The sequence below is a fragment of the Humidesulfovibrio sp. genome (assembly GCF_031082295.1).
Taxonomy (GTDB): Bacteria; Desulfobacterota; Desulfovibrionia; order Desulfovibrionales; family Desulfovibrionaceae; genus Humidesulfovibrio.
In genome coordinates this window covers 1-55140 of record NZ_JAVHLD010000017.1, presented here as the reverse complement: position 1 = coordinate 55140, position 55140 = coordinate 1, and the positions used below count along the sequence as shown (strand labels likewise).

Annotated in this window: 56 protein-coding genes and 1 pseudogene (1 of these 57 only partly in view); 30 read left to right on the top strand and 27 right to left on the bottom strand. The window is 65.6% G+C overall.

The window, feature by feature from the left end:
* The 8 genes and pseudogenes from RDU24_RS10310 to RDU24_RS10275 form a co-directional block, all read left to right on the top strand.
* Positions 1-358, top strand: the 3' portion of a protein-coding gene (locus tag RDU24_RS10310) for a GNAT family N-acetyltransferase (protein ID WP_308735669.1). Its footprint begins 122 nt before the window's first position; 358 of the gene's 480 nt are visible here — the last part of the coding sequence; its start codon lies off the left edge, out of view; the stop codon is at positions 356-358.
* Positions 358-1200 carry a 3-keto-5-aminohexanoate cleavage protein gene (locus tag RDU24_RS10305; RefSeq protein WP_308735668.1) on the top strand — a complete coding sequence of 281 codons (843 nt, stop codon included), beginning with the start codon at positions 358-360 and terminating at the stop codon, positions 1198-1200. The genes RDU24_RS10310 and RDU24_RS10305 overlap by 1 nt, the downstream gene beginning before the upstream one ends.
* The gene (locus RDU24_RS10300) at positions 1197-1853 is read left to right on the top strand and encodes a hypothetical protein (protein ID WP_308735667.1); all 657 of its coding nucleotides are present in this window, start codon (positions 1197-1199) and stop codon (positions 1851-1853) included. The genes RDU24_RS10305 and RDU24_RS10300 overlap by 4 nt, the downstream gene beginning before the upstream one ends.
* Before the next feature lie 56 nt (positions 1854-1909).
* A complete protein-coding gene (locus RDU24_RS10295) occupies positions 1910-2284 on the top strand; it encodes a hydrogenase maturation nickel metallochaperone HypA/HybF (protein WP_308735666.1) in 375 nt (124 codons plus the stop codon).
* A gap of 13 nt (positions 2285-2297) precedes the next feature.
* Complete coding sequence (gene hypB, locus RDU24_RS10290) at positions 2298-2957, top strand: hydrogenase nickel incorporation protein HypB (RefSeq protein ID WP_308735665.1); 660 nt, start codon at positions 2298-2300, stop codon at positions 2955-2957.
* A gap of 6 nt (positions 2958-2963) precedes the next feature.
* The gene (locus RDU24_RS10285) at positions 2964-3431 is read left to right on the top strand and encodes a hypothetical protein (RefSeq protein ID WP_308735664.1); all 468 of its coding nucleotides are present in this window, start codon (positions 2964-2966) and stop codon (positions 3429-3431) included.
* Positions 3432-3550: 119 nt separating this feature from the next.
* Positions 3551-4426, top strand: coding sequence for an Mrp/NBP35 family ATP-binding protein (locus RDU24_RS10280; RefSeq protein WP_308735663.1), 876 nt, complete (start codon positions 3551-3553; stop codon positions 4424-4426).
* A gap of 83 nt (positions 4427-4509) precedes the next feature.
* Positions 4510-5511: pseudogene (locus RDU24_RS10275) on the top strand (acyltransferase family protein); the annotation flags it as partial.
* 20 nt (positions 5512-5531) lie between these two features.
* On the opposite strand, the gene RDU24_RS10270 reads toward RDU24_RS10275, so the two are convergent.
* Positions 5532-6065, bottom strand: coding sequence for a winged helix-turn-helix transcriptional regulator (locus RDU24_RS10270; RefSeq protein WP_308735662.1), 534 nt, complete (start codon positions 6063-6065; stop codon positions 5532-5534).
* Positions 6066-6196: 131 nt separating this feature from the next.
* Here RDU24_RS10270 and RDU24_RS10265 point away from each other — a divergent pair, with 131 nt between their 5' ends.
* Positions 6197-6808, top strand: coding sequence for a flavodoxin family protein (locus RDU24_RS10265; protein WP_308735661.1), 612 nt, complete (start codon positions 6197-6199; stop codon positions 6806-6808).
* A 10-nt stretch (positions 6809-6818) separates the two neighbouring features.
* Here RDU24_RS10265 and RDU24_RS10260 read toward each other — a convergent pair whose 3' ends face one another.
* The 6 genes from RDU24_RS10260 to RDU24_RS10235 all read right to left on the bottom strand — a co-directional run bounded on the left by RDU24_RS10260 (position 6819) and on the right by RDU24_RS10235 (position 10264).
* Positions 6819-7241: a bacteriohemerythrin gene (locus RDU24_RS10260; RefSeq protein WP_308735660.1), complete on the bottom strand. Its 423-nt coding sequence runs from the start codon at positions 7239-7241 to the stop codon at positions 6819-6821.
* 4 nt (positions 7242-7245) lie between these two features.
* Positions 7246-7884, bottom strand: coding sequence for an OmpA family protein (locus tag RDU24_RS10255; protein WP_308735659.1), 639 nt, complete (start codon positions 7882-7884; stop codon positions 7246-7248).
* A gap of 90 nt (positions 7885-7974) precedes the next feature.
* Positions 7975-8577, bottom strand: a complete 603-nt coding sequence (locus RDU24_RS10250; RefSeq protein WP_308735658.1) for a hypothetical protein — start codon at positions 8575-8577, stop codon at positions 7975-7977.
* Positions 8574-9134: a homoserine kinase gene (gene thrB / locus RDU24_RS10245; protein ID WP_308735657.1), complete on the bottom strand. Its 561-nt coding sequence runs from the start codon at positions 9132-9134 to the stop codon at positions 8574-8576. Before thrB ends, RDU24_RS10250 begins: the two co-directional genes overlap by 4 nt.
* A gap of 24 nt (positions 9135-9158) precedes the next feature.
* Positions 9159-9698 (bottom strand): bifunctional pyr operon transcriptional regulator/uracil phosphoribosyltransferase PyrR, encoded by a 540-nt coding sequence (gene pyrR, locus RDU24_RS10240; RefSeq protein WP_308735656.1) that lies wholly within the window; start codon positions 9696-9698, stop codon positions 9159-9161.
* Complete coding sequence (locus RDU24_RS10235) at positions 9698-10264, bottom strand: TetR/AcrR family transcriptional regulator (protein WP_308735655.1); 567 nt, start codon at positions 10262-10264, stop codon at positions 9698-9700. Before RDU24_RS10235 ends, pyrR begins: the two co-directional genes overlap by 1 nt.
* A 180-nt stretch (positions 10265-10444) precedes the next feature.
* On the opposite strand from RDU24_RS10235, the gene RDU24_RS10230 reads away from it, so the two are divergent.
* The gene (locus RDU24_RS10230) at positions 10445-10783 is read left to right on the top strand and encodes an IscA/HesB family protein (protein WP_308735654.1); all 339 of its coding nucleotides are present in this window, start codon (positions 10445-10447) and stop codon (positions 10781-10783) included.
* 134 nt (positions 10784-10917) lie between these two features.
* Positions 10918-11271: an IscA/HesB family protein gene (locus RDU24_RS10225; RefSeq protein WP_308735653.1), complete on the top strand. Its 354-nt coding sequence runs from the start codon at positions 10918-10920 to the stop codon at positions 11269-11271.
* Between the two features lie 78 nt (positions 11272-11349).
* Here the strand turns inward: RDU24_RS10225 and RDU24_RS10220 are convergent, their stop codons facing one another.
* The 5 genes from RDU24_RS10220 to RDU24_RS16005 form a co-directional block, all read right to left on the bottom strand.
* Entirely contained in the window at positions 11350-11736 is a 387-nt protein-coding gene (locus tag RDU24_RS10220) for a Rid family detoxifying hydrolase (RefSeq protein ID WP_308735652.1), read from the bottom strand.
* 14 nt (positions 11737-11750) lie between these two features.
* A complete protein-coding gene (locus tag RDU24_RS10215) occupies positions 11751-12782 on the bottom strand; it encodes a nucleoside recognition domain-containing protein (RefSeq protein WP_308735651.1) in 1032 nt (343 codons plus the stop codon).
* A 129-nt stretch (positions 12783-12911) separates the two neighbouring features.
* Positions 12912-15122, bottom strand: coding sequence for a ferrous iron transport protein B (gene feoB, locus RDU24_RS10210; protein WP_308735650.1), 2211 nt, complete (start codon positions 15120-15122; stop codon positions 12912-12914).
* Positions 15123-15365: a FeoA family protein gene (locus tag RDU24_RS10205; protein ID WP_308735649.1), complete on the bottom strand. Its 243-nt coding sequence runs from the start codon at positions 15363-15365 to the stop codon at positions 15123-15125.
* Between the two features lie 46 nt (positions 15366-15411).
* Positions 15412-15609 (bottom strand): FeoB-associated Cys-rich membrane protein, encoded by a 198-nt coding sequence (locus RDU24_RS16005; RefSeq protein WP_374989759.1) that lies wholly within the window; start codon positions 15607-15609, stop codon positions 15412-15414.
* A gap of 188 nt (positions 15610-15797) precedes the next feature.
* On the opposite strand from RDU24_RS16005, the gene RDU24_RS10200 reads away from it, so the two are divergent.
* Positions 15798-16052: a hypothetical protein gene (locus RDU24_RS10200; protein WP_308735648.1), complete on the top strand. Its 255-nt coding sequence runs from the start codon at positions 15798-15800 to the stop codon at positions 16050-16052.
* 116 nt (positions 16053-16168) lie between these two features.
* Entirely contained in the window at positions 16169-17257 is a 1089-nt protein-coding gene (locus tag RDU24_RS10195; RefSeq protein ID WP_308735647.1) for a glycerol dehydrogenase, read from the top strand.
* An 11-nt stretch (positions 17258-17268) separates the two neighbouring features.
* On the opposite strand, the gene RDU24_RS10190 is transcribed toward RDU24_RS10195, so the two are convergent.
* From RDU24_RS10190 to RDU24_RS10175, 4 genes are all read right to left on the bottom strand, one after another.
* Complete coding sequence (locus RDU24_RS10190; protein WP_308735646.1) at positions 17269-18810, bottom strand: RsiV family protein; 1542 nt, start codon at positions 18808-18810, stop codon at positions 17269-17271.
* Between the two features lie 123 nt (positions 18811-18933).
* Positions 18934-19677 (bottom strand): amino acid ABC transporter ATP-binding protein, encoded by a 744-nt coding sequence (locus tag RDU24_RS10185; protein WP_308735645.1) that lies wholly within the window; start codon positions 19675-19677, stop codon positions 18934-18936.
* Complete coding sequence (locus tag RDU24_RS10180; RefSeq protein ID WP_308735644.1) at positions 19664-20446, bottom strand: amino acid ABC transporter permease; 783 nt, start codon at positions 20444-20446, stop codon at positions 19664-19666. Before RDU24_RS10180 ends, RDU24_RS10185 begins: the two co-directional genes overlap by 14 nt.
* Before the next feature lie 92 nt (positions 20447-20538).
* Positions 20539-21342, bottom strand: coding sequence for a basic amino acid ABC transporter substrate-binding protein (locus RDU24_RS10175; RefSeq protein ID WP_308735643.1), 804 nt, complete (start codon positions 21340-21342; stop codon positions 20539-20541).
* Positions 21343-21729: 387 nt separating this feature from the next.
* Between RDU24_RS10175 and RDU24_RS10170 the strand changes: the two genes are divergently transcribed.
* The gene (locus RDU24_RS10170; RefSeq protein WP_308735642.1) at positions 21730-22878 is read left to right on the top strand and encodes an AI-2E family transporter; all 1149 of its coding nucleotides are present in this window, start codon (positions 21730-21732) and stop codon (positions 22876-22878) included.
* Positions 22875-24233 (top strand): MltA domain-containing protein, encoded by a 1359-nt coding sequence (locus RDU24_RS10165; protein ID WP_308735641.1) that lies wholly within the window; start codon positions 22875-22877, stop codon positions 24231-24233. Before RDU24_RS10170 ends, RDU24_RS10165 begins: the two co-directional genes overlap by 4 nt.
* An 84-nt stretch (positions 24234-24317) precedes the next feature.
* Here RDU24_RS10165 and RDU24_RS10160 read toward each other — a convergent pair whose 3' ends face one another.
* The 7 genes from RDU24_RS10160 to RDU24_RS10130 form a co-directional block, all read right to left on the bottom strand.
* Positions 24318-24917 carry a peroxiredoxin gene (locus tag RDU24_RS10160; RefSeq protein ID WP_308735640.1) on the bottom strand — a complete coding sequence of 200 codons (600 nt, stop codon included), beginning with the start codon at positions 24915-24917 and terminating at the stop codon, positions 24318-24320.
* Between the two features lie 27 nt (positions 24918-24944).
* Positions 24945-25502, bottom strand: a complete 558-nt coding sequence (locus RDU24_RS10155) for a peroxiredoxin family protein (RefSeq protein WP_308735639.1) — start codon at positions 25500-25502, stop codon at positions 24945-24947.
* Between the two features lie 196 nt (positions 25503-25698).
* Positions 25699-26421 carry a 4Fe-4S dicluster domain-containing protein gene (locus RDU24_RS10150; protein WP_308735638.1) on the bottom strand — a complete coding sequence of 241 codons (723 nt, stop codon included), beginning with the start codon at positions 26419-26421 and terminating at the stop codon, positions 25699-25701.
* Positions 26422-26432: 11 nt separating this feature from the next.
* Positions 26433-29486 carry a formate dehydrogenase-N subunit alpha gene (fdnG, locus tag RDU24_RS10145; RefSeq protein WP_308735637.1) on the bottom strand — a complete coding sequence of 1018 codons (3054 nt, stop codon included), beginning with the start codon at positions 29484-29486 and terminating at the stop codon, positions 26433-26435.
* A gap of 29 nt (positions 29487-29515) precedes the next feature.
* A complete protein-coding gene (locus tag RDU24_RS10140) occupies positions 29516-29758 on the bottom strand; it encodes a hypothetical protein (protein ID WP_308735636.1) in 243 nt (80 codons plus the stop codon).
* Between the two features lie 128 nt (positions 29759-29886).
* Positions 29887-30771, bottom strand: coding sequence for an IS1595 family transposase (locus RDU24_RS10135; RefSeq protein ID WP_308735635.1), 885 nt, complete (start codon positions 30769-30771; stop codon positions 29887-29889).
* Between the two features lie 56 nt (positions 30772-30827).
* On the bottom strand, positions 30828-31409 hold the full coding sequence (locus tag RDU24_RS10130) for a peroxiredoxin family protein (RefSeq protein ID WP_308735634.1): 582 nt from the start codon (positions 31407-31409) through the stop codon (positions 30828-30830).
* 242 nt (positions 31410-31651) lie between these two features.
* On the opposite strand from RDU24_RS10130, the gene RDU24_RS10125 reads away from it, so the two are divergent.
* Genes RDU24_RS10125 through RDU24_RS10095 form a run of 7 tightly spaced genes read left to right on the top strand, consistent with a single transcriptional unit; the run spans position 31652 to position 38865 of the window.
* The gene (locus RDU24_RS10125; protein ID WP_374989760.1) at positions 31652-32986 is read left to right on the top strand and encodes an ABC transporter substrate-binding protein; all 1335 of its coding nucleotides are present in this window, start codon (positions 31652-31654) and stop codon (positions 32984-32986) included.
* Positions 32983-34977: an ATP-binding protein gene (locus RDU24_RS10120; RefSeq protein ID WP_308735633.1), complete on the top strand. Its 1995-nt coding sequence runs from the start codon at positions 32983-32985 to the stop codon at positions 34975-34977. Before RDU24_RS10125 ends, RDU24_RS10120 begins: the two co-directional genes overlap by 4 nt.
* A gap of 16 nt (positions 34978-34993) precedes the next feature.
* Positions 34994-35710 (top strand): response regulator, encoded by a 717-nt coding sequence (locus RDU24_RS10115; protein ID WP_308735632.1) that lies wholly within the window; start codon positions 34994-34996, stop codon positions 35708-35710.
* Positions 35711-35724: 14 nt separating this feature from the next.
* Positions 35725-36291 carry a peroxiredoxin family protein gene (locus RDU24_RS10110; RefSeq protein WP_308735631.1) on the top strand — a complete coding sequence of 189 codons (567 nt, stop codon included), beginning with the start codon at positions 35725-35727 and terminating at the stop codon, positions 36289-36291.
* A 53-nt stretch (positions 36292-36344) separates the two neighbouring features.
* Positions 36345-38069, top strand: coding sequence for a rhodanese-like domain-containing protein (locus tag RDU24_RS10105; RefSeq protein WP_308735630.1), 1725 nt, complete (start codon positions 36345-36347; stop codon positions 38067-38069).
* Positions 38066-38545 (top strand): MauE/DoxX family redox-associated membrane protein, encoded by a 480-nt coding sequence (locus RDU24_RS10100; protein WP_308735629.1) that lies wholly within the window; start codon positions 38066-38068, stop codon positions 38543-38545. The genes RDU24_RS10105 and RDU24_RS10100 overlap by 4 nt, the downstream gene beginning before the upstream one ends.
* Positions 38542-38865 (top strand): hypothetical protein, encoded by a 324-nt coding sequence (locus RDU24_RS10095; protein WP_308735628.1) that lies wholly within the window; start codon positions 38542-38544, stop codon positions 38863-38865. Before RDU24_RS10100 ends, RDU24_RS10095 begins: the two co-directional genes overlap by 4 nt.
* Positions 38866-39001: 136 nt before the next feature.
* Here RDU24_RS10095 and RDU24_RS10090 read toward each other — a convergent pair whose 3' ends face one another.
* On the bottom strand, positions 39002-39844 hold the full coding sequence (locus tag RDU24_RS10090) for a formate dehydrogenase accessory protein FdhE (RefSeq protein ID WP_308735627.1): 843 nt from the start codon (positions 39842-39844) through the stop codon (positions 39002-39004).
* 322 nt (positions 39845-40166) lie between these two features.
* Between RDU24_RS10090 and RDU24_RS10085 the strand changes: the two genes are divergently transcribed.
* Positions 40167-40484, top strand: coding sequence for a hypothetical protein (locus tag RDU24_RS10085; RefSeq protein WP_308735626.1), 318 nt, complete (start codon positions 40167-40169; stop codon positions 40482-40484).
* Between the two features lie 99 nt (positions 40485-40583).
* Here RDU24_RS10085 and icd read toward each other — a convergent pair whose 3' ends face one another.
* On the bottom strand, positions 40584-41735 hold the full coding sequence (gene icd / locus RDU24_RS10080) for an NADP-dependent isocitrate dehydrogenase (protein ID WP_308735625.1): 1152 nt from the start codon (positions 41733-41735) through the stop codon (positions 40584-40586).
* Between the two features lie 313 nt (positions 41736-42048).
* On the opposite strand from icd, the gene RDU24_RS10075 reads away from it, so the two are divergent.
* Complete coding sequence (locus RDU24_RS10075; RefSeq protein ID WP_308735624.1) at positions 42049-43395, top strand: TrpB-like pyridoxal phosphate-dependent enzyme; 1347 nt, start codon at positions 42049-42051, stop codon at positions 43393-43395.
* 128 nt (positions 43396-43523) lie between these two features.
* Positions 43524-45527: a cation:proton antiporter domain-containing protein gene (locus RDU24_RS10070; protein ID WP_308735623.1), complete on the top strand. Its 2004-nt coding sequence runs from the start codon at positions 43524-43526 to the stop codon at positions 45525-45527.
* Between the two features lie 12 nt (positions 45528-45539).
* Here the strand turns inward: RDU24_RS10070 and RDU24_RS10065 are convergent, their stop codons facing one another.
* Both RDU24_RS10065 and dnaE read right to left on the bottom strand, forming a co-directional pair.
* Positions 45540-46661 carry an FUSC family protein gene (locus RDU24_RS10065; RefSeq protein ID WP_308735622.1) on the bottom strand — a complete coding sequence of 374 codons (1122 nt, stop codon included), beginning with the start codon at positions 46659-46661 and terminating at the stop codon, positions 45540-45542.
* A complete protein-coding gene (dnaE, locus tag RDU24_RS10060; RefSeq protein ID WP_308735621.1) occupies positions 46634-50110 on the bottom strand; it encodes a DNA polymerase III subunit alpha in 3477 nt (1158 codons plus the stop codon). Before dnaE ends, RDU24_RS10065 begins: the two co-directional genes overlap by 28 nt.
* Before the next feature lie 171 nt (positions 50111-50281).
* On the opposite strand from dnaE, the gene RDU24_RS10055 reads away from it, so the two are divergent.
* The 5 genes from RDU24_RS10055 (at position 50282) to RDU24_RS10035 (ending at position 55020) form a co-directional block, all read left to right on the top strand.
* Positions 50282-51034: a TVP38/TMEM64 family protein gene (locus tag RDU24_RS10055; RefSeq protein ID WP_308735620.1), complete on the top strand. Its 753-nt coding sequence runs from the start codon at positions 50282-50284 to the stop codon at positions 51032-51034.
* Positions 51035-51152: 118 nt separating this feature from the next.
* Complete coding sequence (locus RDU24_RS10050; RefSeq protein ID WP_308735619.1) at positions 51153-51860, top strand: lipid-binding SYLF domain-containing protein; 708 nt, start codon at positions 51153-51155, stop codon at positions 51858-51860.
* A complete protein-coding gene (locus RDU24_RS10045; protein ID WP_308735618.1) occupies positions 51860-53317 on the top strand; it encodes an SH3 domain-containing protein in 1458 nt (485 codons plus the stop codon). Before RDU24_RS10050 ends, RDU24_RS10045 begins: the two co-directional genes overlap by 1 nt.
* A gap of 38 nt (positions 53318-53355) precedes the next feature.
* The gene (locus RDU24_RS10040; RefSeq protein WP_374989757.1) at positions 53356-54480 is read left to right on the top strand and encodes an FAD-dependent oxidoreductase; all 1125 of its coding nucleotides are present in this window, start codon (positions 53356-53358) and stop codon (positions 54478-54480) included.
* Positions 54481-54495: 15 nt separating this feature from the next.
* A complete protein-coding gene (locus tag RDU24_RS10035) occupies positions 54496-55020 on the top strand; it encodes a 4Fe-4S dicluster domain-containing protein (RefSeq protein ID WP_308735617.1) in 525 nt (174 codons plus the stop codon).
* The last annotated feature ends 120 nt before the right edge of the window (positions 55021-55140 follow it).

Here is a 55140-nt window from a genome sequence, read left to right as displayed (position 1 = left end):
GGAATTCGACCTCGCCTGCGCCTTTGTCGCGCGCCTGGACGGCAGGGTCGTCGGCGTGGCGGGCTACAAGGTGCTCTCCGCAGACCGCGCCAAAACCACGCTTCTGGCCGTGCTGCCAGAAGCCAGGCGCCACGGCATAGGGCGCCTCTTGCAGGAAAAGCGCATGGACGTGCTCTGCGGCATGGGCATCAAGACCTTGTCCACAAACTCCGACCGGCCCGAGACCATCGCCTGGTACGAGAAACACTTCGGCTACGTGCGCGTGGGTTCGCTGCCCAAGCTGCACCCCTTCGGGCACGAGGGCATTGCGGAGTGGACCACCCTTGAGACCGACCTGACCCGCTGGCGGAAAGTATAATGACTGCGGCTCCGGGTGTGTTCCTCATCAACGCCGCCCTGACGGGCATGGTGCCCACCCGCGCCGACACCCCTCATGTGCCGCTGACCCCGGACGAGATCATCGCCGACGCCGTGGCCTGCGTGGAGGCGGGCGCGAACATCCTGCACGTGCACGCCCGCGACGCCGCGGGCCGTCCCACCCACGACCCCGAGGTCTACGCGGACATCGTGGCGGGCATCCGCAGCCGGCGCCCGGAGGCCATCCTTTGCGTGTCCGCCAGCGGACGCGCCGGGGCCAGCCTGCCGGAGCGCGCCGCCGTGCTGGACCTGGATGGCTTGGCGAAGCCGGACATGGCCAGCCTGACGCTCGGGTCCTTCAATTTCAGGCGCGAGGCCAACATCAACGAGCCGGACACCATCCTGGCCCTGGCCAGGAAGATGCGCGAGCGGGGCATCCGGCCCGAGCTGGAGGTCTTCGACACGGGCATGGTGGCGACCCTGCGCCATCTCGAACGCAAGGGCGAGCTTTCCGGGCCGTTGTACGTGAACCTCATCCTCGGCGGGGTGAACACGGCCCAGGGCAGCCTGCCGGAGCTCTGCCACCTGGCCTCCCTGCTGCCGGAGTCCGCGCTCTGGGCTGCCGGGGGCGTGGGGCGCGCGCAGCTGCCCATGAACCTCGCGGCGCTTCTGATGGGCGGGCATGTGCGCCTGGGAGTGGAGGACGCCATCTGGTTCGACCGGGAGCGGACCGTGCCGGCGCGCAATGTGGATTTGATCCTGCGGGTGCGTGAAATGGCGGCGCGCCTGGAGCTTCGACCTGCAACCTGCGCCGAGGCGCGCAGCCTTCTGGAGCTGTCATGAAAGGTGTCATCCTCTGCATGTATTCCGGCGGGCTGGACTCGGCGGGCATGCTCCATTTCCTGCTGACCAAGGAAGAGTACCGGGACTACGCCGTGCATGTGCACCACATGCACCTGGTGAACCCGGAGAACCGCGCCCTGGTGGAGCATGCCGCCACCCTGGGCGCCATGGAGCACCTGCGCAAGAGCGGCTACCGGGAGTTCAGCTATTCCGAGAGCCTGCACCGCTACCCGGCCTTCAACCAGCAGATCATCTGGGACGCAGACCTCTGCGCCTTCATGGCCGGGAACATCTGCAACGCCACCCCGGACATCCGCTACGTGGCCCTGGGCCGCACAAAAACAGACATCGATGAGGCCGGGCATAACTTCCTGGCGCGCATGGCCCGGGCCCAGGAAATCTTCCGCGCGGTGAAGGCGCTGAACCAGAACCCTTCGGAGTACATCTTCCCGGTGGCCCAGTTGACCAAGCGCGAAGTTTGGGACGCGATCCCGCCGGAATTGCGCGCGCACACCTGGTCCTGCCGCAGGCCCATCTACGAGGGCAAGACCCGCGCCATCGCCTGCGGGCGGTGCATCAGCTGCAAGGCGCTGGGCATCCAGCCGCCGCCCCAGAAGGACGCCCCGGCCGCTCCGCCGGCTCCGGCTTCCTGAGGCTGCGCCGCTGTCGGCCTTGCCGCGCCCCGTCTTTTGCGCTATGCCCGAAACCCATGCATGAACTATCCCTGATCCAAAGCATGATCGACATCATCCGCGAAGAGCGGGTGAAGCACGGCATGGAGCGCATCATGCGCGTGCGCGTTGTCAATGGCGCGCTCTCCGGCGCTGTGTCCGACGCGCTCAGCTTCGGCTGGGAGTGTCTGACCCAGGAAGGCGAGCTCAAGGGCGTGGCGCTTGAGATCATCGACCAGCCCCTGCGCGTGGCCTGCGGCTCCTGCGGCCTGGAGTTCGAGCCAGAGGACAAGCAGTACATGCCTTGTCCGTCCTGCGAGGAGATCCTCGGGCACGACATCATCAGCGGCAAGGAACTCTACATCGAAGAAATCGAGGCCGACGTCCTTGACGACAAGGGCGGAGCGGCCTGAACTGGAGCGCATCATGTCCAAGACCGTGACCATCGTCCGCAATGTGCTGGAGGCCAATGAACGCCGCGCCGCCAGCCTCAAGGAATATTTCGACGGCAACAAGATTCTCTGCCTGAACCTCATGAGCAGCCCCGGCGCGGGCAAGACCAGCCTGCTCGAGCGCACCCTGGCCGACCTCAAGGGCGAGTTCAAGATGGCCGTCATCGAGGGCGACCTGCAGACCGACAACGACGCCCGGCGCGTGGCCGCCACCGGCGCCCAGGCCGTGCAGGTGAACACCGAGGGCGGCTGTCACCTGGACAGCTCCATGATTCAGGACGCCATCGCCGTCTTGGACATGAAGGACCTGGACATCCTGTTCATCGAGAACGTGGGCAACCTGGTTTGTCCGGCGGAGTTCAACCTGGGCGAGGACCACAAGGTCAGCATCCTGTCCGTCACCGAGGGCGATGACAAGCCGGAGAAATACCCGCTCATGTTCCACCTCTCTTCGGTGATGCTCCTGAACAAGACCGACCTCATGCCCTACGTGGACTTCAGCCTGGAGGCCGCCAGCGCCCACGCGAAGAAGCTCAACAAGGACATTGAGATCTTCCCCGTGGCCTGCCGCACGCAAGAGGGGCTGGAGCCCTGGTACGACTGGCTGCGCAAGGCCCGGGCCGGCAAGCGGTAGGCGACCATGACCAAGGCCACGCCCAAACTCGCCGTGCTCGTGAGCGGCCCATCGGAGGCCTCTGTGCGACGCCTGATGTCGCGCCACCTGAAGCCCAATTTCAACATGCAGCGCAACCAGTGGCGCGCGCTCTTCCGCGATGCCTATCCGCTGGTGATGCTTGGCCATGCGCTGCGCCAGGGCGAGGACGCCGAGGCTGTCTACGGCAAGCACGCCGGGGTCTCCGTGCTGGTGCTGCCCTGCCTGGACGAGAGCGTGCCGGGCTCCGGCTTTGGCGCCACGCGCGACTGGTGCAAGGCCAAGGGCTTCGATCCCGTGGCCCTGTTGCCGCTCAAGCCGTTCGGGCCGGAGTGCGACACCATCGACGCGCTGATGGACCTGGTGAACTTCGTCAACCTGCAGTGCCCCTGGCCCAGCGACGAGATCGAAGACCTGGACGACTACCTGGCCAAGTCCAACAAGCCCCTTTGGTAGCCAGACCGAACTCCGTTTGCCCAGTGTTTGACATGTCGCCGTCCGGCCTTGCCTTGCAGGCCTTGACCGCCTGTCCCATCAATTCCGCCGGGTTTTTCCGGTTCCTTAAGGAGATTTAAATGAGCAATTCCTGCAAAGGCTGCCCCTCGGCATCGAACTCCGGCGGCTGCTCTTCCGGGCACGACCCCAAGTCCTGCGGCGACAAGCCGGTGGACGAGAAGATCGCCAAGACCCTGGGCCGCATCAAGCACAAGATAGTGGTGCTCTCGGGCAAGGGCGGCGTGGGCAAAAGCACGGTGGCGACCAACATCGCCCTGGCCCTGGCCATGGCCGGAAAGAAGGTGGGCCTGCTCGACGTGGACATCCACGGCCCGAGCATTCCGCGCCTGCTCTCCCTCGGCGACGCGAAGCCGCATATCGAGCCGGACCACATGGAGCCCGTGCCCTACAGCAGCAACCTTTGGGTCATGTCCCTGGGCTTCCTCATCCCGGACAAGGAAACCGCGGTCATCTGGCGCGGCCCCATGAAGCTCGGCCTCATCAAGCAGTTCGTGCGCGACGTGACCTGGGGCGACCTCGACTACCTGGTCACCGACTGTCCCCCCGGCACCGGCGACGAGCCGCTTGCCGCGCTGCAGACCCTCGGCAAGGAGGCCCACGCCGTCATCGTGACCACCCCCCAGGGCGTGGCCGTGGACGACGTGCGCCGCAGCGTGACCTTCTGCAACCAGATGGGCAACCCGGTGCTCGGCATCGTGGAGAACATGAGCGGCTTCGTCTGCCCCACGTGCAACACCACCCACGACATCTTCAACGCCGGCGGCGGCGAGGCCCTGGCCAAGGAGATGGGCGTGCGTTTCCTGGGGCGCATCCCCATGGACCCGGAGGTCGTGCGCAGTGGCGACGAGGGCTACGCGTTCATGAAGGTCAAGGCCGATACCCCCACGGGCAAGGCCCTGCAGAAGATCGTCGAGCCCATCCTGGCCCTGGGATAGTAGAGGCGGGAATGACGTAAAGTCACGCACTGCGCGGCGCAGGGTTCAGGCCTTGCGCCGCGCTTGCGTTTTGGGAGGTGCGCATGGCGGAGGGCGCGAAATCCGGCGGCAGGCGGTACGATCAGGACTGGCTCACCGTGCTGGCCCTGGCCTGCGTGTTCCTGTTTCATTGCGGGCGCTTCATTGACGGCGACGACTGGCACGTGAAAAGCGTCGTTGCCACGGATGAACTGAGGCCGTTTATGCGCGCCGCGACGCTGTGGCTCATGCCGACGTTCTTCCTGCTTTCGGGCCAGAGCGCCTGGGCGTCCCTGCGCTCGCGCAGCCTGTGGACGCACCTGCGCGGGCGGCTGCTGCGCCTGGGCCTGCCTTTCGCCTTCGGCGCGCTGGTGATCAACTCGCCCCTGCAGGTGTGGATCGAGCGCGTGGGGCACGGAGCCTACGGCGGCACGTTCTGGGAGTTCTACCCGCACTACTATGACGGATTCTACGCCTTCGGCGGCAACTTCGCCTGGATGGGCCTGCACCTGTGGTACCTGGGGATGCTGCTGCTCTTCAGCCTGCTGGTCTGCCCGGTCCTCGTCCTGCTGCCCAGGCCCGGCCAGGACGCGCCGCAAGCGCCCGAACAGCCCGAGCCTTTCGCGCGGGGAGCACGGGGGCTGGCGCTGGCCCTCGGCTGGCTGCCGCTCTACGCGGTGGAACTCGCCGTCAGCGTCTCCCCGCATGGAATCGGCACGCGGATCTTTGGCGGCTGGAGCCCGCTCTCATATCTGACGATCTTCTGCCTGGGCTGCCTGATGGGGCGTACGGCCTGGGTCCGCGAGGAGCAGGAACGCCTGCGTTGGGCGCTATTGCCCGCAGGCCTGGCAACGGTGCTGGCGCTGCTTCTGGTGCCTGGGATGCTCGGCTCGCTTGTGTTGCGCTCGGCCGGATGCTGGCTCATCCTCATGGCGCTGCAGGGGCACGCGGCGCGCTGGCTGAACCGCGACACCCCCACCCTGGCCACCCTCCGCGAGGCCGCAATGCCCTTCTACATACTGCACCAGCCGGTCATCGTGAGCACGGGTTTCCTGCTGGCTTCCTGGCAGGCCCCGGTGGCGCTCGTCTACCTTGTGCTGGCCGCGTCGGCCGCTGGCGTCGTGGTGCCGCTCACTCTGCTGGCGGTGCACTCGGGGCCGTTTCGGCCACTGTTCGGGCTGCCGCTGGCGGCCAAGGCGGCCTCGGCGTAGCGGGGGTGCAGGGGGAGCGGTTTTTTGGGCTCGTAGTGTTCCCCGGGAGCGAGCTCCGGCCCGCCCTGGGCCTGCTCGTAGGCCATGCCCCAGGTGGCCATGTCCAGCAACAGCGGGTACAGGCCAAGTCCCATCGCGGTCAGCGAGTATTCCACTTTGGGCGGCACCTGCCGGTACACCTCGCGGTGGATGAGCCCATCGGCCTCCAGCTCGCGCAGCTGGCGGGTGAGCATGCGGTCGGTGATGTCGGGCATGGAACGCGAAAGGTCGCTGAAGCGAAGCACTCCTCCCGCGCCAAGGTGGTACAGGATGATGGGCTTCCACTTGCCGCCCATGACGAGCAGCGCCAGTTCGAAGTAGCAGCGGTAGCTCTTGTCCCCCAGGGTTTTTTGTCCGCAGCGTCCAGCCATGCTTCTGCCCCTCCATACTATACATTATGTTAGTACCTGACAAAATATTCAGTACTTGTCACAAGCGCAGGTAATGGGTATCCGCTAGTACTCCCGGCTTCGGGAGTCAACATCAAACTTGGAGAACGATCATGAAGGTCATCGCCATCAATGGTAGCCCGCGCAAGGGCGGCAACACGGAGCTTTTGCTCAAGACGGTGCTGGAGCCCCTGGAGGCCGCTGGGTGGAGCACAGAATTGTTGCAGATCGGCGGCAAGAGCATCCACGGCTGCCGGGCCTGCGGCAAGTGCTTCGAACTGCGAAACAAGCGTTGCGCCTTCGACAAGGATACCCTGAACGAGGTGTTGGAGAAGATGATCACCGCGGACGCCATTCTTCTCGGCTCACCGACCTACTTTACGGATGTTTCGGCTGAGATGAAGGCGCTCATTGACCGCGCAGGCGTGGTCTGCCTAGCCAACGGCTGCCTGCTGGCGGGAAAGGTGGGAGCGGCTGTGGTGGCAGTGCGTCGTGGGGGCGGCACCCACGTGCTCGACACTATGAACCATCTCTTTTTGATCCAGCAGATGGTTGTGCCTGGATCGACCTACTGGAACCTGGGTTATGGCATGGAGCCGGGCCAGGCGGCGGGAGACGCTGAGGGGCTGCGCAACATGCGCCAACTGGGGCGGGCCATCGCCTGGCTGGGCACGGCCATCGAGAAGGCCGGCCCCTACCCGGCGTTGCCATACGGCGTGGCCTAGGCGGGGACGGTCAAGAAAGGCTGGTGGCCTTGACGAAGGTCACCAGCTTGGCGTCTTCCGTGGACGTGTGGTCGTGGAACCAGGTCACCAGGAAGTCGAGCAGGTCCTCGTAGGGAGCCGCGTCGGACAGGCTGCGGTCCGTGAGGTCGTGGGTCTGCTGCACGAACTCCCGGTGCAGCGCGGCGTGGCGTTCCCGGTCAGGGTAGCCCACACGCTCCATCAAGGCCTCCTCGTCCCAGAAGTGCTCCTTGGCGAAGAGATACATGCTGGTCAGACAGCGCATCACCTGGGTCTCCCTGTCCGGTGAGTCCAGGTGGCTGTGCATCTCGTTGATGAGATCCACCAAGCCCTTGTGCTGCCTGTCGATGGTGGCGTCGCCCAGGGCCAGGTCATCGCTCCATGCAATCAGGGGCGCCCCGCGCTCGCTGCTCACGCGTCTAGTCCAGACGCTTGATGACGACGCGACGGTTCTTGGCGCGGCCCGCCTCGGCGTCGTTGCTGGCCACAGGCTGCGACTCGCCATAGCCCTTGGCCGTCACCCTGTCGGCCGATACGCCGTAGGACTTCACCAGCAGGTCACGGATATGCGCGGCGCGCTGCTCGGACAGGGTCTGGTTCGCGGCTTCAGAGCCCTGGGAGTCGGTGTGTCCGCCGATCTCGAAGACGGCTCCCGCCAGTGCCGGAGAACTGAGGGCCTTGCCCAGGGCGGCAAGCTGCTTCTTGGAGTGCTCGCCCGCCAGTTCTGCCGAGCCGGACTGGAAGTAGAGGTAGACCGTGACGGAAGGCTTCTCCGCCGGCGCTGTCTGGGCCATGTCCCGGCCTGGCTCCGCGCCCTTGTCCGCCTGGGGTGCGGCTTGCTGGGCCGGTTGCGCGGCCTGGGCCTTGTCATCGCCGACCTTGTTGATGCGGATGCCGCGGAAGCTGCGGGATTTGCCCGCTTCCGGCTCGGACTTCTTTTCCAACTGCTTCAGGATGTCATCGCTTGAGACCATGCCCCCGTCCTGGGCCCGGGCCAAGGACGGAGCCAGCAAAAGCAGGCACAGGGACGCCAGCATGAGGCGGGTGGTGGTGTTCATTGCGGTCCTCCCGTGGTTGTCAGCGCGAGGGCTGACGGACGTGGAGGGAACCATAGCATTCCCGCCCGGAAGCTGCCAAGGGGGGAGGCTTTAGATTTTAGGCGGCCCAAGCAGGATCATTTCCGCAATGGTCAGGTCCACGCGCGGCATCTTGGCCATGCGGTCCCGGCCGACCATGTCCATTTCCAGCCTGGCCAGTTCGGTCAGGAGCGGGGTGCGGTCGAGCAGCGCGGGTTCGCACGTCTTGCCCAGGGTCTGGGCGCGGTCGCAGCCGGGGAAGGCCGACTGCCCGCCACGGGGGCGGATGAGGATGTTGGGCACGCCGTGCAGGCGGCAAACCATGGGCCGGGCGTCGTAGAGGCCGCAGCGCAGTCCCTCGGGCGATTCCTGGGCCAGTGGACAGGGCACGCGGGGCCGCACGCCCGGCAGCAGGGGGTTCTGGTGGCGGCGTATCCAGTTCTCGGCGGCGTCCCTGATCTCGGCTTGACGGGCTGCGGGCAGCTTGCCGAGGCCGTCCCACAGGCCGACCCACTCCACGTAGGTGTGGTGCCGGAACATGGTCTCGCAGCAGCTGTCGGCGCAGCCCGCGCAGGAAAGCCCAATGGGCGTGGCCGCCGCGGCGTAGGCTTCGTCCATGCGCCGATACAGGTCGGCCAGTCGTTTCAGGGCGGCGGTCTTCTTGGCCTTGCTCATGCGTCCGGCTCCTGGGTCAGCCAGGCGTAGAGGGCTTCCACGTTGGCCATGCGGTCAGTTGTGTCGGTGGAGAGGGTATGGTCGGCGGCGGCCTCGTACAAGGGCTGGCGCTCGCGATACAGGTCTTCCCTGGTCAGGCCCGGCGCGATGGCCAGGCCCCGGTTTCCCGCATCGCCCACGCGCCCCAGGAAGGTCTCCAGGCTGATGGACAGGTGCACCACCGGCCCCAGGAGCTTCAGGCGCTCCATGGCGGCAGGGCCGTAGATGACGCTGCCGCCGGTGGAGATCACCGCGCGACGCACGCCGAGCATGGACACCAATGTCTCCTCGGCCTTGAGGAAGTCCGCCAGGCCCATGCCGTCCAGCAGCGCCTGCAGCGGCAGGCCGTAGTAGGACTCGATGAGCCGGTCGGTGTCCAGGTGCGCCCAGCCGAGCTTTTCGGCCAGCAGGCGGCCCAGGGTGGACTTGCCCGCCCCGGCCATGCCGATGAGGCTGACGCAGCCGGTCTCGACGAGGCGCGCGCCAGGGGTCGGATCGGAATCGAAGGAAACGTTCATGGCAGGGCCGGGGAGGTGAGAGGCTTAGGCCTTTGCGCGCAGGAGGACTTTGTCCTGCTCGTCGCGCTCGGCAACGAGCACGTCCACCCGCTCATGGCTGGCGGTATTGACGCGCTTGCCCACGTAGTCGGCCTGGATGGGCAGCTCGCGGTGCCCACGGTCGATGAGCACCAGCAGTTCCACGCGCCGGGGGCGGCCGAAGTCGAGGATGGCCTCCAGGGCGGCGCGGGTGGTGCGGCCGGAGTAGAGCACGTCGTCCACCAGGATGACGTTGGCGCCCTCGATGCCAGCTGGAATGTCCGTGCTGCTGATGGTCGGCGAGATGCCCAGGTTGCTCCAGTCGTCGCGGTAGAGATTGATGTCGAGCATGCCGAACAAGGTCGGGACGCTGAGTCGCGCGTCCAGAATCGCTTTCAGGCGCCGGGCAAGGTCCACGCCGCGGCGCTGCACGCCAACGAGCATAAGGGTCTCGTCCTCGCCCCGGCGCTCGATGACCTCAGAGGCCAGGCGCTCCAGGGTGCGGGCCATTTCCTTGGCCGTCATGATGGTGCGGGCGTCGCTCATTACTTGGCTCCGGCCTGGGTCAGGCTGCGGCGGCAGAACTCCACGGCTTCCTTGGAGAAATCATCGATCTCCGGCCAGTAGAGCTTGATGCGCATGAGCCCGAAGAACATGTTGGCCAGAATCAGGCCGGTGGGCTTCAGCGGGACTTCGATCAGGGTGCCGTCCTTGTGGCCGTGGGCCAGGAAGTCCTCGAACAGGGCGCGCATGCGCTCGATGAACCGGGCCATGGACCGGCGGGTGATGTCCAGAATGCTGTAGGTGCCGAGCACGATCTTGATGTCCGCCGCGTTGGCGTCGAGGAAGGTGAAGTGGCTCCCGAGCAGGTCGTCAAGCGACAGCGTGCCCTTGTCCATGCGTGCGCGGCAGGTCTCGGAGAGGGACTGGTACTTCTCGTCGAAGTCGTCCAGGATGTGCTGGAGGATGTCGTCCTTGCTCTCGAAGTGGCGGTAAATCGTGCCCTCCGAGATGTCCGCTCGCTTGGCCAGATTGGCCGTGGTCATCTTATGGAAGCCGACCTCGGAGATCATGTCCTTGGCGGTGGCTAGGATGAGATCCTTGGTGCTCATGGGAATCCTCATCGTATGGTGTTCGTTCAGGGGAGGCGGGTATTCGCTCCCCAAGGGATGGCATGTAGCCCAGAGCGGCCTAGCGGTCAACGGTCTACGTATGTTTGGCATTGCCCATTTGACAAAGCCGGACGGCGACATTATCTATCCTCCTTCCACCAACGTTCAAGGAGGCTTGTGATGGTTGAACTGACTGAAGCCGCCAAGACCCAGCTCGACGGGTACTTTGCGGACAAAGAGAAGACCCCGATTCGCGTCTTTATGGCGTCCGGGGGCTGAAGCGGCCCGAGACTGTCGCTGGCTCTGGATGAGCCGCGTGAGAACGACGACACCTACGACGTGATGGGCTACAGCTTTGTAGTGGAGCGGGCCCTCGGAGAGAAAACCGGCGCCATCCGCATCGACATGACGAGCTACGGCTTCTCTGTCGATTCGGAAAATCCCATGAACATGGGCGGCGGCGGATGCGGCGGCAGCTGCGGCAGCGGGGGAGCCTCCTCCGGCGGCTGTTCCTGCTAAGCTCACAATCCCCACGACGATCAAGGGCGGCGTTCCACGGAGCGCCGCCCTTTTTTTGCGGCGGCGTCCGGCAGCCTGGATGTTCACTGTGGCCAAGCCATACCTAAACACAACTTCGCACACAAGGAGCGCCCATGATCACATTGAGCGAAGCCGCCCGCGACCAGCTCGACGGCTATTTTGCGGACAAGGAGAAATCCCCCCTGCGCATCTTCCTGGCAGGGGGCTGCTGCGGACCCAAGCTGTCCTTGGCCCTGGACGAGCCCCGCGACGGCGACGAAACCGTTGAATGCCTGGGTTACACGCTGCTGGCGGAGAAGGCTCTGCTCGCCTCGGCGGGCAAGATCGCCATCGACGCGGGCGAGTACGGCTTCTCCGTGGAGTCCGAGAATCAGCTCGGCGGCGGCTCTGGCGGTTGCGGTTCCGGCGGCTGCGGCAGCGGTGACTCCGGCGGCGGTTGCGGCTCTGGCGGCTGCGGCTGCTCCTAGGTCCGGCTCCCGGCAAAGAGAAATGGCGGCGTCCTCCCTGGGGGGCGCCGCCATTTGTATTTCGCGATTTGGCCGGGCCTAGGGGAGGGCCGCCACCACCCGCACTTCCACCTGGGCCTCGCGCGGCAGCGCGGCCACGGCCACGGCGGCCCGGGCGGGCTTGTGGCTGGTGAAGTAGGTGCTGTAAATTTCGTTGAACTCGCCAAAGCGGCCCATGTCGATAAGGAAGACATCGACGGAGAGCACGCGCTCAAGGCTTGAGCCGGCGGTCTCCACCACGGCGCGCACGTTGTCCAGGGCCTGCCTGGTCTGGATGGCGAAGTCCTCCGGGATGATCCCGGTGGCCGGAATGATGCCGAGCTGGCCGCTTAGGAACACCAGTCCGCCATAGGTCACGGCCTGGGAATAGGGGCCGATGGCGGCGGGAGCGTTGGCGGTCTGGACGGTCTTCGGTTCCGGTGACATGAAAACTCCTTGGTTCAGGGTGCAGGGGTGCGCGCCAGGTCGGACCACAGCAGGCGGTCCGCCAGCCCCGGGGCCAGGCGCGCAGAGCATTTGACAAGCAAGGCCGTGGCCCCAAGCGCAAAGAGGAGCCGAGCCCACAGGATGCCGGAGAGGTGCGCCCCCAGCATGGCCATGAGCAGGGTGTCCTCGATGAGGCTGTGGCACAGGCCCATGAGGGTAAGGGAGAAAAATACGTCGCGCTTGTCCACGCGGCCGCTCTGGGCTTCGTTGATGATGAGCCCGCCGCCGTAGGTCACGCCGAGGGTCAGGCCGGCCACGGTGATGCCCGAGGCCGCCTGGCCGATGCCGATGAATGCCAGCACTGGCCGCAAGAGCCGGTTCAGCAGGCCGATGGCGCCCACCTCGGTCAACAGGCGCATCACGGCCATGAGCGCGGTGATGATGAGCGCGATGGACACGAGCTTGCTGGCCTCGCCCACGGCCCAAAGCCAAAGCGACGGGGCCGGGTCTGCCTGGGGGTGGGCGAAGAGCACCACGGCGGGATCTTGCAGGGTGCCGCTGGCGTGGTAGGCGGCGTTCAGGATCATGCCCAGGATGAGCGCGCCGAAAAAGCGCGACAGGATCTGGAAGCGCAGGCGCGCGCCGGACTTGCGCGCGATGCCGAGCTCCACCGGCATGTTGTGGGCCACCAGGATCAGCGTGGCCAGCACCGTCATCTGGGCCTGGGTCAGGGTGGTGTTCAGCGTCAGGAAGACGATGATGGCGCTGTAAATGTTGTTCAAAAGCGCCGTGGCCCAGACCAGGCCCATCTCCGGCGGCAGGCCCACCAGGGTCATGAGCGGGGTGAGGGGCCAGGCCAGCCACGGCACCGCACCAAGCTCCTGCAGAACCTTCACGCCGATGACCACCGGAACCATGACCACGAAGAGCTCGCGGCACACGCGCAGGCTCTGGGCCAGCACCTCCCAGACGGCGCGGCGCAATGCCGCGGCCAGGGAAGAGGCCGTTTGGTTGGGGGCTGTCGCGAGGGTTGTCCTGTCGGGCATGCGCGCCGAACATAGGCGGTTTGGCCGCGAAAGGGAAGCCTGTGCAGGGCCGTTGGGCGGGCCATTTGCGCAAGAAACCCCGACAGCCTTGCGGCTGCCGGGGCGTTGGGGTGGGGCGAGGCCGTGGCGCTAGCTGAACAGCCGCGCGGTTTGGAACACCGCCACGGCGGCCACGAAAGCCAGCGAGGTGTTGAAGGTCATGGCGAAGACGGCCCACTTCCAGCTGGACTCGCGGGCCATGGTCACGATGGTTACGGAGCAGGGCGCGTACAGGATGACGAAGATGATCAGCGCCAGGGCGGCGGAGCGCGGGAAGCTCGGATCCGCAGCCATGAGCCTCGACAACGGTTCGGCGTCCTCCGTGTCGATTTCGCCCAGGGAGTAGGCCGTGCCCAGGGTGGAGACGATGACCTCCTTGGCCGCCAGCCCGCCCACCAGCGCGATGTTCACGCGCCAGTTGAAGCCCGCCAAGTGGCTCACGGATTCCAAAGCCACGCCGGCGCGTCCGGCTGCGGAGGCCTTGAGCGCCTCCTCGGACCGGTCCGCGCCCACCTGCTTGAGGGCTTCCTCAAGCGCCGAGGCTTCCTGGCCCTGGGCCTTGGCCGCGTCGATCTGCTCCTGGACCGCCGCCTCGCGGGCGTCGAAGGCTGTGGCGCGGTCGGCGGGCAGGCCGGGGAAGGTCATGGCCGCCCAGAGCAGCACGGAGATGGCCAGGATGGTGGTGCCGGCCTTGCGCATGTAGTCCCAGGAGCGCTCCCAGGTGTGGATGCACAGGCCGGAGAGGGTGGGCATGCGGTAGGGCGGCAGCTCCATGACAAAGGGCGTGCTTTCGCCCTTGACCACGGTGGAGCGCAGCAGTTTTGCCACCAGCAGGGCCGCCACCCAGGCCGTGAGCGTCACCAGGGACATGACCCCGGCCTCTGAGCCTGGGAAGAAGGCCGCGGCCAGCATGAGGAACACTGGCACCTTGGCTCCGCAGGTCATGAACGGGGTGACGAGCAGGGTGGCCAGCTTTTCCTTGGGGCTTCTGAGCGCGCGGGTGGCCATGACGCCGGGCACGGCGCAGCCGCCAGCGATGCCGCCCGCAACGATGAAGGGCAGCACGCTGGTGCCGTGCAGGCCGAAGATGCGGAACACGCGGTCGAGCATGTAGGCCATGCGCGCCACGTAGCCGGAGTCCTCCAGCGCGGAGATGAGGAAGAACATGATCATGATGAGCGGCACGAAGCCAAGCACCCCGCCCACGCCGGCGATGACGCCGGACACCACAAGCGAGCGCAGGAGTCCGTCGGGCATGGCCGCCTCGGCGGTTTTGCCCAGCCAGGCGAAGGCGTCTTGGACCATCTCCATGGGCAGCGCCCCGGCCTTGAAGGTCAGGATGTAGACAAGGTAGATGACGAGCGCCATGACCAGCGGCCCTGCCAACTGGTGGGTCAGCACCTGGTCCATGCGGTCGGAAAGGCGGATGCGCTCGGCGTCCACCTTTGGGTAGCGCACCACCTGCCGGGCGATGCCGGTTATGTAGCCGTAGCGGTAGTCGGCGATGATGGCGTCGGGGCTGGCGCGCAAGGTCCGGCCCAGGTGTTCGGAAACCTTCGCCACCAGCGCCTCCAGCCGCGCCGCCACCTCGGGATTGGCCTCGCGGCAGCGGTTGATGATGGATTCGTCGCCCTCAAGGATCTTGATGCCCACCCATCTTGGCGGCACCTGCCCGACCAGTTCCCCGGCCTTGGTGATGATGGCTTCCATCTCCGCCAGCACCGGGTCCAGGTCTGGCCCGTAGGAAATGACAAGCGGATCCCAGCGGCCGTTTCTGTCCTTGGCGAGCAGGAAGGCCGCGTCGAGCAGCTCCTGCTTGCCCTTGCCCGAACGCGCCACGGTCTCGATGGCGGGGCAGCCGGTAAGTTTGGTCAGAAGGGCCGTGTCGATGTCCTTGCCGTGCTTGCGCACCTCGTCCATCATGTTCAGCGCCAGCACCAGCGGCACGCCCAGCTCAAGAATCTGCACGGCCAGGTACAGGTTGCGCTCCAGGGCGTCCGCGTTCATCACGTCGATGACCGCCGCAGGCCGGGTGTTGATGAGGAAGTTCCGCGCTGCCTTCTCTTCCTCGGAATAGGCGGTGAGGGAATAGGTGCCGGGCAGGTCCACGATGTCCACTTCCTGCGAGGTCGCGCCGGAGCCGACGCGGGCGTGGCCCATCTTGGTCACCACGGTGACGCCCGGCCAGTTGCCCACATGCTGGTGGGAACCGGTCAGGGCGTTGAACATGGTGGTCTTGCCGCAGTTGGGGTTGCCGGAAAGGCCGATGGTCATGCTGTGCTCTTGCACGAGGGTTTCCATCTAGCCCTCCACAAGTTCGACGACGATATGGTCGGCTTCGCTGTTGCGCAGGGTAAGGGTGAAGTCGCGCAGGCGCAGGGCCACCGGGTCGCGCAGCGGGGCCTTTCCCACCACGGTCACTTCCACGCCGGGCATGAGGCCCATGTCGCGAATGCGGCGGCCCAGTTCGCCCTGGGCGCCCACGGAGCAGATGCGCAGTTTCTGGTTCACCTGCGCCTGGCGCAGGGTGATGCAATTGTTCACGGGTGTCTCCTTGGATTGTGCGGCATGCGGGAAGGAGCGGCCGAGGCTAATGCCCGCAACCGCAACCCGAGTGGTTCAGGGGGCGCAAGGGGCGCGGCCCGGCTCCATTTTCTCCGCCGCAGGCTCCCTTGCTGGCGCAACCGCCACAGCAGGAGGACTTCCCCGTGAGCTTCCGGTAGAACTGCCAGGCCACAAGCCCGGCCACCACAGCCACAATCGCGTATACAATGATGTCTTGCCACATTGTCTTTCTCCTTTTGGCGCGCCCACGCGGGCCTGCACCATGCATGAAGAGAAGTAGTGATATTGAAAGTCGATGTCAAGTGGTATTCTCAGGCCTTGAAAATAAACGATTTCATAAAACAAGTGCGGGGTTGAGTCCCTTGCGGATTTGTGGTTGAATGCGATGACGAAATTCATTCGGAGGAATTCATGGGCAAGCGCTCGAAGAGGGAAAGAAACACGGAGCCGCAGAAGAAGGACGAGTTCTCGCCAGCGGACAAGCGTTTTGCCGGGACGCTCAACTACCTGGCGCGCGGAGTGATCCTGGGCGGGTCCTTGGCGGTCATGGCCGGGTGGCTTCTCCCCGAGGCCAACATGGGCCGGTTGCTTGGCCTTGGCCTGCTCGCCGGATGCCTGGCGGGCGTGACCATGAAGAACATCAACGACCGTAAAGAGGGCCGCTAGGCCACCTGTTCGGATGTGACGGGAGCCAAAAACACGCAGCCTTTCCTCCGCGCATCACGCGGAAGCAAAGAACAGCCTGCCCGGAACACGACGCCTTTCGGGCAAAGGGGAGGAGCATGCTCAGCACCACATTGTTTCCCGGGCGCTACGTGCAGGGCGCCGGAGCTCTTGCCCGCCTGGGCAGAGAGTTGGCCCGTCTGGGGCGCAGGCATTTTCTGGTCTGCTCCCCGCACCCCCTGGAGCAGCTTCTTCCCCCGCTGATGCCCGATCTGGAGCAGGCCGGGGCCGTTTGGGTGGAGCGTTTCGGCAGGGAGTGCACGGACCAGGAGATCAAGCGGCTGCTGGCGGCGGCCAAGGATTTCGGGGCCGAGACCGTGACCGCCATCGGCGGGGGCAAGACCATGGACGCGGCCAAGGCCGTGGCCTCAAGGGCTGGGCTCCCGGTGGCCGTGGTGCCCACCATCGCCTCAACGGACGCGCCCTGCAGCTCGGTTTGCGTGGTGTACACACCGGAGGGCGTGTTCCACCGGGTGGACCTGCTGCCCCGCAACCCTGATCTTGTTCTCGTGGATACCGAGGTCATGGCCAAGGCTCCGGCCCGGTTCCTGGTGTCGGGCATGGGTGATGCGCTGGCGACCTGGTTCGAGGCCGAATCCTGCCGCGTCAGCCGTGGCCGGAACATCGCCGGGGACGTCGGCTCCATGACCGCCCAGGCCTTGGCGCGGCTCTGCTACGAGACCATCCGGGACTGGGGGGTGTCGGCGCTCACGGCTTGCGAGGCCGGGGTGATCACGCCTGCCCTGGAGCGCGTGGTGGAGGCAAACACCTTGCTGAGCGGCCTGGGGTTCGAGAGCGGCGGCCTTGCCGCGGCCCACTCCATCCACAACGGCCTGACGGCCCTGGCCGGGTGCCACAGCAGGTATCACGGCGAGAAGGTGGCCTTCGGCGTGCTCGCGTCATTGTTCCTGACGGACAAGCCGCTGGCGCTCATCGACGAGGTGTACGCCCTGTGCGCGGCCCTTGGCCTGCCGACCACGTTCGCGGATTTGGGGCTTGAGGGGGTCACGGACCCGGAGCTGCGCCTGGTCGCCGAAAAGGCTTGCGCCCCGGAGGAGAGCATCCACAACGAGCCGGTGGAGATATCCCCGGCCCTGGTGCTCGCCGCCCTCAAGGCCGCCGACGCCGAGGGCCGCCGCAGAAAGTAGGCCTGTGAGCCTTACAGCATCGGCTTCGCGCCCAGGGCCTGCAGCAGCCTGGGGGACAGCAGCGGCAGCAGGCGAGGGTGCGCCAGCGGCACGCGCAGGGTCTGCGGCCCCTCTGCATAGCTGCCCATCTGGTACGGCGGGAAGCTGAACACCAGGTCCAGGCCGTCGATGACGAAAACCTGGAAATTCTCGGCCTTGGGCTCCAGCCCCTCGGGGAACACCCGGCCATCCAACACCAGCTCCATGCGCCGCGCCGCCAACTCCGAGAGCAGGGTCAGACCCGCCGGGAGATCCTTGAAGATGTCGCCCAACCCAAGGGCCTGCTGGTTCCTCACGTCGAACACGAAGGACGCGAAGGTCTGGTTGGGGTGCGCGCCGCCAGTGTCGCGGCTGGCCTCGAAGCGGACGGACCACAGGTCTGGCGAGGCCGTGAAGCTCTTGAAGGCCACCAGGTCCACGTTGGCCCTGGCATGGCCGCGGCCCACGCCAACAGTGCGCAGCAGTTCCAGCACCGCCTTCTTCCGGCCCTCGATGTAGTCGCGCAGGGTGGAGTCCAGCTGCCTGTGCCCGGTGACGGGCAGGGCGTAGCGGTAGTATTGCACCGGGCTGTAGGTGTGCGCCAGGCGCTTGACCTGGTGCACCAGCCGCCGCGTCGTCGGGCGCTCGCCGAAGGAGGAACCGCCAGGGCCGGTCAGGCCCAGCAGGCGTGGGCTGATGACCGCGTTCACGTCGCGGGCCAGGGAGTCCAGGCTGGCCAGATCCTCGTCGATGGAGCGCTGGAACCTGGCGCGCTCCGCGTCCAGCTCCTTGAGCCGCGCCAGCACCGGGGCGCGCTCGGCCCTGATCTTCTGCGCCTCCTGCTTTGTTATGGCTTCGTAGGTTCTGGCCGAGTCTGCCAGTTCGTCCACCAGGTCGCCGGAGGCCGTGTCGGCCTTGGGGCGGGGCTTCTCCACTGCCGGGATGCCGCGAAGCTTGGCGCCGTTTTTGAGTCTGCGCGCGGTGGAAAAGAACGCCGTGTCACCGTTGTTCAGCCGCACCAGATACAGGGCCGGGCCGAGTCGGCGCATCACCTTGGCCCCGTTCAGGGCGTCGGTGTCCACGGGCGGGTGCTCGGCGTAGAGGGCCGCGGCCTCATCCAGGGCCTTCTGGTGGCGCTGCCAGCGCTCGCGCATCTGCGGCGGGTTGAAGGCCGCCACGCGGCTCAAGGCCAGGCGCAGGTCGCCGGGGAGGGAGAGCACGCCGGTGTAGGACTGGTCGGAAGCCTTGCGCACCAGCTCCGCGCGCAGCCGCGCGAAGTCCGGCGAGGACGGGTCGGTGTCGTTGACGAGCACATCGAGCTGGCGCGCCACGCCGAGGGCGTCCAGGCCCGGCTGGAATTGCGCGGCCTGGGTGGCAGCGGTGGCGTTGACGGCAGCGGTCTCGGCAGCGGGGGGGGGCGTGGCCTCCGGCGAGGTGCGCCGTTCCAGTCCGCAGCCGCACAGGGCGGCCGGAAGCAGGGTCAAGGTCAGGGCCAGGGTGGCGAATTTTGTCTGGACGGGGGGCTGGTTGCGCATTGGTGCCTCCGATGTTGCCCCGAAGTTCTAGCGCTCCGGACGGCCCGATGCAAGGGAAAGGGCAAGGGCAATGAAAAAGGCCGCCTCCGGGGAGACGGCCTGTGGCGTTTCGGCGAGTTGCGCCTACAAAATCTGGCTGAGGAAGAGCTTGGTGCGGTCATGCTCCGGGTTGACGAAGAAGTGCTCGGGCGTGCCTTCCTCGATGATCGCCCCGTGGTCCATGAAGACCACGCGGTCTGCCACTTCGCGGGCAAAGCCCATCTCGTGGGTCACCACGGCCATGGTCATGCCTTCTTTGGCCAGGGTGACCATGACGTCCAGCACCTCGCCGATCATTTCCGGGTCGAGCGCGCTGGTGGGTTCGTCGAAGAGCATGATCTTGGGCGACATGGCCAGCGCGCGGGCGATGGCCACGCGCTGCTGCTGGCCGCCGGAGAGCTGTGCAGGGTAGGCGTGGGCCTTTTCCTTGATGCCGACCTTGTCCAGGAGCTTGAGCGCGATCTCGTCGGCCTCGGCCTTGGACATGCCCTTGAGCTTGATGGGGGCGAGCGTCAGGTTCTCCAGCACCGTTTTGTGCGGGAAAAGGTTGAAGCTTTGGAAAACCATGCCGAGTTCCATGCGCAAGCTGTTGATGTTCGTGGTGGGGGCGTTGATGTCGAAACCGTCCACGATGATGGTGCCGGAGTCGACGGTCTCAAGCTTGTTGATGGAGCGCAGCAGGGTGCTCTTGCCGGACCCCGAGGGGCCGATGATGACGACCTTTTCACCCAGGCTCATGGACATGGACACGTTGTTCAGGGCCTTGAGCGAGCCGAAGCTCTTGCTCACGTGGCGGATGTCGACGATGGGGGCGCTAGCGGCGGACATAGTGACTGAGCCTCGCTTCCATGATGCTCACGCCCTTGGACAGGATCAGCGTGATGACCAGATAGATCAGGGCGACCATGGTGTAGGTTTCAAAGTAGAGGAAGGTCTCGCTGGAGAACTCCCGGCCTCGGCGCAGAAGGTCGGATACCGCGAGGATGGACACAAGCGAGGTGTCCTTCAGCAGCGCGATGAATTCGTTGCCCACCGGGGGCAGGATGGTGCGCCACGCCTGGGGAAGGATGACCAGGAACATGGTCTGCTTGGTGTTGAACCCAAGAGAGCGGGCGGCCTCGGTCTGGCCCTTGTCGATGGCCGTGATGCCCGCGCGGAAGACCTCGCCCATGTAGGCGCCGTAGCACACGCTCATGGCGATGATGGCTGCGGTCAGGTCATGCACGTTCAGGAAGCGTCCCAGGGCGTAGTAGATGTAGAAAAGTTGCACCAGAAGCGGGATGCCGCGGATGATCTCCACATAGGTGGAGGCCAGCAGGTTGATGGCCTTGTTTCTGGACACGCGCCCCAGGCCGGTGATGAGGCCGATGACGCAGGCGCACAGGATGGACATGACCGTCACCTGGAAGGTGATGACCACGCCGTCCGCCAGATAGACCAACAGGCGCTGGTAGGGGTTCGGTTGGGCGATGACGAGGTAGAGGATGGCCGCCAGCGCGCCGATGATGCTGATGGTCCAGGCGTTGAAAAGCCCCCAGTCGCTTTTGCTGGGGATAGCCGCGCCTTCCCCGACGTCGATGATTCGTGTGTCGCTCATGCGTTCATGGCCTTTGGTTTGGAATGCCGGGGGGCCGCCTGTCGGCGGCCCCCCGGTGCGTAAGCTGTGGGACCGGTCCTGCTCGGGCCGGTCTACTTCATCTTGTGCTGTTCCTTGATCTTGTCGAAGGTGCCGTCGGCCTTGATGGCGGCCAGGCCCTTGTTCACGAGGTCAAGCACTTCCTTGTTGCCCTTCTTGACGGCGATGCCGATGTTCTCGACCTTGTCGCTCTTGAGGACAGAGGCGATCTTGATCTTGTCGGCGTACTTCTTGGTGGTGTAGTCGACGGCCACCGGGCTGTCGGCGACGACGGCCTGGATGCTGCCCTTCACCAAGTCTTCCATGGCCAGGCCCACTTCGTCGTAGGTCTTGATGGCCTTGAAGCCCTTCACGTCCTTGACGACAAAGTAGCTGGTGGTGCCGATCTGGGCGCCGATGCTCTTGCCCTTGAGGCCGGCCAGGTCGGTGGCCTTCTCGTTGATGCCGACCACGAGGATCTGCTCAATGGCCATGATGGGATCGGAGAAGTCCATGGTGGCCTTGCGCTCGTCGGTGATGGACACGCTGGAGGAGATGGCGTCGTACTTGCCATTGGCCAGGCCGGCGAAGATGCCGTCCCAGGCCACGTTCTTGAACTCGGCCTTGAAGCCGGCCTTCTCGGCGACGGCCTTGATCACGTCAACCTCGAAGCCGACGATTTCTTTCTGGTCGTTCATGTACTGCATGGGGGGGTAGGCGGCGTCGGAAGCGAAGACGATGGTCTTCGGAGCAGCGGGAGCGGCGGCGGCAGGAGCCTCGGCCTTCTTCTCCTCCTTCTTCTCGCCGCAACCGGCCACGCCCAGGGCGAGGACGGCGCAGGTGGCCACCAGCAACAGGGACTTGAACAGTCGTTTCATGAAATTTCCTCCAGTTGAAGCGTTCATTGAGTGCAACCACACGACAATACGCTCCCGGGCGAGGCGGTCATCATAACGCCTTGCCGGGCAGATTCCGTGAGCCAACGGCATGCCGGGCGATGGCGCACGGCACATCCTGATCCTTTAGACACATCGCGCCGAAAATACAAGAACCAGATCGAGGCTGCGAGCAATTGCCCGCGTTTGCAAAGCCGGTACACGCAGAAAGGGGCGGGGGAGCAAGTCTATTGCCAGCCGACCGCCCTTGACCGCGCAGCCCGCGAAGCTTACACAGGCCCGAGGTTCGTTTCCGCACGGCAACGCCGCCAGGACCGGTTCTTCGGCTGGGGGCTGGCCGTCGCAACACCACCGGGATCAATATATCTTATGATGAACAGCGAGCCGGAGACCCCGGACACCCCTCTGATCCTCACGCCACGGCATTCGAACAAGATCTTTGCCTATTTCATGCTGTTCTTTCTCGTGGTGGCGCTCATCTGGGGCTTTGTGCTGGTGGAGCCGTTCATCCACACCATCATCATCTCCGCCGTGCTCGCCATCATTTTTTCGCCGCTGTACGTGCGCATATGCTCACGCCTGGGCGAGCGGGCCAACCTCGCCGCCGGCATCACCGTGGCCGTGGTGGTCTTCGCCATCATCCTCCCGGCCGCCTTGCTTGGCTGGGGGCTTGTCACCCACGGCCTGGAGTCCGTTCAGGCCGTGACCCGCTGGATGGACCACGCCGACGCTTCGAATTTTCTTCGCGATAACCGCCTGGAGCCCTACCTTGCCTGGCTGAACGAGAAGATGCCCTTCCTGAAGCTTGATGAGGCCACGCTCCAGGCCAAGCTGCTTCAGCAAACGCGCGGCTTCGCGCAGTCCCTGTTCGACACCAGCGCGACCTTGGTCGGCAACGTGGCCAAGATTCTGCTGCGATTCTTCCTCATGATCTTCATGGTCTTCTACTTCCTGCGCGAAGGCCGGGTCATGGTGCAGAAGCTCAAGTACCTCGCTCCTCTGCCCACGCACCAGGAGGACGTTATCATCGACAGCCTGCAACGCGTGGCGCGCGCCGTGCTCTTCGGCAGCCTGTTCATCGCCATGCTCCAAGGCCTGGTAGGTGCGCTCGGACTTTACCTGGTGGGCATCCCGCCGCTGTTCTGGGGCACCATGATGGGCCTGGCCGCGCTGATTCCGGTCATCGGCACCGGGCTTGTCTGGATTCCCATGTCGCTGTACCTCTATGTTTTCGTCAGCCCCGGCAGCGCAGGGTTCTTCCTGTTCTGGAACGTCGTGCTCGTGACCAGCATCGACACCATCCTGCGGCCCATCCTCATGCGCAAGGCCGCGCAGGTCTCGCCGTTCTATATCTTCTTCGCCATCCTGGGCGGCATACATGCATTCGGGGCGCTGGGCATATTCTACGGCCCGCTGATCCTGAGCTTCCTCATGGTCATGCTCAAGATCTACAGCGAAGAGTACAATGAAGTGCTTACTTCAAGGTCCGACTACAAGTCCTACAGGAACGAACCATGACCAAACCGCTCTCCGGGCGTGTCCGCAAGGCCGCGTCCGTCTGCTTCCGACTCCTCGGACTCTTTCTTGTCGCCCTGGCCTGGAGCTGCGCCAAGCCCGTGGTCCCGCCCACGCCTGTGCCGCCTCCGCCGGTCAAGGTTGAGCGGCCCTGGTTCGAGCCCTTGAGCGCTGAGCAGGCCCTCTCCCGAGTGGCGCAGATGCACCCCTCCACCCAGGGCTTTACGTCCTGGCGCGACCTGGAGCCCGGACTCAAGGCCAATCTGTCCTACGTGTCCTCCAAACCCGCCGGGCAGGTGGCCGTGGACCGCCCCGGCCTGAAGCTCACCTGGGGGGCCTTGCGCCTGACCTTGGAGGACCTGCTCGGGGCTCTGCCGTATCTGGATGGCGACCCGGCCCTCTTGGCCCGGGTGTTCACCTGGTTCCCGGCCCAGCCGGAGGAGACCCTCGTCACCGGCTATTACGAGCCGTTTCTTGAGGCCAGCCTTGAGCCTGACCCGGCCTATCCCTACCCGGTCTATGGCCGCCCGCCGGACATGCTGACGGCGGACCTGGGCGAGTTCCACTCGCGCTGGAAGGGCCAGCAGCTCCACTATCGCCTGACGAAAAACGGCATCAAGCCCTACCACACGCGCGGCGACATCGACTTCGGCGGCGCGCTCAAGGGAAAGGGGCTGGAGCTGGCGTGGGTCAAGGATCTCATCGATTTGTACTTTCTGCACATCCAGGGCTCGGGCAGGCTCATCCTGCCAGACGGCAACGTGAAGCACATCCTCTACGCCCACAAGAACGGACGTGATCTGGCCATGCTTGGGCGCACGGTGATCCGGCGCGGTCACCTGACCCGCGACGAGGCCAGCGCGCCGCGCATCAAGAGCTTTGTGCAGCAAAATCCGCACCTGGCCCAGGACCTTTTGGCCGAGGACAAGAGCTATGTGTTCTTCAAATTGTCGGATGTCGGGCCTTTCGGCAGCATGGGCAGCCTGCTCACGCCCATGGGCTCCATCGCCGTGGACCGCTCGCAGATTCCGCTGGGTGCGGCCCTGGCCATGACCACGCCTTTGCCGGTGCCCCCCCAGGGCGGGCCGGGGCGTCTTTCCGGGCTCATGCTTGCCCAGGACACGGGCGGGGCCATCGTGGGCGGACATGTGGACCTGTTCTGCGGGTCCGGGACGTATGCGGAGTTCGTGTCCGGGCGCATGAAAAACCCCGGACAGCTCTTCCTTCTGGTGACCAACCGCGCCCTGGCCGACCTGCCCGCGCCTTCCGCCGCCAACGGAAACGGCAGCGTCAAGGGCAATGGCAATGGCACCCACGGCAATGGCGGCAAGAACGGCAACGGCGGCAAGACGCAGTAGCAGGGCTTGCGCATCAATGCGGCAGGGCCGCCAGGGAGACTGCACTCCCTGGCGGCCCTGCTGCCGTTTCATTGCTGCGGCGGGCTACTGCTTCAGCTTGTCCAGTTCGCTCATGATGACGCCAAGGTCGGGCCGACGGTTGATGTCAAAGGCCTTGGCGAAGCGGACGACGCCCTTCTTGTCGATGATGACGATGGCCCGTTCGCTGGTACCGCTTTTGCGCAGCAGGCCATACCTCTTGGCTACGTTTCCATGGGGGAAGTCGGACAGCACCGGGAACCACAGCCCGTGCATCTCCACCGTCCAGGCGTAGAGGCTTGGGACGTTGTCCACGCTGATGCCCAGGATCATGGCGCTACGCTCCTCGAACAGCTCGCGGGTCAGCTTGTAGCCGGGCCACTGGTCGGAGCAGACGGGCGTGAAGGCAGCAGGCACGAAGGAAAGCACGACATTCTTCTTCCCGCGGAAGTCCGACAGCCGGACCTTTCCGCCGGTGGTGTCGGGCAGGACGAAGTCCGGGGCCATTTGCCCGGGCCACACCTTGAGGGTGCTGTCCACGGGTTTGAGCTGGCCGGGGTCGTAGATCATGTCCTTCAGGTCGATGGCCCGGGCCGGAGCAGGCACAAGGCTCGCCGCTGCACAGAGCAGCGAGGCGAAGAGGACGAAGGCGCTCAACTTTCTCATGATCCCTCCTGCGGGGGCGGGGCGGGGCTAGCGCACGCCGGAGATGCGCAGCATGTTTTCAAGGAATTCCTCGCCGTTGCCGAAGGGGCCTTCCTGGATGTGGAGCACCTGGAAGCCCTTGCCGCCGGGCACGGGCTTGAGCACCATGTACGTCGGGGTATACACGTTGCCAAAGGTCTTGTGCAGCGCGTAGTCGCCGTCCTGGAACAGGGGCACGGGTATCTGGTATTGTTTGCGGAAGGCGTTGACCTCAAAGGCCGAGTTTCCAGCGCCCAGGCCCAGCATCTTGAGCTTTTTGCCCTCGGGGCGCGCGGTCAGGTTCTCGAACACGGCGTTCACGGACTTGGCGCTGGCCTGGCAACGCGGGCAGTACATGCTGAAAATTTCCACCAGCAGCGCGTCGGCCTTGACCTGGGAGAGGCGGAAGCTTTTTGCTCCTTCGGGCAGGCCCAGGTAGGCGGCCTCGGCCGGAAGGGGTGCGGCCTTGATCTCCATGTCGGGCAGGATTTCTCCGGCCTTGGGCTTGGCCATGGCCGGAGCGCAGAAGAGAAGCAAGGCCAGCAACGCGGCGGCGAATTGTTTCATGTCAGGCTCCTTGGCGCTCGGTTTGGCGTTGTGCGATCTGTTGAAACTAACCCTGGAATCGTCCTTGGCAAGAGGTGAGCGCTGAAATGCAATCGGGGGGGAGCTTCCGCTCCCCCCCGAAGGGGAAACCGCCAGTACTGGCTCGCCCTTCCCGGCGGTTTCCTATCTAGAGGTGCGTTCCACTAGCTCATTTAACCTAGCCCAGGAAGGCCCGGACCGGTCTGGTAAGCGCGGCCAATGCCTCCTGCCTGGTGTACAGGCGGCGGCTGGGGGTCGCGTCGGCCATAAGGGTCTTGGCATACAGGGCAGGCTTGTCCGCGGTCAGGAAGATGACGCGAACGGTTTCCTCGTCCACGAGCTGTGCGCCCGGGAACTTCTTCTTGGCCTCTGCCAGGCCCTTCTTGGCCAGTTCCAGCATGGCGTCACGGTCACCGAAGTTCATGGTTCCGGTGGGGCAGGACTGCACGCAAGCCGGGAGCTTCCCTGCCTTCACGCGGTCGTTGCACATGTCGCATTTGCTGATGATCTTGGTCTTCTTGTCCACGCGCGGGATGTCGTACGGGCAGGAAGAGCGGATCGTGGGCGCGTCTTCCTTGGCCGTCTTTTCGTTGTAGATCACGGCGCCGGTGTCCGGATCCTGGATGATGGAATCGGGCAGGGCCGCGCCGGACTTGCACGGGGCGTCCATGCAGTGGCGGCACTGATCGGGCAGGAAGAACCAGTGCATCTTGCCCTCGATCTCCTTCTCACTGAAGCGCACGAGGCGCAACGTGGTGGCGGAGAGGTCGGGCGGATTCTGGTGCGAGCCCGTGTTCACGGTCTTCTCGCCGGGCAGTTTCTTCCACTGCTTGCAGGCGACCTGGCAGCCACGGCAGGCGGTACATTTCGTCAGATCGACGAAGAAGCTCTTACCACTCATGACGTGCCTCCTTAAGCCTTCCGGACGTTGACCATGAAGGCCTTCGTCTCGGGTATGCCGGTGTTCGGATCGCCGACAGACGGGGAGAGCAGGTTGGCTGCGTCGCCGCCGTCCTTGGGGAATCTCCAGCCGAAGTGCCAGGGAATGCCGACCTCGTGCACGATGTTGCCTTGCACGACGAAGGGCTTGAAGCGCTTGGTCACGATGGCCTTGGCCCAGAGCTTGCCGCGCTCGTTCTCCAGCCAGACCTTCTCGCCGTTCTTGATGCCGCGAAGGGCAGCGAGTTCCTCGCTCATTTCGCAGAACATCTGGGGCTCGGCTTCAAGCAGCCAGGGCTGGTAGCGGGTCTGCAGACCCGTCTGCCAGTGCTCGGTGACGCGGTAGGTGGTGCACACGAACGGGAAGCGCGGGTCGCACACGGCGGCTTTCTCGCCGGCGAACTTGAGCGCGGTCGGGTTGTGCAGCACCTTGGAGTACGGATGGCTGGACACGGGGCAGTCCAGCGGCTCGTAGTACTCGGGGAAGGGGCCGTCGTTCAGGCCGGGGCCGTACAGCTGGGCCATGCCATGCTGCTGCATGATGAACGGATGCACGGAGCCGGGGGCGCCGCCGCCGTCCACCACGTCGATGTCCCAGCCCTTGCCGTTCCATGCCAGGACCGGCTTCTGCGGGGCGTAAGGCTTGCCAGTGGCGTCCACGCTGGCGCGGTTGTAGATGACGCGGCGGTTGACCGGCCAAGCCCATGCCCAGTTTGGGAACAGGCCCACCGCGGCCTGGGCCGGGGTCTGATCCTTGGAGCGCTTGGTCGAGCGGTTGTCCTTGGGGTCGGAGCCGACGTAGGAACCACAGTATATCCAGTTGCCGGAGCAGGTGCTGCCGTCGTCGCGCAGGGACGGGAACGAGGCGACCTGGGTGCCGGCCTTGAACACCTTCATGGTGCCGTCAGGCTGCTTAACCTCAACGTCCTTCAGGTAGTAGCCGTTGATGAGCTTGGCGGTCTTGTGCACGTCAAACTCGTGTCCGTTGCCCATGTCCTCCCAGTTGAGGCCAAGCACGGGCTCGGGGAACACGCCGCCTTCCTTCTTGTACAGCTCGCGCACCTTCTGGGCCAGCTCGTAGATGATCTCGCCGTCCGGGCGGGAGTCGCCAAGAGGCTTCGGACCCTGCTGGCGCCACTGCATCCAGCGGCCGGAGTTGGTGATCGAGCCTTCTTTCTCGATGGACACCGCGCAGGGCAGCATGAAGACCTCGGTCTTGACCTTCTTGGGGTTCATGCCCGGACCCTGCCAGAAGCTGCCGGTCTCGTTGTCGTAGATGTTGACGTTGACCAGCCAGTCCAGCTTGGTCAGCGCCTCGCGGGTCTTGTTGGAGTTGGCGCCCGAGCAGGCGGGGTTCATGCCCCAGGCGAAGAAGCCCTTGAACTTGCCCTTCAGCATCTCGTCGAAGAGCACCAGCCAGGAGGCGTTCTGCCCGGCGTCGAGCTTGGGCATCCAGTCGTAACCGACAGCCGGCTCGGCGCTCTTGTAGAAGCTCTTGATGAGGCTCACGGCGTATTTGCCGTAGTTCTTCTTCCAGTTCATGCTCTTCGGGTCATTGGAGACCGGGGTGACGAGCTTCTTGTAGTCGTCGAGCGTGGGCTGGGCGGTTGACGGCGTGGGCATGTAGCCGGGGATGATGTGGTAGAGCAGGGCCTGGTCGGTGGAGCCCTGGACGTTGGACTCGCCGCGCAGCGCGTTGACGCCGCCGCCAGCCACGCCCATGTTGCCGAGCAGCATCTGCACGATGCTCATGGCGCGGATGTTCTGCACGCCGACGGTGTGCTGGGTCCAACCCATGGCGTACATGACGGTTCCGGCCTTGTCAGGCTTGCCCGTGGCCGCATAGGCCTTGTAGACGGCCAGGAGCTTGTCTTCGGGGGTGCCGGTCATGTCCACGGCGTTCTTGACGCTGTAACGGCTGTAGTGCTTCTTCATGAGCTGATAGACGCAGCGCGGGTCCTGGAGGGTGTTGTCGCGCTTGGGCACGCCCTTGTCGTCCATGGCGAACTTCCACTTGGACTTGTCGTACTTGCGGGTGGCCTCGTCGTAGCCGCTGAACATGCCGTCCTTGAACTCAAAGTCGTTGCCGACGATGAAGGACGCGTTCGTGTAGTTGGCCACGTATTCCTTGAAGATCAGGTCATTGGACAGAATGTAGTTGATCAGGCCGCCCAGGAAGGCGATGTCCGACCCGGAGCGCAGGGGCGCGTAGATGTCGGCTTTCGCACTGGTTCTGGTGAAGCGGGGGTCGACGTGGATCAGGGTTGCGCCCTTTTCCTGCGCCTTGGTGACCCACTTGAAGGAAATGGGATGGTTTTCGGCAGCGTTGCTGCCCATGATAAGAATGCAATCACTGTTCTTCAGGTCGATCCAGTGATTGGTCATCGCGCCGCGTCCGAACGACTCTGCCAGAGCCGCTACAGTTGCGCTGTGTCAGATACGTGCCTGGTGCTCGATGTACACCAGGCCGAGGGAACGCAGGAACGCCTGGTAGGCCCAGCATTCCTCGTTGTCGATGGCTGCGGAGCCGACGCTCGCCAAGCCGTCGCAACGGTTGACGGTCTGGCCCTTGGCGTTCTTGGTCGCGAAGGTGGCATCGCGGTCGCGCTTGATGTTCTTGGCGATGCGGTCAAGCGCCCAGTCCCAGGACTTGACTTCCCACTTGGTGCCGTAGGGCTTGCGGTACATGACCTTCTGCAGGCGCGGGTTGGGCTGTCCGGGGGTGCCTTCGGCCAGCTGGTAGATGCTGGCGCCCTTGGCGCACAGCGCGCCTTCATTGATCGGATGGTCGGGATCGCCCTCGACGTTGATGGCACGCTTGGTGCCGGAAAGGGCCGTGTTGACGATGAGTCCGCAACCGACTGCGCAATAGCAGCACGCGGTGGTGGTCTGCTTGCTCCAGTCCGGCTTGAGCATGGCGATGCGGTCGACGGCTGCGGGCTTCATTGCAAAGCCGATGCCGCCAAAGGCAGTGCTCAAGGCCGCTGCGGCGGAGAGTTTCAAGAACCCTCTGCGCGAAAGCTTCATGTGGCCTCCGTTGTTATGGGTTTGCATCCTTAACTTCCCAGCGTCTCCCGGCTGAGCCGCACCAAAAGGCGGTAGCCGGAAAGCACAGGAGGCGTTTCGGCACGGGGCTCGGCCTTGGGCGCTTCGTGTTTGACGAAGGGCTTGAGCACGAGTCCGCGCACCTTGCGCCGAACCTCTGCCAGGTCCAGGCCAAGACCCCCGAAGGGCAGGGTCGACAGGCTCGGACCATTTTGTGTGTTGGCCCCCTGGGGAGCGTTGGATAGGGTATCCATAGTACCTCCACTCTATAGTGTTCTTCCTAGCACAACAAGTGGGGTCTGCGTCAAACAAAGCGTTTCCTGCGCAAGGTTTGGCACTGGCAGGCTGAGGCTGGGCTCAGGGCTCGGCGAAAGGAGGCTCTTTACGGATTGGCGGAGGCTGGGGCTGCTGAAGGGATTGGAGCGCACAGCGCGTCGAGGAACAGCGGCAGGAGGTCTTCGCCCTGACGGTTGTAGCGCAGCTCAAGTTCTTTCAAATACAGCGGGAAGCGCCGGGCGGAGAGCCCCTTGAACTGGCGCAGCCGGTCACGGGCATAGAGCCAGAAAGGGCTGCCGGCTTCGGCAAAGGGGGAGCCCTGGTGGCGCAGGAGATAGTGGTAGGGCAGGCGGTCGTCGCCGCAAAGAATGAGGCCGTCGTAGGTCTTGTAGCGGTCCGTGATCAGGATGTGCCCGAGGCGCGCCACGCGCAGGTGGAAGTTGTGGTTGAAGTGCAGCACACTCTCCGCTGTAAGCTCCGGCACCATGTCCACGAACACGCGCCGCCCCTGGCTCAGGATGCCGTAGACCGGAACCTCGCCGACAAGGGCTTCGGGCGCGGGGCAGAGCTTGGAATTGCTGAACAGGTCGCTCAATCCGGTCTGCTGGCTGAAGAGCTGGTTGGCATCCGCGCCCTGGGCCAGGATGGCAAGGCGCAGGACCGTCAGGGCCTTGAAGGCCGTGTTGTACGAGATCCCGGTGGCGAGCGCGGCCTCGCGGGTGCTGGCGTCCAGCGCAAATGCGCGGGCCAGTTCAATCCATTGCGCGGGGGTGAGGCCGCTTAAGTTGAGCCAGCGGCCGGTGAAGTCGTGGAAAGTGTAGCGGCAGGCCCCGCACCGCAAGCGGCCCTCGGCCAGGGCGTAGGGGGCTTCGGCGCGGCAGCGAGGGCAGAACTTCTTGCCGTCGGGCCAACAGCGCCAAAGCAGCGTGGCCCTGGCCCTTGCTTCGGCGTCCTGGCTCTCCTCCCCAGCTGTCGTCATCCCCTCGGTCATGTCGCTCCCTGCATGTGCTCTTGCGAGAATCCTAGTGCCAGATCTTGAGGCGGTTGTCACTGTCCGGAAAGCGGCTTGGCGTGGCCCGAGGGGGCGGGCAGCGCACGCAGGAAGGAGTCCAGAAACGCGTCGGGGTCTTCGATGAACTCGCCCTGGCGCACGCTCAAAAGGCGCAGGCGTCCCCCGATGTTGCTGAGGGCGTAGAGGGTCGGCACCACCGGGCTGCCCAGGCGCTTGTGCGCAGCCAGGGCCGGGTCGGGCACAAGGGCGAAGGGCAGGCCGCCGTGCCGCTGCGTGAAGCGTTCCACCAGGGCCTCGTCATCGCCGGTGGCCAGCCCCACCATGCGGATGCGCTCGGCCAGGCCGCGCTCGCGGATGCGCCGCGCAAGATCCTTGATGCGCGGCATTTCCTTGTGGCAGGGCGGGCAGAAATAGCTCACCAGCAGCACGAGCAGCCCCTGTGCCGGAATGCGCGAGAGGCTGGTCGGCCCGGCGGAGGCCAGGCCCAAGGCCGCTGCGTTCTGAGCGGAGAGGTGCAGCGCCAGGTCCGGGAAGGCCGCCGAGGGCTGCGCCGCCAGACCCCGTTCGGGCAGGGCCGCCAGAAGCATCGACAGGCTCAAGGCAACGGCGAGGGCCATGGACATGATCTTCGGCAACTGCCTGGGAAGGGCGCGGAAAGGACGATATTCGCTCATTCGAAGATGTTGCATATTCGGTGCGATGCCACCTTGCGCTGGTTTTGGCAAGGGGGGGTGCCTGGATGAGGGGGTGTCGGGCGCGATTTCTGTTGAAGCGCTGGCGCAACTGTCGTAGCGTCGTTCGTGGGTTTCATTTGCAAACGTCTTTCGTGAGCTGGTCTTTCCGGCCTGGAGGTGTGGTGGTGAGGTTGCCTCGTTGCGTGCGGATTTCCTCGACCCTAGCGGCTTCCACTGGTCTCGCGCTTTTTTTGTGCCTGCTCCTGGCCCTTTCCGGCTGCGACTCCAAAGGCGAGAAGGTGGCCTCCGAGCGCCAGACCCCCGGCGTGACGGACAAGGTCATCGCCCTGGGGTCGTCGCTGGCCCTTTCCGGCCACGCCAGCTACCTGGGCACACAGACCCTGCGCGGGGCGCTCTCCTACATCAAGCACATCAACGACCAGGGCGGGGTATGGGGGCGGCGCATCGAACTGACCGCCTACGACGACTCCTATGACCCGCCCCGCTGCCTGGCCAACACCCAAAAGCTCATCGTGCAGGACCAGGTCTTCGCCCTGTTCTGCTATGTGGGCACGCCCACCACGGTAAAGATACTGCCCCTGATCGAGGACGCGCGCATTCCGCTGCTGGGCATGTTCACCGGGGCCAACGCGTTGCGCGAGCCCTTCAACCGCTATGTCATCAACATCCGCGCTTCCTATTACCAGGAAACCGCCGCCGCCGTGCGGCACCTGGTGAAAGACCTCGGGCTTACGCGCATCGCAGTGTTCTATCAGTATGACGCCTACGGGTTCGACGGTCTCACCGGTACGGAACTGGCACTGAAGGAGTTCGGGCTGGAGCCCGTGGCGCGCGGCTTTTACGTGCGCGGCACCCTCGATGTGGCCGACGGCCTGGCCAAGATCCAGAAGTCCGGGGCCGAGGCCGTCGTCATGATCGGCACCTACGACCCCTGCGCCAAATTCATCCAGCTTGCCGCCGAGCGTGGCTTCCAGCCCATCTTCCACACAGTGTCCTTCGTGGGCGCGGAGGAACTGGCCCGCCGCCTGGGCGACAACCCAGGCCAGGTGGTGGTCATGTCCCAGGTGGTGCCGCCCTTCGAAGGCCCGGAAGCCCGCCAGCTGCTGGGCAGCGCCGAGGAGTACGTGCACCTGCTGGCCAAGTATTTCCCCGACGACAAGCCCAACTCCGTCGGCCTGGAGGGCTACATCAACGCCCGCATCCTGGTGGAGGGCCTGAAGCTGGCCGGCCGCGAGCTGACGCGCGAGGGGTTCATCAACGCCATCGAGTCCATTCGCGACTACACCCTGGGGCCAGGCACTGTGGTTTCCTTCGGGCCGGACAACCACCAGGGCATGGAGCGAGTGTACTTCACCCGGCTGGCGGGGGGGCACTTCGTGCTCATCAGCGATTGGCCGGAGGTGCTGCACGCGCTGGATGAGGTTCGAGCGCACGCCAATGCCACGGCCAAGGGTCCGGCCAATGCCCACGCTCCCATCCCCACGGGGGCGCGGCCATGAGCCTCCTCCGAGATTCCCTCAAGCGCTACGGCGGCTTAAGCCTGAAGAACAAGATCTTCGGCTCCATCCTTGCGGTGGTGCTGCTCATCAGCGTGGCCATCGCCTTCGTGGCCCGGTACATCCTGGTGTCCTCGCTGACGAGCGAGCTTGAGATGCGCGGCAGCGCCGTGGCCCACTCCATCGCCGAGCGCGGCAGCACCTTCATGCTCGACAAGAAGTACCCCCAACTGCTCTCGCTGATCTTCGACGAGGCCCGGCTGCACGAGCGCAAGCACCTCATCTCCTACATCTTCATCACCGACCAGGGGGGGGAGGTGCTGGCCCATACGCTGGTGCGCCCCTTCCCCAGCGAACTGCGGCTGGCCAACCAGGTGCCCCAGAACGAGAACCGCAGCGTGCGCCTGGTCACCGTGGAGAACGAGTCCATCCACGACATCGCCGTGCCCATCAAGGAAGGCCTGTACCGCATCGGCACCGTGCACGTGGGCCTGTCCAAGAGCCACATCGACAGCCTCATATCCAAGCTGCGCCTGACGTTCCTGGGCTTCATCTCCGCCATCATCGGCATCATCTTTTTCCTCTCAAACCGCATCACCCAGTACATCACGCGGCCCATTTCCAAGCTCACGCGCATCTCCGATGAACTCTCGCGAGGGAATTTCGACATCAGCCTGGACTTCCAGGAAGATGACCAGAACTGGCGGCCCGCAGAGTGCCCGGCCTATGTGAACACCGAGATGCCCTGCTGGCACTTCGACCAGTCGGCCCGACAGGCGGCGACGCACCGCACCTGCAAGAACTGCGTGTTCTACCGCAAGCGCAGCGGCGACGAAGTCGTCCAGCTGGGCGACAGCTTCCGCAACATGGTCTGGAGCATCAAGCTCTATCGCAGGCGCCTGCGCGAGAGCGAGGAGAAGTACCGCTCCCTGTTCGACTCCGGCCCGGACCCGGTGTTCGTGGTGGACTGCGAGAACTTCCAGATCGTGGACGTCAACCCGCGCGCCCTTGAACTCTACGGCTACGACAAGGACGAGCTTCTGGGCATGTCGTATCTGGCCCTTGGGCCGGAGAACCGCAGCGACTGCCTCATCACCTACGAGGGCAAGGGCGGCGGCTCGGGCTGCCTGTACCACCCCAAGGTGCTGCACTACAAAAAGGGCGCGAAGCCCTTCTACGTCAACGTCCACGCCTGCCCCATCTCCTATCGGGGGCGGCACGCCATCATCATCGCCGTCACGGACATCACCGAGATGATCGAGAAGGACGCCCAGGTCATCCAGGCGGGCAAGATGAAGTCGCTGGGCGAGATGAGCGCGGGCATCGCGCACGAGCTGAACCAGCCGCTCAACGCCATCAAGATGGGCAGTGAGTTCCTGGCCCTCATGGAAGAGCAGGGGCGCTCGGTCTCCCCGGAGCAGTTCCACCAGGTCGTGCTGGAGATAAGCGCCCAGGTGGACCGCGCCGCCGAGATCATCAACACCTTGCGGGCCTTCGGGCGCAAGGCCGAGATGCTGAAAGAGCGCATCGACGTGAACAAGCCCATCGGCAGCGTGCTGACTATCGTGCGCCGCCAGTTCGAGCTGGACAACATCCGCTTCAACCTTGACCTGGGCCAGAACCTGCCGACCATCCTGGCCCAGGACAACCGCCTGCAGCAAGTGTTCTTCAACCTGTTGACCAACGCCCGCGACGCCATCAACGAAGCCAGCCAGGCCTCGGACATGGACGCCGAGCGCGCGATCGGCCTGCGCACCTGCGCCGAAGGCGGAGGCGTCGGCGTGGAGATCTCCGACACCGGCGTGGGCATCCCCGACGATGTGCGCGACAAGATTTTCGAGCCCTTCTTCACCACCAAGGAAACCGGCCAGGGCATGGGCCTGGGATTGGCCATAACCTACGGAATTGTGCGGGATTACGGCGGCCAGATTCGCATCGACAGCGAGCCTGGGAAGGGAACCACCTTCCACCTGTTCTTCCCGCAGACGCATTAACGACAGGAGAGTTTTCGTGGAGAGAAAGATTCTTGTCATCGACGACGAGCAGCCGACGCTCAACATGTTCCGGCTGCTCCTGGCGGCCTATGGCTACGAGATTCTCACTGCGGCCAACGGGGCCGAAGGGCTGGAGGCCTTCGAGCGCGAGCGGCCCGGCGTGGTCCTGACCGACATCAAGATGCCGGTCATGGACGGCATCGAGGTGCTGAAGCGCATCAAGGAGATCGACCCCCACGCCGAGGTCATCGTCATCACCGGCCACGGCGACATGGACCTGGCCATCCGCGCGCTCAACCTCGACGCCACGGACTTCATCAACAAGCCCGTGCAGCGCGTGGCCCTGAGCCAGGCCCTGAAACGCGCCGAAGAGCGCATCGCCATCGCCAAAAGCAAGGCCGAGGAGATCAGCGTCGAGGGCGTGGACGGCGCGGCCATCCTCACCATCCGCGGCAGCGTCACCGCGCGCAGCGAGCCCTTCCTGGCCCAGGCCATGGAACGCGCCAGAGGGCTTGGCAAGCCGCGCATCATCCTGCATTTCGACGAGTCCGCCTCCACCAACGGCGCGGGCCTGGCGCTTCTGACCCAGCTTCTGCTGGAGTCCCGGGAGCGTGGCGAGCGGGTGTGCATCGCCGGGCTGTCTGAGAACTTCCGCAAGGTCTTTGAGATTGTGGGCATCGCCAAGCTGGTGACGCTCTATGATTCCGACGCCGCTGCCCTGGCAGCCCCTTGAATCAAGGAGGACGCATGCGAGCATCCCTGAAAGTCTCTGTGTTTTGCGCCTTGGCGCTGCTGGTGTTCGCTGGAGCGGCCCTGGCTGCAACAGCCCAGGGCGACAAGTTGCCAGCGCCAGGCCAGACCCTGCCCACCTTGCAGCTGAAGGTTCCGGTCTTCGGGCAGGACGCAAAGGACCTCGGCGTGGCCGGGAAGAAGACCTTCGGCCTGCAGGACCTGAAGGCCAAGGTCATCGTTCTTGAAGTCATCGGCGTGTACTGCAGCGAGTGCGCGAAGCAGGTGGGTTCCTTCAACACCCTTTACTCCCGTCTTTCCCGCCGCATTCAGGCCGGTGAGGTGCGCCTGCTCGGGCTGGCCGCAGGCGGCAACGACATGGAAGTGGAGAGCCTGCGCAAGACAGGTCTATACAAGTACCCCGTCGTGGCTGATGAAAACTACAAGAATCACAAGCTCCTGCGTGAGCCCAAGACCCCCTTCACCATGATCGTCACACCGGCCGGAAAGGTGCTCTACAGCCACCTCGGCGTGGACGAGGACATCGAGGCGATGCTCGCGCGCATCAAGGAGGCGCTCAAGTAGCATGAACAGGGCGTCTGGGATTACTGCAGCGAGCGCCAGCGGGGGAGGCGGCCATGCTCACGGAGCTTGAGCGCAAGCGCCTGAGCCTGCGCGTCCTGCTGGAAACCGCCCAGGAGCTTTCCGGCATTCTCCAACCGCGCAAGATCATGGAGACCTTCCTGCTCACGGCCATGGGCCCCATCGGTGCCATGCGCGGCGTTGCGGTGCTGGCCCGTCCCGCCGGCTGCGAGGGCATGGTGCTCTCGCGCGGGCTGCCCCCTGCCGAGGCCGAGGCGCTGGAGCAGCGCCTGCCAGACATCTGCGATGCCTATTTCCCCTACCGCGATCTGGACGGAGATTTTCCGTCCTCGAAGATACGGGTCATCCGCCGTGACCAGGCCGGCAGCGACAGCCTGCTGCCCAGGGGCATGGACATCCTGCTCTGCTTCAACGTGGACGAGAGCCACTGCGGCCTGCTGGCCCTGGGGCCGCTGCTTTCCGCGGACGGCACAGGCGCGGGCGGGGAGCTGGACGCGGACTCCTCGACCCTGCTGCACAGCCTGCTGCACCTGCTCATCGGCGCCCTGCGCGGGGCCTTGGCCGTGAGCAACATCCGCCAGCTCAGCGTGGACCTGGGGCGCAAGAACGACCGCCTCACCGAAGCCCTGGCCACCTCCCAGGCCGCCCAGCGCGGGCTGGACCGCCGGGTGCACCAGCTGTCGGCCATCAACGAGCTGGCTGCGGAGATGGCCCACGTGCACGATGTCCAGGGCATACTGGACGGTTTCCTGCTGACCGTGCTGGGCGCCTTCAGCGTGAACTGCGGGATGGTGCTGGTGCTGGACCGCCTTGCGCACAGCGTGGACTTGGCGCTGCGGGGCGCGCCGGACACCGGGCTGTCCGGCTACGCTGCGGCCGATGTGCTGGTCTACAAGGCCTTTTTGGCGTCAGGAGCGCGCAGCGTGGCCCCGCTCACGGTGGATTCCGTCGAGAATCCGGCGGTGGCTTTGGCCGGTTGCGGCCTTCCCTTCGAGGGCGTCTGCGCCATGTATTTTTCGCTGGATCGAGACGTCCAGGGCGTGCTGGTCCTTGGCGAGACCATCTCCGGCGAGGCGCTTGAGAGCGAGGACGTTCAGATGGTTCAGGCCCAGGTGGGCACGCTCATGGGCTACGTCCTGGGAGCGCGTCACCTCGCCACCATCACCGCCTTGAACGAGGGACTCAAGAGCCAGAACGAGGAACTCACGCGCACCGTGAACGAGCTTACGGAGGCCCGCCAGACCATCGACCTGCTGGAGCGCGCAGGCGAGCGGGTGCGGTCTTTCCTGCACGCCGAGGGCCTGCGCTCCAAACGTTTTTCCTGGCTGGATTGCGGGGTGATCCTGGTGGCGGCCATGCTGCTTGGCTTTTTGTTCAACCTGGCAAGCCCCAACGGCGTCCCGCTGGTGCCAGAGCATCTCAAGCGGCCACCGTCCCAGACCGTCACGGCCCAGAAGGCCAGGGAGCTGCAGCAGAGCGACGGCGCGCTCATTGTGGACGCGCGGCCCCAGGCGTTTTTTGACCAGCGGCGTGTGCGGGGGGCGGTGAACCTGACCCCGGCCCTGTTCGACATGGTGTACCTCATGCGTTTCGCCCAGGTGCCGCTGTCCACTCCTCTCATCGTCTACGGCGGCAACATCAGCCGCCGCTGGGACGAGGAGGTGGCGACGAAACTCACGGCCCGCGAGCATGAGCGCGTGCTGGTCCTTGAAGATGGGCTGTCTTCCTGGGAAGCCCGGGGCTATCCGGTGGAGCCATGAGAAAAGACCTCTGGCGTGATGTGTTTGGCCGTTGGCTGGCCCTGGCGTTTCGGTTCTATCTGGGCGGGGTGTTCGTCTACGCCAGCGTCTACAAGATCGGCTATGCGGCGGAATTCGCCGAGACGGTCGCCAGCTACCAGATCGTGCCCGCCTTGGCGGTGAACGCAGTGGCCCTGGTGCTGCCGTGGCTTGAGCTCATCTGCGGGGCCATGCTGGTTGCCGGGGTGCGCGTGCGCACGGTGAGCGCCATTCTTGGCGCGTTGCTCGTGGTCTTCTGCATCGCCGTCACCGTGAACCTCCTGCGCGAAACGCCCATCGATTGCGGCTGCTTCCACACCCTGGACGAGCGCATGACCTGGATGACCCTGGTGCGCGACTTGACTTGGCTTGGCATGAGTATCCACGTGTTTTTCTTTGATTCCCCCCTGGCGCTGGAGCGCCGATATCAGAGCACACTCAAGGAGATTGAGACGTGAGGAGGATGCTTCTTGGCGCGCTGGCCTCGGGGCTGCTGCTTTTGGGTGCCTGCCGCGGGCCGGTGGAGGATATCGTGGGCGATTACGAGTCCGAACGAGTGGACCTGAGCCCGGCCAAGCTGACCCTGCGCAGCGATGGCGGAGGCGCGCTCACCGTGGGAGCGGAGGAGGCCCCCTTCCGCTGGGAGGTGCGCGAGGAGGGACGCATCGTCCTGCATACGCGCCAGGGAGGCGTGATATCGGCCCTCCGGAGGCCCGGGCTGCTGGAGTTGGACATGCCCGGCTCGGGCAAGCAGATCTTCAGAAAGGCCGGAAAGTAGGGCGCGCGGCGTCAGCGAAGCCGCACCGGGTTCCGGCAATAATAATTGCCGACACCAGTGCTGGCGTCACTTCGGTATGCAAAAAGGCCGGAGCTGGGAATGTCCCGGCTCCGGCCTTGCGTTGCGCGCGTTGCGGCTAGAAGCCCCAGGCCGAGAGCGTCGGGCGCTTGTATCCCTGGCCTTGCGCCAGCACGTCCAGAGCCACGGTGGCCATGTCGTCCAGGCTGGGCAGCATGGTCTTGTCCAACTCGCGGTAGTCCAGGGTCTTGACGTACATGGAGCAGGTTTCGCACACGCCCACGGCCACTCCCGGGTACTCCTCCACGCGGAAGAGCTTGAGCTTGGACGTGTCGGCCTCGTCGCAGTAGGGGCAGCAGAGGCGCCGGATGCGGTGCTCGTGCCCGCAGAAGGAACAGACCCCGAAGCGCAGGCCTTCCTTTTGGCGCAGGAAGGTGATGTAGGGCAGGCTGCCGCAGAGCGGGCAGTGGCCGCGTTCGTGGGGCAGATTTTCCGGCACGCGGGGGGCCAGGGCCAGGGCTGCTGCGTTCAGGCCGGGCCAAAGCGCGGAGGCCGCCAGGAAGTTCAGCGCCCGTGGGCTTTCCGGCAGGCGCTGGCGCCAGGCCGCGAAGATGGCGTCATCCCCGGCGGGCAGCGCGCGCAGGGCCTCGGCGGGGTCGAGTTCGCCAGCGGCGATGGCTTTTTTCAGCGTCTGCGCCGCCTGGGCGGCCGCGCCGCCGGTGCCGGCCAGAATCTCCAGCAGCACGGGGAACAGGCCCAGGGCCTGGTCGACGTCGTGCGGAAAGTGTTCGCGCATGATGAGCGGGCTGCCAGCAAACATGGCCTCAGCTGTGGCGCAGGAGGCCTCGTCTGGCAGCTTCACCTTGGCCTCGTCGCGCGCCTTCATCTGTACCGGCAGAACCTGCTCAACCAATGTCACCAATTCTTCGGGCAGAATGTCCGTGGCGCGAATTTCCGCCATCCGGGTCTCCATGAGCCGAGCAAAAGCTTGATCGTCGGAGTGCATTGGACCGTCCTTATGGGGATTGGCGTGGAGTGCCCACGCAGTTTCGGTACTCTAACTGGCCCTGATGCCGGATGCAACAGGGAGCTGAAAAATGTCGTTCTGGCACTTGCACCCGCTGCGCAGGGAGGATATAAACTTGATACTTGAAAGATGGCTTGTTTGATGGTCCGCATGGTCTCTGAAGGGGGAATTGATGAGCGCTGCCGGGGCTTTGACAGGGATTAGTCTTGATTCACTAAAGGATGCCTTTGCCGGGAGCGAGGATATCCTCCAGCAGATGCTTCTCCTCTTTGACGTCCAGGCGCGCGAGCGCATGGTGCAGCTGAAAGCCGCCCTTGGGGGCTGGGAAGTCACGGCTGCTCGTCAGTGCCTGCATTCCCTCGTGAACATTTCCGGCGCCGTGCACGGCTATGGCATGTCCGAGCTGACCAAGGCCCTGGGCGACGCCGTCAAGGCCGACAACGAGGCCATGGCGGGAGAGCTTTTGCTGGCCCTTGAGCGGGAGGCCGACCTTGTCCTGCGCCAGACCGGAGCGCTGCTGGCCGCCTTGGCCAGCGACCCCGCCAGCGTTTGGAGCGTGCAGCTGCCTGACTGATCCGCCGACCAAGACACGAAAGGGCCGCCCGGTCCCGCTCAACCCCCGCCTTGTCGCGGGAGCCGGGCAGGGCCGGGCGGCCTTCGTGTCGGCCATGCGCTACAGGTTGGCGATGAGGATTTCCCCGAATTCCTTGCAGCCTACGGCCTTGGCGCCCTCGATCTGGGAGGCCAGGTCGACGGTGACCTTGCGCGCGCCGATGGCCTTGGCCATTGCGGCGTGGACGAGGTTGGCGGCCTCGAACCAGCCCAGGTGCTCCAGCATCATGGTGCCGGAGAGGATCAGGCTGCCGGGGTTGGCCATGTCCTTGCCCGCGATGGCCGGGGCGGTGCCGTGGGTGGCCTCGAAGAAGGCCAGGGTGTCGCTCATGTTCACGCCGGGGGCCAGGCCGAGCCCGCCCACCTGCGCGGCCAGCGCGTCGGAGATGTAGTCGCCGTTCAGGTTGGTGGTGGCGATGACGCTGTACTTCTCGGGGCGGATGAGCGCCTCCTGGAACATGGCGTCGGCGATGCGGTCGTTGATGACCACCGGCTTCTTGGCGCCCTCGGCGGCCTCGGCCTCGGTCATGGTGAACTCGCCGAACTCGGCCGCGGCCATCTCGTAGCCCCAGGCGCGGAAGCCGCCCTCGGTGAACTTCATGATGTTGCCCTTGTGAACCAGGGTCAGGCTGGGGCGCTTCTGGTCGATGGCGAACTTGAGCGCGCGCCGGGCCAGGCGTTTGCAGCCCTTCTCGGTCATGGGCTTGATGCCGATGGCGGCCAGGTCGTCGAGCTTGGCGCCCATCTCATCGCGCAGGAAGGCCACCACGCGCTTGGCTTCCGGGGTGCCCGCGGCCCATTCGATGCCCGCGTAAACGTCCTCGGTGTTCTCGCGGAAGATGACCATGTCAACGCGTTCGGGGTGCTTCACCGGGGATTCGATGCCGGGGAAATATTTGATGGGCCGGATGCAGGCGTAGAGGTCGAACACCTGGCGCAGGGTCACGTTCAGGCTGCGGAAGCCCTTGCCCACGGGTGTGCCCAGCGGACCCTTCATGGCCAGTTCGGCTCCGGCCAGGGCGTCCAGGGTGGCCTGAGGCAGGTTCTCGCCTGTCTCGCGCAGGGCCTTTTCGCCAGCCAAAAGCTCTTTCCACACCAGCTTTTTGGAATCGCCGTAGGCCTTGGCTATGGCCGCCTCGATGACCGGACGCCCAGCAGCCCAAACCTCGGGCCCAATGCCGTCGCCCTCGATGAAATAGACAACTTTCTCCACCGTGAATGCCTCCCGAACAATATTCGCGCGTTGTCGCCCCTTGGGGCCAGCCGTCGCGTCACCCCTGATAGCCGGGGTTCTGCCTGGAGGCAAGGCCCACGTGAGGAGGCGAGTGAATGCCCGCCTTGACAATTGTCCTTGCCGCAAGTACGCACTCACCATCCCAAAGAAGGGGATGCTCCGGGTCCCGCCTGTTTTGCCTTGCCGCCCCGGAACGAGGCTGCTGGCTGTTCAGGCGCTTTGTTGCCTGGAAAAGCATTGAACTTTCAGGGCCAGGCGCACGCGCCTGCCCAGCACCATAAGGAGACGTGCCGTGGATACCAGAATCAACCTGCCCCAGTCCGAGATGCCAACCAAATGGTACAACCCCCTGCCAGACCTGCCGACCCCGCTGGCGCCGCCGTTGGACCCCGTCACCCAGCAGCCGCTGACCCCGGACAAGCTGGAGCCCATCTTCGCCAAGGCTTTGATCGAGCAGGAGATGAGCCCGGACCGTTGGATCGCCATTCCCGAGCCCGTGCTCGACGTGTACCGCCTGTTCCGGCCCACGCCGCTGGTGCGCGCCAAGAAGCTTGAGGAAGCCATCGGCACCAAGTGCCGCATCTATTATAAGAACGAGTCCGTGTCGCCCGCCGGGTCGCACAAGCCCAACACGTCCATCCCGCAGGTTTATTACAACAAGCGCGAGGGCGTGAAGCGCCTGGCCACCGAGACCGGCGCCGGACAGTGGGGCACCGCCCTTTCCTTCGCCTGCAGCCAGTTCGACATGGCCTGCACCGTCTACATGGTCAGGGTCAGCTACGAGCAGAAGCCCTACCGGAAGATCCTCATCAACACCTACGGCGGCGAGATCTTCGCCTCCCCGTCCATGCAGACCGAGACCGGCCGCGCCATGCTGGCCAAGGACCCGGACTGCAAGGGCAGCCTGGGCCTGGCCATCTCCGAGGCCGTGGAGGACGCCGCCACCCACGCCGACACCAACTACACGCTGGGCAGCGTGCTGAACCACGTGATCCTGCACCAGACCATCGTGGGCCTGGAGACCGAGCAGCAGCTCAAGATGATCGGCGAGAAGCCGGACTACCTCATCGGCTGCGTGGGCGGCGGATCGAACTTCGGCGGGCTGGTGGCGCCGTTTTTGCCGCGCAAGCTCGCGGGCGAGAACATCACCTTCGTGGCCGCCGAGCCCAAGGCCTGCCCGACGCTCACGCGCGGGTCGTTCCGCTACGACTACGGCGACATGGCCCGGCTGACCCCGCTCATGAAGATGCACACCCTTGGCCACGCCTTCATGCCCGCGCCCATCCACGCGGGCGGCCTGCGCTACCACGGCGACGCGCCCATCGTCTGCAACCTCATGGCCGAGGGCCTTGTGGACGCCCGCGCTTACTACCAGAAGGAATGCTTCGAGGCGGCCCAGCTGTTCCTCAAGACCGAGGGCTTCCTGCCCGCGCCGGAGACCAGCCACGCCATCCTGAGCGCCATCGACGTGGCCAAGACCGCCAAGCCCGGCTCGGCCATCGTCTTCCTGTACTCCGGCCACGGCATGCTCGACCTGGGCTCGTACGACGCCTATCTTCGCGGCGACCTGACCAACTTCGAACTGCCCCAGGAAGACATCGACAGCGCCCTGTCCCTGTGCCCGAACATCGGGGGCTAGCGGACTGAGACCGCAAACGCGAAGGGGGGGGCGCAAGGCCCCCCCCTTTTTTTGCGCCTGCCGCGGGCTGTGCCCGGCCTTGACAGCACTTTAATGATGTGGGCAAATCCATAATGGATTTTTCACTATTGTCTGAACTTCTGGTTGTCTTTGGCCTGTCGGTTGGCGTCATCTATTTCTGCCACAAGGTGCGCGTGCCGCCCATCGTCGGTTTCCTGCTCACCGGCGTCCTCGCCGGGCCCTACGGCCTGGGGCTGGTCAGCGCCGTGCAAGAGGTCGAGCTGCTGGCCGAGGTGGGCGTGGTGCTCTTGCTGTTCACCATCGGGCTGGAGCTTTCCATGGCCGAGCTGGTGCGCCTGAAAAAGAGCGTGCTGCTGGGCGGCGGCGGGCAGGTCCTGCTGGCGGTCATCATTTTTGCCGCGCTGGGCCTGGGGATGGGCCAGTCCCTGTCAACGGGTGTGTTCTGGGGCTTCCTGGCCGCGCTTTCGTCCACGGCCATAGTGCTCAAGCTCTACCAGCAGAAGGCCGAGATGGACAGCGTCCATGGGCGCATCACCTTGTCAGTGCTCATCTTCCAGGATCTCGTCATTGTGCCCATGGTGCTGCTCGTGCCGTTCCTGGCAGGAGGCGCGGCGGGCGATGGCTTGCCGGGCCTGGCGTTCCTGTGGCCCCTGGCCAAGGGCTGCGGCTTGGTGGCCCTGGTGTTCCTTCTGGCGCGCAAGGTCGTGCCACGGCTTCTGCACCGCATCGTGCAGACGCGCAGCCGCGAGCTGTTCCTCATCAGCACCCTGGCCCTGTGCCTGGCCACGGCCTTTCTGACCGCGCACCTTGGGTTGTCCCTGTCCCTGGGCGCGTTTTTGGCCGGGCTCATCCTGTCCGAGTCGGAGTACAGCTTAAGCGCTCTGGAAGGCATCATGCCCTTCCGCGACGTGTTCACCAGCCTGTTCTTCATATCAGTGGGCATGCTCTTCGACACAGGTTTCCTGTTTTCCCACCTCGCACTGGTCGCCGGGATCACGGGAGCGGTGCTGGTCCTCAAGGCCCTGGCGGCCTGCCTGGTCATCTACCTGCTGGGATATCCGGCTGGCCCGGCGATCATGGTCGGCCTGGCCCTGTGCCAGGTGGGCGAGTTCTCCTTTGTCCTGGCCAAGGCGGGGCTGGCCCACGGGCTCATGGGTCAGGATGGCTACCAGCTGTTTTTGGCCGCCAGCATCCTGACCATGGCCCTGACCCCGCCGCTCATTGCCCTGGCGCCGCGCGTGGCGCAGTGGGTGGGCTCGCTGCCCTTCGTGGCGCGAATGCCCAAGCGGCCTTTTGAGCGCGAGATGGAGCAGGCCGCGCCAGGGCCGGGGACCGTGGCCGACCACCTCGTCATCGTCGGCTTCGGCATTGGCGGCAGACACTTGGCCCGCGCGGCCAAGTCCTTCGGCATCACCTATCGCGTGGTGGAGATGAACCCGGACACCGTGCGCCAGAGTTCCGCCCAGGGCGAGCCCATCGTCTACGGCGACGCCAGTCAGACGGCAGTGCTGGAGCACGTGGGCGTGGACCGCGCCCGGGTGCTGGCCGTGGTCGTGTCCGACCCGTTGTCCATCCGCCGTATCACCGACGCTGCGCGCAGGCTCAACCCTGCGCTGCACATCATTACGCGCACGCGCTTCCAGAGTGAAATATCGCCGCTCATCGACCTGGGGGCCAGCGACGTGGTGCCCGAGGAGTTCGAGACCTCTATCGAAATATTCACACGGGTGATGATGCGCTACCTGGTGCCCCGCGCAGACATCGAGCGCTTCACCGAGAGCGTGCGCTCCGAGGGATACGAGATGCTGCGCAGCGCGGATCTGCACGGGGATTCCTTCTGCGCGCTGAACCGCCAGTTTCCGGACATGGACCTCAGCGTGATGACCGTGGAGGCCGGGTGCGTGCTGGACGGGCAGACCCTGGAGGAGGCCGGCCTGCGGCGCACCCACGGGCTGACCGTTGTGGCCGTGGGGCGCGACGGCGCGGTCATGGCCAACCCGGACGGCACCCTGCGCCTTGTGGCCGGGGACACGGCCTACATCTTCGGCCCCCACGCGGACATAACGGCCAAGGCCGGTTTGTTCACCGGGCGTTCCCGCCCCTGGCAATGACCGTCGGCCTGGTCAGCTCCCCATCCCAAGCCGGGCGGCCAGGGCCAGGGTTTCCCGGGCGGTCTCGCGCAGGCCGTGGTAGAAGGCGTAGAAGTGCATGACCTCGTCCAGGTCGTATCCGGCGATGACCCGCTCGCCACGCAATTCCAGCAGCTTGTCGCCCGTGGCGTTCAGGGCGCGCTCCAGGCGGGAGCGGGTGTCGGCCAGGGACGGAGCCTCGGTGCCTTGAGTCTCGCCCTGTGCGTTGGAGACGAGCTGGGACAGGGCCAGCAGCAGCGCCTGGGCGCTCGCGCCAAGCTCTGTCAGCTCGCTCGGCAGGTGGCGGTGGAAGCCTTCCGGCGGCGCGTTGACGATGGCGTGGTCCATGCTCCGCATGTGCTCTGCCAACCGGTCGAGAGCCTGCAGCAGGTCCGCCAGGCGCTCCCCCTCGCGGGAGGGGCCGGGCTCGCGGCGGGCAGAGGCGAGCAGTTGCCGGTTTTTGAGCGACAGGCGCAGGGCCGTGTCCTTCTGGTGGAAGATGCGCTGCTGGTCGTACTGGCCGGACATGCGGCTGTCCATCAGCGCGGACAGGAGACCGGCCAAACCCGCGAGGGCCTTGGCCGCGCCGAAGCGCAGCAGCACCCGCGCGCGTGACGGCCAGGCCAGGGACACGCACAACGCCACCACGATGCCGAGTCCCACCTCCAGAAAGCGGCTGGCGCCGAGGGTGAAGGCATTGCCCCCGGCCTTGTGCAGGCAGATGACGATGGCCGCCGTGACCCCGGCCAGGCGAAAGTTCTCGTTGATTCCGGCCAGGGCGGCGCACATCAGGATGCCCGTGAACATGGCCAGGGTGAAGGCGCTTGCGCCCGGCCCGAGCAGCGCCTCGGCCAGGGTCGCCGCCAGCGCGCCCAGGGCCGCGCCCGCCGCGGTGCCGAGCAGCCGCGACCAGCTGGCCTGGATGGAGCTGCCGAAATCGGCCTGCATGACGAGGATGGACGAGAACACGGCCCAGTAGCCCTGGTCCAGGCTGAGCAGCAGCGTGAGCGCGGCGGTGAGCGTTGCCGCCAGGGCCGTGCGCAGGGCGTGGCGCAAGATGGACGGGGCGAGCAGCATGGCGGCGGGGGTCAGCCTGCCTTTTCCGCTTTCTGCCACTTCTCCACCTCGGTCCAAAGCTCCGGGCAGGCGCAGACCTGGAAGCGGTCGCCGAAACGCATGGTGCACACGGCCTCGGGCAGATGCAGGTCCATGAACACCGGCACAGGGCCGGGGTGGCTGGCCAGCACGGCCTTCAGCGCTTCCAGGCGCTCCGGCTCGCAATGCTCCTCGCGCGCGGGGATGCGCACGGGCTCGAAGCAGGCGGCCGCAGCCTCGGACAAAAGCCCCACCTTCTCGGCCAGCATCTTGGACTCGCGCGGGCCTTCCTCCTCGCCGGGGCGCGAACGCGCGTCCACCTTGCCCTCGAAGAGCAGGGGCTGGTCCGAGGCCACCAGCTCCTTGCACAGGGCGTAAGTGTCGGCGAAGAGCGTGCATTCGCCCGTGCCGGTGAGGTCTTCCAGCTGCAGGAAGGCCATCTTGTCGCCCTTCTTGTTGATGTATTCGCGCAGGCTTGTGACGATGCCCGCCACCTTCACCAGGTGCCCGCCCGGCAGCTCCTTGAGCTCGTCCAGCGGCACGAGGTTCAGGCGGCGCAGCTCATGCCGGTAGCGCAGAAGCGGGTGGCAGGACAGGAAGAAGCCCAGCGCCTCCTTCTCCAGGCGCATCTTCTCCTCGTCGCCCCACTCGGGCAGGGCGTCCTCCACGCTGGAGCCGGGCCGGGCGTCCGGAGCCATTGCCCCGCCGCCAGCGCCGCCCAGTAAATCGAGCATATTGATCATGCCCTGGGCTTTTTCCTTGGCTTTCTTCTGGCCCAGGGCCACGGCGCGGTCGAGCAGAGCCATGTGCCCCGCGCGGGTCTTGCCCAGGCTGTCCAGCGCGCCGGCCTTGATGAGCGATTCCAGGGTGCGCTTGTTGATCTTGCGCAGGTTCACGCGCTCGCAGAGGTCGAAGATGTCGAGGAACGGGCCGTTCTTCTCGCGCTCGCTGACGATGTCGTCCACGGCGTCCTCGCCCACGCCCTTGATGCCGGCCATGCCGAAGATGACCTGCTCGTCCTTCACCGAGAAGCGCGCCAGAGAGATGTTCACGTCCGGCGGCACCACCTTGATGCCCATCTCGCGGCAGGCGTTGATGTACTTGAACACCTTGTCGGTGTTGCTCAGTTCCGAGCTGATGAGCGCGGCCATGAACTCGCTGGGGAAGTGGGCCTTGAGGTAGGCCGTGTAGTAGCTGATGAGCGCATAGGCCGCGGAGTGAGACTTGTTGAAGCCGTATTCGGCGAACTTTTCCATGAGGTCGAAGATCTCGGCGGCGGTGGCCTCGGCGATCTTGTTCTCTCTCGCGCCCTCCATGAAGCGCTGGCGTTGCTTGGCCATCTCCTCGGGCTTCTTCTTGCCCATGGCGCGGCGGAGCAGGTCGCCCTCGCCGAGGGAGTAGTTGCCGATGACCCGGGCGGTGCTCATGACCTGTTCCTGGTACACGATGACGCCGTAGGTGGGCTTGAGCGTCTCCTCCAGGCTGGGATGCGGGTAGCTGACCTTGATCTGGCCGTGCTTGCGCTTGATGAACTCGTCCACCATGCCCGAGCCGAGCGGGCCTGGGCGGTAGAGGGCCAGCATGGCGATGATGTCCTCGAAGCAGGTGGGCTTGAGCATTCGCAGGTACTTGCGCATGCCGCTTGATTCCACCTGGAAGATGCCGTCGGTGTCGCCGGAGCAGAAGATTTCGTAGGTCTTGGGGTCGGTGAGGGCCAGGGAATCCAGGTCCGGGGCCTCCTTGCCCTGGCCGCGGATGATGTCGAGGGCGTCTTCCACCACGGTCATGGTGCGCAGGCCCAGGAAGTCGAACTTGATGAGGCCGACCTTTTCCACCAGCTTCATGTCGTACTGGGTGACGATTTCACCCTCTTTCCCCTTGTACAGCGGCAGGTAGTCCAGCATGGGCCGGTCGGAGATGACGATGCCCGCGGCGTGCGTCGACGCGTGGCGCGAGAGGCCCTCCAGGCGCTGGGAGACGTCGATGAGCTTCTCCACCTGCTGGTTGCCCACGGTCATGGCCATGAGCTCGGGCTCTTTTTCCAGAGCCTTGGCGATGGTCATCTTCATTTCCTCGGGCACAAGCTTGGCGATCTTGTCGGTCTCGGCGAAGCTCATGCCGAGCGCGCGGCCCACGTCGCGGATGGCGGCCTTTGCCTTCATGGTGCCGAAGGTGGTGATCTGGGCCACACGGTCGGTGCCGTACTTCTCGGCCACGTAGCGCACCACCTCCAGGCGGCGGCGTTCGCAGAAATCCACGTCGATATCCGGCAGGCTGACGCGTTCCGTGTTCAGGAATCGCTCGAACAGGAGATCGTAGGGCAGGGGGTCGATGTTGGTGATCTTGAGCGCCCAGGCCACCAGCGAACCGGCGGCCGAGCCACGGCCCGGGCCCACGGGGATGCGGTTTCGCTTGGCCCAGTTGATGAAGTCCTGCACGATGAGGAAGTAGGCCGGGAAGCCCATGCCCTTGATGACCTTGAGCTCGTGCTCCAGGCGCTCCCAGTAGACCTTTTCGTCCACCTCATAGGCGATGGAGGCCAGGCGCTTGGTCAGGCCCTCTCGGGCCAGGCGCTCGAACTCCTCGTCGATGCTCACGCCCTCGGGCAGGTCGTAGACAGGGAAGTGGGCCTGACCCAATTCGAGTTCGACGTTACACTGATCCGCAATTTTGACCGTGTTGGCGATGGCCTCCGGGCAGTAGGAGAAGGCGGCCTCCATCTCCTCCATGGTCTTGAAGTAGAGCTCCGTGGTGCCCATGCGCATGCGGTCCTTGTCCAGCACGGTGCGCTGGGTGCCGATGCACAAGAGGATGTCGTGGGCCTCGGAGTCCTCGCGGGTCAGGTAGTGGCAGTCGTTGGTGGCGACGAGGGGGAGCTTGGTTTCCTCTGCGACCTGCAACAGCATCTCGTTGGCGCGGGTCTGCTCGGGGATGCCGTTCTCCTGAAGCTCCAGGTAGAAGCGGTCTGGAAAGATGTCCGCGTATTCCTTGGCCACGCGGATGCCCGCGTCCAGGCCCTGGGAGAGCAGGGTGCGGTTCACCTCGCCCGCCAGGCAGGCCGACAGGGCGATGAGCCCCTCGGAGTAGAGTTCCAGGATTTCCTTGTCCACGCGGGGCTTGTAGTGGAAGCCCTCCAGATATCCGGCGGTGACGAGCTTGATGAGGTTCTGGTAGCCGGTGCGGTTCTGGGCCAGCAGCACCAGGTGGTAGGCCGCGGTGCGCGAGCTGGTGGCCTTTTTATCGCCGCGCGCGCCGGGGGCCACGTAGACCTCGCACCCGATGATGGGCTTGATGCCTGTGTCGATGGCCTTCTGGCGGAAGACCAGCGCCCCGTGCATGTTGCCGTGGTCGGTCAAGGCCACGGCGGGCATGCCGAGGTCCTTGGCCCTGGAACAGAGGTCCTTGACGCGGATGGCGCCGTCGAGCAGGCTGTATTCGCTGTGGCAGTGCAGGTGCACGAAGTCAGGCATGGTGAAGGGTCCCCTTTGCGCGTGCTGGCGAAGTCCTGTATAGCGCAAGTCCGCAGGCTTGGAAACGCCGGAGCAGCCGCAAAAATATGTTGTTATGGCGGGCCGGTACGACAACCCCGATCCGGCAGGCCTTGCCAATGCTCGCTTTGCGCGGCATAGCAGATGGACACTATGGCACCACTCTCCGCACGATTCGAACGCAAGCTGCAGCGCCTCTCCGCCGTGCTGCCCGTGCTGCTTGGCGCGCTTGTGGTCACTGGGCTGCTGGCGCTGGCGGCCTGGCTGGCGCGGCCCCACCTTCCGCAGCCCTTCGTTGATTTTCTGTCCGAGCTGGCGCGCGACGACTTCGAAGCCCGCCGTCTGGCCATCAAGGCCTGGTTCGACTCCTGGGGCGCGGTGGCGGCCTGGGTGTTTATTGCCGTGCAGTTCCTGCAGGTGGTGGTGGCGCCCATTCCCGGCCAGCTGGTGGGCATGGTTGGCGGCTTCGTGTTCGGGTTCTGGCGCGGGCTGGCCTTGAACGTGGCGGGCAACGCCGTCGGCTCGCTCGCGGCCATGCTGCTGACGCGCTTCTTCGGCGAGCAGGTCATGCGGCCCTTCGTTCCACGGCGCATTCAGGAACGCTTCGACGCGGCCATGCACCGGGGCGGCCTGGGCAACTTCTTCATGCTCTTCCTGCTGCCGGGCACTCCCAAGGACAGCATCTGCTTCATGGCCGGGCTGACGCGCTTTCCGGTCTGGAAGCTCCTCATGGTCAACACTCTGGGGCGGCTGCCCGGGCTCATGGTGCTCACCTTCACCGGAGCGGCCATCGACGGCAACCTGCTGGCCGTGAAGCTCGTCTTCGGCGCTGGGCTGCTGCTGGCGCTGGTGGCCTGGCTCTTCGACGAGGAGATCAAGGAGCGCCTGGCCCGGTTCACCGCCTAGCCCCTCCCGGCCGGGCGCGGCCTCGGCGGCTGTTGCGCTCCCGCGCGGCTGTGGTGTATCTTTCTCCTCACGGTCCGCCCGCTGGCGGCGCCGCACCCTCAGGCACAAGGAGCCCTTCATGCGCAGACGTGTTCTCGCGGTCCTCGCCATCCTCGCCCTCGGCGCCCTTTTGTCCGGCTGCTACGGCGCGCACAGCCCAAGTTCTCCCGAGACCCCCGTGTACGAGCAGGGCCTGGTGGACAAGGCCGCACTGGTTGTGCGCGGCATGCGCCAGGACCCCAAGTTCAAGCACATCGAGGTCTATCTGCGCCAGGCCAAGGGCGTGCTGGTGCTGCCGAGCGTCATCAAGGCCGGGTTCATCTACGGAGGCCAGGGCGGCAACGGCGTGCTCCTGGCGCGCGGGACCGACGGCGAATGGAGCTCTCCGGCCTTCTACACCCTGGGCGGCGGCAGCTTCGGCCTGCAGATCGGCGTGCAGGAGGCGGCCATCGTGCTCGTCTTCATGAATGACAAGGCCTTCCGGGCCGCCATCGACACCGGCCTGACCATCGGCGCGGACGCAACGGCGGCGGCGGGCACGGCTGGCGTCACCGGCGAGGTGGCCAGCACCCACGCCTTCAAGGACGTCTACTATTTCGCCGACGTCGGCGGCCTGTTCGCCGGCCTGTCCCTGGAGGGCGGGGTGATCCACGAGCGCGACGGCCTGAACAAGGCCTACTACGGCCAGATCTTCACCCCCCGGCAAATCGTGCTGGAGCATAAGGTCAGCGCCAGCGGCGCGGCCATGCTCAAGGAAGCGCTCACCGTCCCGGCGAAGGCCAAGTAGTGCGGCTCCGCATCTCGTCCGCAACGCGGAACTGCGCACGCCAGTTCCTGCCTCTGCTCGCCGTTTTGACGCTGGCGGTGGGCGGTTGCGCCCCCGCGCCCCGGCCTCCGGCCCCGCCGAAGCCACCGGTGGCGGCGGCGGTGGAGCAGGAGCCGCAAGACCTGCGGGACTTTCCGCAGAACGCCACGGCCCTTTTGGCCCAAGCGTCCGCCACAGCCGGTCTTGAGGCGCCTTTCCTGTCGCCCGAGGCCCAAGCCCGGTTCCTGGAGCGTTTCCGGGCCGCGCACTTCGGCCCCTGGGCCCAGGCCAACGCCACCTTCGGCCCGGCCAACGCCCTCTGGGGCTTGGGCAAGCTCTCGGCCAACTCCCATTACGGCGAGAACCTGCGCCCGCTGGGCCAGGGTTTCCGGGCCGAGATGGAGGCCCAGTGCCAGGCCTGGTCGTATCCTTCCCCGGTGCGCATGGCCATCGCCACCTCCAACACCGACCTGCGCGTGCTGCCCACCATCCGCCCCGGTTTCCTGAAGCCCACGCGGCCCGGCGAGGGCTACCCCTTCGACTACTGGCAGAATTCCGGGGTCTGGGCGGGCACGCCGCTTGTGGTCACGCACCTCTCCGCCGACGGGGCCTGGGCCCTGGTGGAGGCGCGCAACGCCGGGGGCTGGGTGCGCGTGGCCGACATCGCCTACGTGGACGAGACCTTCATGGCCCTCTGGCGGGCCTTGCCGCTGCTGGCCGTGACGCGGGAGCACACTCCCGTGACGGCCCCGGCCGACAAGGGCGGCGTGAACCTGTTCGACGGACGCATCGGCACCGTGCTGCCGCTTCTGGCCGAGGACGAGTCCGGCTACACCGCGCTGGCCCCGGCGCGCGGGGTCGATGGCCAGGCCGTAGCCGTCAGCGTGCGCATCGCCAAGGCCGACGCCGCGGCCATGCCCCTGGCAGCCACTCCGCGCAACCTGGCCCGCCTGGCCGACCAGGTGCTCGGCCAACCTTACGGCTGGGGCGGATATCTGCAAAACCGCGACTGCTCGGCCCTCATGCTCGACGTGCTGGCCCCCTTCGGCCTGTTCCTTCCGCGCAACTCCGGCCAGCAGGCCAAGGCCGGCGAGTACGTGAGTTTCGAAGGCCTCACCGGCCCGCAGAAGGAGGCGCTTGTGCTCTCGCGCGGGGTGCCGCTGTTGACGCTGTTGTACAAGCGCGGGCACATCATGCTGTACCTGGGCCAGTTCCAGGGACGCGCGGCCATGCTCCACGCGGTCTGGGGGCTGAAGACCCTGAGCGACGCCGGGGCCGAGGGCCGCAAGGTCATCGGGCGCACGGCCATCACGTCGCTTGAGCCGGGCCGCGAGCTGCCCGAGGTGGCACGCTCGGGCACACTGCTGGAGCACATGGCGGGCATGACCCTGCTGGCCCCTGGCGGCAATCCGCCCGCCACGCCGGACAGGACCCGTTGAAACGGCGGGACCGCATCTTACTATAATAAGGAGGCGTCATGTCTCAGCCTTCGAACACCCCCATGAACTTCGCCTTCGCCGGGCCTGGACCGGCCAGGTCCAACGGCCGTAGCGTGGCCATCATCGGCGCTGGGCCATCCGGGCTGGCGGCTGCGGGCTTTCTGGCCTGCCTGGGCTACCGCGTGGACATCTACGACAAGCTGCCCAAGCCGGGCGGGCTCATGGTCTTCGGCATCCCGGCGGAGCGCATCCCGGCGGAACGCATCGCCCAAGGGGTGGACACCCTCACCAGCCATTACGGCGTGACCTTTAATCCCTGCACCAAGATCTGCGACCGCAGGCAGGTGGATGACACGGGCGACGAGTTCTCCACCCGCTGCATCGACCTGGACGAGCTGGTGCGCGGGCACGACGCCGTGATGCTCTGCACCGGCTCGTGGAAACCCCGGAAGCTCAACGTGCCCGGAGAGGATCTGGCCGGGGTCTATACCGGCCTGTCCTTCCTGTTCCCCATCCGCGCGGCCCAGTACGACAGGAGCCGCATGTCGCGCATAGAGGTGGAGGGCAAGAACGTGGTGGTCATCGGCGCGGGCTTCTCGGCCATCGACGTGGCCCACGGGGCGCTGGGACAGGGCGCGGCCCGGGTGAGCATGCTCTACCGGCGCACGCGGCGCGAGGCCCCCTGCGGCAGCCACGAGGTGGAGCAGTTCGAGGCCGCGGGCGGGCACTGGCTGGAGCTGGTCACGCCCATCCGCGTGCTGGGGGAGGAGGGCAAGGTCACGGGCATCGAGTGCATCCAGTGCCACCTGGGCGAGCCGGACGAGGACGGACGCCGCAGCGCCGTGCCCGATTCCTGCGCCAAGATGGTGCTCCCGGCGGACATCGTGGTGGCGGCCATCGGCGAGACTGCCTCGCCCCCCTTTGCCGAGCGCCTGGGCCTCGACTCCGTGCGCAAGCGGGAGATCCACTGGCTGCAGATGACGCGCATGGAAGGCGTGTTCGTGGCCGGAGACGCGCTCTCCGGGCCGAGCAAGATCGGCAAGGCCGTTTACAGCGGCCTGCGCGCGGCCCAGTCCCTGTCGCGCTGGCTCACGCTCAAGAGCATGAACCGCGAGCTGGAATACCGGGAAGAACCGCCCATCACGCGGGAAGACCTGCGTTAGCGCGCTGGAGGGGCCATGCCATCCGACGAGAAGATCCTGTTCATCGACTATTCCCGCTGCATCGGCTGCGAGTCCTGCGAGTCCGCCTGCCGGTTCATACACGGCCAGCCGAGGATCAACATGACGCGCACCAGCGGCGGCATCATGGCCCCGGTCTATTGCCGCCACTGCGAGTCCGCGGCCTGCATCAAGGCCTGCCCGCGCGGCGCGCTGCAGAAGGCCTTGGACGGCAGCGTGCTGCTGCACCCCGTGCTTTGCGCCGGGTGCGAGACCAAAAGCTGCATCCTGGCCTGCCCCTTTGGCGGCATCTTCTGCACCGGGCTGGACGAGGCCGTGGCCAAGTGCGACCTTTGCCAGCGCCGCCGGGCCGTGGGCATGGCCCCGGCCTGCGTGGAAATGTGCCCCTGCGGAGCCATGCACCTGGTGACACGGGAGGAGGCTTTGGCCCTGTCTACGGAGGAGTATGAGGCTGCTCACAGGAAGGTCATGGAGCATGTGCGCCCGGTTATCCTGCCCTCGACGCGCCGCGACAAGGAGTAGGGCGGCTTCTGTTCGTGTGTATCATGCTGAAATAGCATGGCAATAAGTTTTTCTAGAAAACGGCGAAAAACCAGTTGACCTTCCGCCCTGGTTTCCCTAGAACCACCCCTCGCCGCAACG

Excerpts from the sequence above, each read along its gene's own strand:
- RDU24_RS10305 (WP_308735668.1), top strand. The coding sequence starts at position 358 with ATGACTGCGGCTCCGGGTGTGTTCCTCATCAACGCCGCCCTGACGGGC.
- RDU24_RS10300 (WP_308735667.1), top strand. The coding sequence starts at position 1,197 with ATGAAAGGTGTCATCCTCTGCATGTATTCCGGCGGGCTGGACTCGGCG.
- RDU24_RS10295 (WP_308735666.1), top strand. The coding sequence starts at position 1,910 with ATGCATGAACTATCCCTGATCCAAAGCATGATCGACATCATCCGCGAA.
- hypB (WP_308735665.1), top strand. The coding sequence starts at position 2,298 with ATGTCCAAGACCGTGACCATCGTCCGCAATGTGCTGGAGGCCAATGAA.
- RDU24_RS10285 (WP_308735664.1), top strand. The coding sequence starts at position 2,964 with ATGACCAAGGCCACGCCCAAACTCGCCGTGCTCGTGAGCGGCCCATCG.
- RDU24_RS10280 (WP_308735663.1), top strand. The coding sequence starts at position 3,551 with ATGAGCAATTCCTGCAAAGGCTGCCCCTCGGCATCGAACTCCGGCGGC.
- RDU24_RS10270 (WP_308735662.1), bottom strand. The coding sequence starts at position 6,065 with ATGGCTGGACGCTGCGGACAAAAAACCCTGGGGGACAAGAGCTACCGC.
- RDU24_RS10265 (WP_308735661.1), top strand. The coding sequence starts at position 6,197 with ATGAAGGTCATCGCCATCAATGGTAGCCCGCGCAAGGGCGGCAACACG.
- RDU24_RS10255 (WP_308735659.1), bottom strand. The coding sequence starts at position 7,884 with ATGAACACCACCACCCGCCTCATGCTGGCGTCCCTGTGCCTGCTTTTG.
- RDU24_RS10250 (WP_308735658.1), bottom strand. The coding sequence starts at position 8,577 with ATGAGCAAGGCCAAGAAGACCGCCGCCCTGAAACGACTGGCCGACCTG.
- thrB (WP_308735657.1), bottom strand. The coding sequence starts at position 9,134 with ATGAACGTTTCCTTCGATTCCGATCCGACCCCTGGCGCGCGCCTCGTC.
- pyrR (WP_308735656.1), bottom strand. The coding sequence starts at position 9,698 with ATGAGCGACGCCCGCACCATCATGACGGCCAAGGAAATGGCCCGCACC.
- RDU24_RS10235 (WP_308735655.1), bottom strand. The coding sequence starts at position 10,264 with ATGAGCACCAAGGATCTCATCCTAGCCACCGCCAAGGACATGATCTCC.
- RDU24_RS10225 (WP_308735653.1), top strand. The coding sequence starts at position 10,918 with ATGATCACATTGAGCGAAGCCGCCCGCGACCAGCTCGACGGCTATTTT.
- RDU24_RS10220 (WP_308735652.1), bottom strand. The coding sequence starts at position 11,736 with ATGTCACCGGAACCGAAGACCGTCCAGACCGCCAACGCTCCCGCCGCC.
- RDU24_RS10215 (WP_308735651.1), bottom strand. The coding sequence starts at position 12,782 with ATGCCCGACAGGACAACCCTCGCGACAGCCCCCAACCAAACGGCCTCT.
- feoB (WP_308735650.1), bottom strand. The coding sequence starts at position 15,122 with ATGGAAACCCTCGTGCAAGAGCACAGCATGACCATCGGCCTTTCCGGC.
- RDU24_RS16005 (WP_374989759.1), bottom strand. The coding sequence starts at position 15,609 with ATGTGGCAAGACATCATTGTATACGCGATTGTGGCTGTGGTGGCCGGG.
- RDU24_RS10200 (WP_308735648.1), top strand. The coding sequence starts at position 15,798 with ATGGGCAAGCGCTCGAAGAGGGAAAGAAACACGGAGCCGCAGAAGAAG.
- RDU24_RS10195 (WP_308735647.1), top strand. The coding sequence starts at position 16,169 with ATGCTCAGCACCACATTGTTTCCCGGGCGCTACGTGCAGGGCGCCGGA.
- RDU24_RS10190 (WP_308735646.1), bottom strand. The coding sequence starts at position 18,810 with ATGCGCAACCAGCCCCCCGTCCAGACAAAATTCGCCACCCTGGCCCTG.
- RDU24_RS10185 (WP_308735645.1), bottom strand. The coding sequence starts at position 19,677 with ATGTCCGCCGCTAGCGCCCCCATCGTCGACATCCGCCACGTGAGCAAG.
- RDU24_RS10180 (WP_308735644.1), bottom strand. The coding sequence starts at position 20,446 with ATGAGCGACACACGAATCATCGACGTCGGGGAAGGCGCGGCTATCCCC.
- RDU24_RS10175 (WP_308735643.1), bottom strand. The coding sequence starts at position 21,342 with ATGAAACGACTGTTCAAGTCCCTGTTGCTGGTGGCCACCTGCGCCGTC.
- RDU24_RS10170 (WP_308735642.1), top strand. The coding sequence starts at position 21,730 with ATGATGAACAGCGAGCCGGAGACCCCGGACACCCCTCTGATCCTCACG.
- RDU24_RS10165 (WP_308735641.1), top strand. The coding sequence starts at position 22,875 with ATGACCAAACCGCTCTCCGGGCGTGTCCGCAAGGCCGCGTCCGTCTGC.
- RDU24_RS10160 (WP_308735640.1), bottom strand. The coding sequence starts at position 24,917 with ATGAGAAAGTTGAGCGCCTTCGTCCTCTTCGCCTCGCTGCTCTGTGCA.
- RDU24_RS10155 (WP_308735639.1), bottom strand. The coding sequence starts at position 25,502 with ATGAAACAATTCGCCGCCGCGTTGCTGGCCTTGCTTCTCTTCTGCGCT.
- RDU24_RS10150 (WP_308735638.1), bottom strand. The coding sequence starts at position 26,421 with ATGAGTGGTAAGAGCTTCTTCGTCGATCTGACGAAATGTACCGCCTGC.
- RDU24_RS10140 (WP_308735636.1), bottom strand. The coding sequence starts at position 29,758 with ATGGATACCCTATCCAACGCTCCCCAGGGGGCCAACACACAAAATGGT.
- RDU24_RS10135 (WP_308735635.1), bottom strand. The coding sequence starts at position 30,771 with ATGACCGAGGGGATGACGACAGCTGGGGAGGAGAGCCAGGACGCCGAA.
- RDU24_RS10130 (WP_308735634.1), bottom strand. The coding sequence starts at position 31,409 with ATGGCCCTCGCCGTTGCCTTGAGCCTGTCGATGCTTCTGGCGGCCCTG.
- RDU24_RS10120 (WP_308735633.1), top strand. The coding sequence starts at position 32,983 with ATGAGCCTCCTCCGAGATTCCCTCAAGCGCTACGGCGGCTTAAGCCTG.
- RDU24_RS10110 (WP_308735631.1), top strand. The coding sequence starts at position 35,725 with ATGCGAGCATCCCTGAAAGTCTCTGTGTTTTGCGCCTTGGCGCTGCTG.
- RDU24_RS10105 (WP_308735630.1), top strand. The coding sequence starts at position 36,345 with ATGCTCACGGAGCTTGAGCGCAAGCGCCTGAGCCTGCGCGTCCTGCTG.
- RDU24_RS10100 (WP_308735629.1), top strand. The coding sequence starts at position 38,066 with ATGAGAAAAGACCTCTGGCGTGATGTGTTTGGCCGTTGGCTGGCCCTG.
- RDU24_RS10090 (WP_308735627.1), bottom strand. The coding sequence starts at position 39,844 with ATGGCGGAAATTCGCGCCACGGACATTCTGCCCGAAGAATTGGTGACA.
- RDU24_RS10085 (WP_308735626.1), top strand. The coding sequence starts at position 40,167 with ATGCTTCTCCTCTTTGACGTCCAGGCGCGCGAGCGCATGGTGCAGCTG.
- dnaE (WP_308735621.1), bottom strand. The coding sequence starts at position 50,110 with ATGCCTGACTTCGTGCACCTGCACTGCCACAGCGAATACAGCCTGCTC.
- RDU24_RS10055 (WP_308735620.1), top strand. The coding sequence starts at position 50,282 with ATGGCACCACTCTCCGCACGATTCGAACGCAAGCTGCAGCGCCTCTCC.
- RDU24_RS10050 (WP_308735619.1), top strand. The coding sequence starts at position 51,153 with ATGCGCAGACGTGTTCTCGCGGTCCTCGCCATCCTCGCCCTCGGCGCC.
- RDU24_RS10040 (WP_374989757.1), top strand. The coding sequence starts at position 53,356 with ATGTCTCAGCCTTCGAACACCCCCATGAACTTCGCCTTCGCCGGGCCT.
- RDU24_RS10035 (WP_308735617.1), top strand. The coding sequence starts at position 54,496 with ATGCCATCCGACGAGAAGATCCTGTTCATCGACTATTCCCGCTGCATC.